53 protein-coding genes and 1 pseudogene are annotated in these 56,211 nt (G+C 70.7%); 28 read left to right on the top strand and 26 right to left on the bottom strand.

Translation table 11 applies throughout. From position 1 onward, the window contains the following. Positions 1 to 72 precede the first annotated feature (72 nt). Both AB0I04_RS42220 and AB0I04_RS42215 read left to right on the top strand, forming a co-directional pair. Positions 73 to 1,035, top strand: a complete 963-nt coding sequence (locus AB0I04_RS42220) for a hypothetical protein (RefSeq protein ID WP_360898102.1) — start codon at positions 73 to 75, stop codon at positions 1,033 to 1,035. A gap of 248 nt (positions 1,036 to 1,283) precedes the next feature. After that, positions 1,284 to 1,826, top strand: coding sequence for a GNAT family N-acetyltransferase (locus AB0I04_RS42215; protein WP_360898100.1), 543 nt, complete (start codon positions 1,284 to 1,286; stop codon positions 1,824 to 1,826). A 110-nt stretch (positions 1,827 to 1,936) separates the two neighbouring features. Here the strand turns inward: AB0I04_RS42215 and AB0I04_RS42210 are convergent, their stop codons facing one another. Both AB0I04_RS42210 and AB0I04_RS42205 read right to left on the bottom strand, forming a co-directional pair. Then, entirely contained in the window at positions 1,937 to 2,464 is a 528-nt protein-coding gene (locus AB0I04_RS42210) for a YbaK/prolyl-tRNA synthetase associated domain-containing protein (protein WP_360898098.1), read from the bottom strand. After that, complete coding sequence (locus tag AB0I04_RS42205) at positions 2,454 to 2,756, bottom strand: ArsR family transcriptional regulator (RefSeq protein WP_360898096.1); 303 nt, start codon at positions 2,754 to 2,756, stop codon at positions 2,454 to 2,456. The genes AB0I04_RS42210 and AB0I04_RS42205 overlap by 11 nt, the downstream gene beginning before the upstream one ends. Before the next feature lie 126 nt (positions 2,757 to 2,882). Here AB0I04_RS42205 and AB0I04_RS42200 point away from each other — a divergent pair, with 126 nt between their 5' ends. Both AB0I04_RS42200 and AB0I04_RS42195 read left to right on the top strand, forming a co-directional pair. Further along, complete coding sequence (locus AB0I04_RS42200; protein ID WP_360898094.1) at positions 2,883 to 3,905, top strand: NADP-dependent oxidoreductase; 1,023 nt, start codon at positions 2,883 to 2,885, stop codon at positions 3,903 to 3,905. Between the two features lie 13 nt (positions 3,906 to 3,918). After that, complete coding sequence (locus AB0I04_RS42195) at positions 3,919 to 4,308, top strand: MerR family transcriptional regulator (RefSeq protein WP_360898092.1); 390 nt, start codon at positions 3,919 to 3,921, stop codon at positions 4,306 to 4,308. Between the two features lie 2 nt (positions 4,309 to 4,310). Here AB0I04_RS42195 and AB0I04_RS42190 read toward each other — a convergent pair whose 3' ends face one another. Further along, entirely contained in the window at positions 4,311 to 4,787 is a 477-nt protein-coding gene (locus tag AB0I04_RS42190) for a GNAT family N-acetyltransferase (protein ID WP_360898090.1), read from the bottom strand. Positions 4,788 to 4,843: 56 nt separating this feature from the next. Beyond that, complete coding sequence (locus AB0I04_RS42185) at positions 4,844 to 5,962, bottom strand: PP2C family protein-serine/threonine phosphatase (protein ID WP_360898088.1); 1,119 nt, start codon at positions 5,960 to 5,962, stop codon at positions 4,844 to 4,846. Positions 5,963 to 6,179: 217 nt separating this feature from the next. Between AB0I04_RS42185 and AB0I04_RS42180 the strand changes: the two genes are divergently transcribed. Continuing rightward, complete coding sequence (locus tag AB0I04_RS42180; protein WP_360898086.1) at positions 6,180 to 6,341, top strand: hypothetical protein; 162 nt, start codon at positions 6,180 to 6,182, stop codon at positions 6,339 to 6,341. Between the two features lie 6 nt (positions 6,342 to 6,347). On the opposite strand, the gene AB0I04_RS42175 is transcribed toward AB0I04_RS42180, so the two are convergent. Further along, positions 6,348 to 6,818 (bottom strand): ribose-5-phosphate isomerase, encoded by a 471-nt coding sequence (locus tag AB0I04_RS42175; RefSeq protein ID WP_360898084.1) that lies wholly within the window; start codon positions 6,816 to 6,818, stop codon positions 6,348 to 6,350. Between the two features lie 249 nt (positions 6,819 to 7,067). Between AB0I04_RS42175 and AB0I04_RS42170 the strand changes: the two genes are divergently transcribed. Together AB0I04_RS42170 and AB0I04_RS42165 are read left to right on the top strand one after the other, a co-directional pair. Beyond that, positions 7,068 to 8,171 (top strand): HoxN/HupN/NixA family nickel/cobalt transporter, encoded by a 1,104-nt coding sequence (locus tag AB0I04_RS42170; RefSeq protein ID WP_360898082.1) that lies wholly within the window; start codon positions 7,068 to 7,070, stop codon positions 8,169 to 8,171. 77 nt (positions 8,172 to 8,248) lie between these two features. Beyond that, positions 8,249 to 9,058 carry a heavy metal-binding domain-containing protein gene (locus tag AB0I04_RS42165; RefSeq protein WP_360898080.1) on the top strand — a complete coding sequence of 270 codons (810 nt, stop codon included), beginning with the start codon at positions 8,249 to 8,251 and terminating at the stop codon, positions 9,056 to 9,058. Positions 9,059 to 9,126: 68 nt separating this feature from the next. Here AB0I04_RS42165 and AB0I04_RS42160 read toward each other — a convergent pair whose 3' ends face one another. Next, on the bottom strand, positions 9,127 to 9,741 hold the full coding sequence (locus AB0I04_RS42160; protein WP_360898078.1) for a DsbA family protein: 615 nt from the start codon (positions 9,739 to 9,741) through the stop codon (positions 9,127 to 9,129). 300 nt (positions 9,742 to 10,041) lie between these two features. Here AB0I04_RS42160 and pepN point away from each other — a divergent pair, with 300 nt between their 5' ends. Continuing rightward, positions 10,042 to 12,573, top strand: coding sequence for an aminopeptidase N (gene pepN, locus AB0I04_RS42155; protein WP_360898076.1), 2,532 nt, complete (start codon positions 10,042 to 10,044; stop codon positions 12,571 to 12,573). Positions 12,574 to 12,655: 82 nt separating this feature from the next. Here the strand turns inward: pepN and AB0I04_RS42150 are convergent, their stop codons facing one another. Together AB0I04_RS42150 and AB0I04_RS42145 are read right to left on the bottom strand one after the other, a co-directional pair. Further along, on the bottom strand, positions 12,656 to 13,234 hold the full coding sequence (locus AB0I04_RS42150) for an ATP/GTP-binding protein (RefSeq protein WP_360898074.1): 579 nt from the start codon (positions 13,232 to 13,234) through the stop codon (positions 12,656 to 12,658). A 19-nt stretch (positions 13,235 to 13,253) separates the two neighbouring features. Then, the gene (locus AB0I04_RS42145; protein WP_360898072.1) at positions 13,254 to 13,664 is read right to left on the bottom strand and encodes a roadblock/LC7 domain-containing protein; all 411 of its coding nucleotides are present in this window, start codon (positions 13,662 to 13,664) and stop codon (positions 13,254 to 13,256) included. A 261-nt stretch (positions 13,665 to 13,925) separates the two neighbouring features. Between AB0I04_RS42145 and AB0I04_RS42140 the strand changes: the two genes are divergently transcribed. From AB0I04_RS42140 to AB0I04_RS42120, 5 genes are read left to right on the top strand one after another with little or no spacing between them, the layout of a single operon-like run. Next, a complete protein-coding gene (locus AB0I04_RS42140; RefSeq protein WP_360898070.1) occupies positions 13,926 to 16,643 on the top strand; it encodes a nitrate- and nitrite sensing domain-containing protein in 2,718 nt (905 codons plus the stop codon). Continuing rightward, on the top strand, positions 16,643 to 17,062 hold the full coding sequence (locus tag AB0I04_RS42135; RefSeq protein ID WP_360898068.1) for a roadblock/LC7 domain-containing protein: 420 nt from the start codon (positions 16,643 to 16,645) through the stop codon (positions 17,060 to 17,062). Before AB0I04_RS42140 ends, AB0I04_RS42135 begins: the two co-directional genes overlap by 1 nt. Before the next feature lie 7 nt (positions 17,063 to 17,069). After that, positions 17,070 to 17,444, top strand: coding sequence for a DUF742 domain-containing protein (locus AB0I04_RS42130; RefSeq protein ID WP_360898066.1), 375 nt, complete (start codon positions 17,070 to 17,072; stop codon positions 17,442 to 17,444). Further along, a complete protein-coding gene (locus tag AB0I04_RS42125; protein ID WP_360898064.1) occupies positions 17,425 to 18,036 on the top strand; it encodes an ATP/GTP-binding protein in 612 nt (203 codons plus the stop codon). The genes AB0I04_RS42130 and AB0I04_RS42125 overlap by 20 nt, the downstream gene beginning before the upstream one ends. 33 nt (positions 18,037 to 18,069) lie before the next feature. Continuing rightward, entirely contained in the window at positions 18,070 to 19,170 is a 1,101-nt protein-coding gene (locus AB0I04_RS42120; RefSeq protein WP_360898062.1) for a hypothetical protein, read from the top strand. 24 nt (positions 19,171 to 19,194) lie between these two features. On the opposite strand, the gene malQ is transcribed toward AB0I04_RS42120, so the two are convergent. Together malQ and AB0I04_RS42110 are read right to left on the bottom strand one after the other, a co-directional pair. Further along, complete coding sequence (gene malQ, locus AB0I04_RS42115) at positions 19,195 to 21,348, bottom strand: 4-alpha-glucanotransferase (protein WP_360898060.1); 2,154 nt, start codon at positions 21,346 to 21,348, stop codon at positions 19,195 to 19,197. A 59-nt stretch (positions 21,349 to 21,407) separates the two neighbouring features. Then, on the bottom strand, positions 21,408 to 22,817 hold the full coding sequence (locus tag AB0I04_RS42110) for an amidase (RefSeq protein ID WP_360898058.1): 1,410 nt from the start codon (positions 22,815 to 22,817) through the stop codon (positions 21,408 to 21,410). 202 nt (positions 22,818 to 23,019) lie between these two features. Between AB0I04_RS42110 and AB0I04_RS42105 the strand changes: the two genes are divergently transcribed. Both AB0I04_RS42105 and ilvD read left to right on the top strand, forming a co-directional pair. Next, positions 23,020 to 23,868 (top strand): nuclease-related domain-containing protein, encoded by an 849-nt coding sequence (locus tag AB0I04_RS42105; protein WP_360898056.1) that lies wholly within the window; start codon positions 23,020 to 23,022, stop codon positions 23,866 to 23,868. Between the two features lie 126 nt (positions 23,869 to 23,994). Beyond that, on the top strand, positions 23,995 to 25,839 hold the full coding sequence (ilvD, locus tag AB0I04_RS42100) for a dihydroxy-acid dehydratase (protein ID WP_360898054.1): 1,845 nt from the start codon (positions 23,995 to 23,997) through the stop codon (positions 25,837 to 25,839). A gap of 144 nt (positions 25,840 to 25,983) precedes the next feature. Here the strand turns inward: ilvD and AB0I04_RS42095 are convergent, their stop codons facing one another. From AB0I04_RS42095 to AB0I04_RS42085, 3 genes are all read right to left on the bottom strand, one after another. Beyond that, positions 25,984 to 26,769: a methyltransferase domain-containing protein gene (locus AB0I04_RS42095; RefSeq protein WP_360898052.1), complete on the bottom strand. Its 786-nt coding sequence runs from the start codon at positions 26,767 to 26,769 to the stop codon at positions 25,984 to 25,986. 44 nt (positions 26,770 to 26,813) lie between these two features. Next, positions 26,814 to 28,928, bottom strand: coding sequence for a prolyl oligopeptidase family serine peptidase (locus AB0I04_RS42090; RefSeq protein ID WP_360898050.1), 2,115 nt, complete (start codon positions 28,926 to 28,928; stop codon positions 26,814 to 26,816). 313 nt (positions 28,929 to 29,241) lie between these two features. Continuing rightward, positions 29,242 to 29,553 (bottom strand): hypothetical protein, encoded by a 312-nt coding sequence (locus tag AB0I04_RS42085; RefSeq protein ID WP_360898048.1) that lies wholly within the window; start codon positions 29,551 to 29,553, stop codon positions 29,242 to 29,244. On the opposite strand from AB0I04_RS42085, the gene AB0I04_RS42080 reads away from it, so the two are divergent. The 4 genes from AB0I04_RS42080 (at position 29,554) to AB0I04_RS42065 (ending at position 31,034) form a co-directional block, all read left to right on the top strand. Continuing rightward, positions 29,554 to 30,036 (top strand): hypothetical protein, encoded by a 483-nt coding sequence (locus AB0I04_RS42080; RefSeq protein WP_360898046.1) that lies wholly within the window; start codon positions 29,554 to 29,556, stop codon positions 30,034 to 30,036. A 92-nt stretch (positions 30,037 to 30,128) separates the two neighbouring features. Continuing rightward, positions 30,129 to 30,257: a hypothetical protein gene (locus AB0I04_RS42075; RefSeq protein ID WP_360898044.1), complete on the top strand. Its 129-nt coding sequence runs from the start codon at positions 30,129 to 30,131 to the stop codon at positions 30,255 to 30,257. Beyond that, positions 30,257 to 30,766, top strand: a complete 510-nt coding sequence (locus tag AB0I04_RS42070; RefSeq protein WP_360898042.1) for an HNH endonuclease — start codon at positions 30,257 to 30,259, stop codon at positions 30,764 to 30,766. Before AB0I04_RS42075 ends, AB0I04_RS42070 begins: the two co-directional genes overlap by 1 nt. 61 nt (positions 30,767 to 30,827) lie before the next feature. Further along, entirely contained in the window at positions 30,828 to 31,034 is a 207-nt protein-coding gene (locus tag AB0I04_RS42065; RefSeq protein ID WP_360898040.1) for a zinc ribbon domain-containing protein, read from the top strand. Positions 31,035 to 31,051: 17 nt separating this feature from the next. On the opposite strand, the gene AB0I04_RS42060 is transcribed toward AB0I04_RS42065, so the two are convergent. The 4 genes from AB0I04_RS42060 to AB0I04_RS42045 form a co-directional block, all read right to left on the bottom strand. Beyond that, positions 31,052 to 31,177, bottom strand: coding sequence for a hypothetical protein (locus AB0I04_RS42060; RefSeq protein ID WP_360898038.1), 126 nt, complete (start codon positions 31,175 to 31,177; stop codon positions 31,052 to 31,054). A gap of 52 nt (positions 31,178 to 31,229) precedes the next feature. Then, on the bottom strand, positions 31,230 to 33,167 hold the full coding sequence (locus AB0I04_RS42055) for an ABC transporter permease (protein WP_360898036.1): 1,938 nt from the start codon (positions 33,165 to 33,167) through the stop codon (positions 31,230 to 31,232). 2 nt (positions 33,168 to 33,169) lie between these two features. Next, on the bottom strand, positions 33,170 to 33,940 hold the full coding sequence (locus AB0I04_RS42050) for an ABC transporter ATP-binding protein (RefSeq protein WP_360898034.1): 771 nt from the start codon (positions 33,938 to 33,940) through the stop codon (positions 33,170 to 33,172). Between the two features lie 198 nt (positions 33,941 to 34,138). Further along, positions 34,139 to 34,999 carry a CPBP family intramembrane glutamic endopeptidase gene (locus AB0I04_RS42045; protein WP_360898032.1) on the bottom strand — a complete coding sequence of 287 codons (861 nt, stop codon included), beginning with the start codon at positions 34,997 to 34,999 and terminating at the stop codon, positions 34,139 to 34,141. A gap of 146 nt (positions 35,000 to 35,145) precedes the next feature. On the opposite strand from AB0I04_RS42045, the gene AB0I04_RS42040 reads away from it, so the two are divergent. Together AB0I04_RS42040 and AB0I04_RS42035 are read left to right on the top strand one after the other, a co-directional pair. Then, a complete protein-coding gene (locus AB0I04_RS42040) occupies positions 35,146 to 36,459 on the top strand; it encodes a sensor domain-containing protein (protein WP_360898030.1) in 1,314 nt (437 codons plus the stop codon). Next, the gene (locus tag AB0I04_RS42035) at positions 36,444 to 37,118 is read left to right on the top strand and encodes a response regulator transcription factor (protein ID WP_360898028.1); all 675 of its coding nucleotides are present in this window, start codon (positions 36,444 to 36,446) and stop codon (positions 37,116 to 37,118) included. Before AB0I04_RS42040 ends, AB0I04_RS42035 begins: the two co-directional genes overlap by 16 nt. 141 nt (positions 37,119 to 37,259) lie before the next feature. Here AB0I04_RS42035 and AB0I04_RS42030 read toward each other — a convergent pair whose 3' ends face one another. Together AB0I04_RS42030 and AB0I04_RS42025 are read right to left on the bottom strand one after the other, a co-directional pair. Further along, the gene (locus AB0I04_RS42030) at positions 37,260 to 37,799 is read right to left on the bottom strand and encodes a GNAT family N-acetyltransferase (RefSeq protein WP_360898026.1); all 540 of its coding nucleotides are present in this window, start codon (positions 37,797 to 37,799) and stop codon (positions 37,260 to 37,262) included. Positions 37,800 to 37,802: 3 nt separating this feature from the next. Beyond that, a complete protein-coding gene (locus tag AB0I04_RS42025; protein ID WP_360898024.1) occupies positions 37,803 to 39,461 on the bottom strand; it encodes a tetratricopeptide repeat protein in 1,659 nt (552 codons plus the stop codon). Between the two features lie 302 nt (positions 39,462 to 39,763). Here AB0I04_RS42025 and AB0I04_RS42020 point away from each other — a divergent pair, with 302 nt between their 5' ends. The 3 genes and pseudogenes from AB0I04_RS42020 to AB0I04_RS42010 all read left to right on the top strand — a co-directional run. Next, a complete protein-coding gene (locus AB0I04_RS42020; protein ID WP_360898022.1) occupies positions 39,764 to 40,054 on the top strand; it encodes a hypothetical protein in 291 nt (96 codons plus the stop codon). Between the two features lie 167 nt (positions 40,055 to 40,221). Beyond that, a complete protein-coding gene (locus tag AB0I04_RS42015; RefSeq protein WP_360898020.1) occupies positions 40,222 to 41,286 on the top strand; it encodes a mechanosensitive ion channel family protein in 1,065 nt (354 codons plus the stop codon). Between the two features lie 13 nt (positions 41,287 to 41,299). Beyond that, positions 41,300 to 41,677: pseudogene (locus AB0I04_RS42010) on the top strand (globin); the annotation flags it as partial. Positions 41,678 to 41,843: 166 nt separating this feature from the next. Here the strand turns inward: AB0I04_RS42010 and AB0I04_RS42005 are convergent. The 4 genes from AB0I04_RS42005 to AB0I04_RS41990 form a co-directional block, all read right to left on the bottom strand. Further along, positions 41,844 to 43,040, bottom strand: a complete 1,197-nt coding sequence (locus AB0I04_RS42005) for an MFS transporter (RefSeq protein ID WP_360898018.1) — start codon at positions 43,038 to 43,040, stop codon at positions 41,844 to 41,846. 122 nt (positions 43,041 to 43,162) lie between these two features. Then, complete coding sequence (locus AB0I04_RS42000; RefSeq protein ID WP_360898016.1) at positions 43,163 to 44,569, bottom strand: S28 family serine protease; 1,407 nt, start codon at positions 44,567 to 44,569, stop codon at positions 43,163 to 43,165. Between the two features lie 155 nt (positions 44,570 to 44,724). Further along, positions 44,725 to 45,375, bottom strand: a complete 651-nt coding sequence (locus AB0I04_RS41995; protein ID WP_360898014.1) for a response regulator transcription factor — start codon at positions 45,373 to 45,375, stop codon at positions 44,725 to 44,727. Next, positions 45,372 to 46,556: a sensor histidine kinase gene (locus AB0I04_RS41990; RefSeq protein ID WP_360898012.1), complete on the bottom strand. Its 1,185-nt coding sequence runs from the start codon at positions 46,554 to 46,556 to the stop codon at positions 45,372 to 45,374. Before AB0I04_RS41990 ends, AB0I04_RS41995 begins: the two co-directional genes overlap by 4 nt. A gap of 189 nt (positions 46,557 to 46,745) precedes the next feature. Between AB0I04_RS41990 and AB0I04_RS41985 the strand changes: the two genes are divergently transcribed. Beyond that, positions 46,746 to 47,675: an ATP-binding cassette domain-containing protein gene (locus AB0I04_RS41985; RefSeq protein ID WP_360898010.1), complete on the top strand. Its 930-nt coding sequence runs from the start codon at positions 46,746 to 46,748 to the stop codon at positions 47,673 to 47,675. Further along, positions 47,672 to 48,484: a hypothetical protein gene (locus AB0I04_RS41980; RefSeq protein ID WP_360898008.1), complete on the top strand. Its 813-nt coding sequence runs from the start codon at positions 47,672 to 47,674 to the stop codon at positions 48,482 to 48,484. Before AB0I04_RS41985 ends, AB0I04_RS41980 begins: the two co-directional genes overlap by 4 nt. 118 nt (positions 48,485 to 48,602) lie before the next feature. Here AB0I04_RS41980 and AB0I04_RS41975 read toward each other — a convergent pair whose 3' ends face one another. Continuing rightward, on the bottom strand, positions 48,603 to 49,049 hold the full coding sequence (locus tag AB0I04_RS41975) for a thioesterase family protein (RefSeq protein ID WP_360898006.1): 447 nt from the start codon (positions 49,047 to 49,049) through the stop codon (positions 48,603 to 48,605). A gap of 235 nt (positions 49,050 to 49,284) precedes the next feature. Between AB0I04_RS41975 and AB0I04_RS41970 the strand changes: the two genes are divergently transcribed. After that, positions 49,285 to 51,564 carry a glycoside hydrolase family 95-like protein gene (locus AB0I04_RS41970; protein ID WP_360898004.1) on the top strand — a complete coding sequence of 760 codons (2,280 nt, stop codon included), beginning with the start codon at positions 49,285 to 49,287 and terminating at the stop codon, positions 51,562 to 51,564. Between the two features lie 83 nt (positions 51,565 to 51,647). On the opposite strand, the gene ettA is transcribed toward AB0I04_RS41970, so the two are convergent. Together ettA and AB0I04_RS41960 are read right to left on the bottom strand one after the other, a co-directional pair. Continuing rightward, positions 51,648 to 53,345, bottom strand: coding sequence for an energy-dependent translational throttle protein EttA (ettA, locus tag AB0I04_RS41965; protein WP_360898002.1), 1,698 nt, complete (start codon positions 53,343 to 53,345; stop codon positions 51,648 to 51,650). Positions 53,346 to 53,355: 10 nt separating this feature from the next. Further along, on the bottom strand, positions 53,356 to 54,672 hold the full coding sequence (locus AB0I04_RS41960) for a GGDEF domain-containing protein (RefSeq protein WP_360898000.1): 1,317 nt from the start codon (positions 54,670 to 54,672) through the stop codon (positions 53,356 to 53,358). A 921-nt stretch (positions 54,673 to 55,593) separates the two neighbouring features. Between AB0I04_RS41960 and AB0I04_RS41955 the strand changes: the two genes are divergently transcribed. After that, positions 55,594 to 55,848, top strand: a complete 255-nt coding sequence (locus AB0I04_RS41955; protein ID WP_360897998.1) for a hypothetical protein — start codon at positions 55,594 to 55,596, stop codon at positions 55,846 to 55,848. The last annotated feature ends 363 nt before the right edge of the window (positions 55,849 to 56,211 follow it).

The raw sequence follows: 56,211 nt of genomic DNA, 5'->3' as shown, positions 1-56,211 counted from the left end.
CCCGACGCCTAAGGTCCAGCGTGCGCCCTGGCGCGGAGCCGGCCAGGGCCACGCCTCTGCCCTGATAACTGCATGGGTCAACGCGGATGGGACAAACCGGAGATGGCTCGCCGACTCGCGCAGGCTGCCGGGGAAGCCCGCAGCAGTCTCCCCGACCATGAGACGCTGCTCAGCTACGTGAAGCGGTGGGAGCGCGCCTCCGTCGGCATCTCCGAGCGATACCGAATGCTGTACGCGCGGGCGTTCTCGATGGATGAGGACGAACTATTCGGCGTCCAGTCCGTTGCCACTCCGACCGGCGGGCCGACGACCGTCGGAACCTCGGTAGACGAATTCTTCTCTACGGCTGTATCAGGTCGCGTGGGTGCCAAGGATGTCGACGAGGTCCAGCGAGCGATCCAGCGGCTCTACTCGATCGATGATCAATATGGTGGCGGCCGACTACGCGATTCCGTACTGAGCCTTCTTCAGGGCATTCAGCGTCTGCTACGCGACGGTACCTACACCGAGCAGGTCGGGAGCACCCTGCGCAGCGCCGTCGGCCACGTCTCCGAACTCGCGGGTTGGGCCTTCTTCGACGCGGGTGATCAAGAACGCGCACGCCGCTTCTACCTTGAGGCGCTGTTCGCCGCGCAGGTGGCTCAGGATCACCGTCTCACGACGCTCACGTTGTCCAGCATGAGTACGCAGGCGTACTACCAGTGCCATCCCCAGGAGGCACTCAACCTGGTCAGTGCGGCATCGGCGTCCGCCCGCGGCTGGGCGACCCCCCGGGTTCGGTCCATGCTCGCGCTACGTGAAGCGGTCGCGTGTGCCGCGTCGGGAGACCGCTCGGCGTTCTCCAATGCGATTGCTCGGGCGCGTTGGGAACACGCGAATACCATCGAAGCGGCCGATCCCCATTGGGTGGAGTGGCTAAGCGACTCTGAACTCACCGTCCAGGAGGCAAGCTGCTTCATGGACCTCGGTGAGCCGGAAGATCTGCGCCGCGCTGAAACGCTCCTCAGCGAGGCGCTTGAGAGTACAGCCAGCTAATATCGACGCAACCGGGCGCTATATCTCACATGGCTGGCATCTGTCCTGTGCCACAGGGGTGATGTCCAAGGAGCCGCGGAAACCGGCATGCAGTCCCTCGGACTCCAGACCTCCGTGTAATCCGCGCGTGGCGTCGCGCATCTTCATACGCTCCGGAACCAGCTCAGGTCTCATAGTGGCGATACCGCCGTGCAGGACTTTCTTGACCGTTTCCACCTGAGCTTCGCCGGCGCGAACGGATGAGCCACGTGTCGGACTTGGTCATTCGTACGCATGAGGGCAGCGCGGCCGGCGCGCTGCTCGAACAGATCGTGGACCTGTACGCCGTTGTCTTCGCCGAGCCTCCGTACGACGAGGGACCGGGAGACGTCGAGGGCTTCCGGGAATTGCTGGCGATCGAGCTGCCGCAGCCGGGTTTCCGCCTGGTGACCGCTGCGGTCGAGGCGGAACTGGTCGGGTTCGCCTACGGCTACTCGCTCCGCGCGGCGACGCGGTGGTGGGAGGGCATCGTCCCGCCACCGCCTTACGAATTCACCGCCGAACGCGACGGCCGCACGTTCGCGATCAAAGAACTGGCCGTCGCGGCACCGTACCGACGAAAAGGGATCGGCCGGTGCCTGCATGATGCGCTCCTCGGCCGACGTAACGAGGAGCGAGCCACCCTCACCGTCCGGCCGGACGCCACCCCCGCCCTCGCCGCCTACGAATCCTGGAATTGGTCCCGGCTCGGAGTGGTCCGACCGGATGCCGGGGAGATCACGTACGTGGTCATGGTCCGCTCGCTGCCCTGATGCGGTTCGCGGGGCCGCCGGTCGTCGGCGAGATCGGCTCGTAGTGGATGGCGTAGTCGGACTGCGACATGGTCCCTCCCCGAGGTCGTTGGTGACGCCGGTCCCACGGATCACGACGTGGAGGTGATGGGTGCCAGCCGAGGGGCGGCGAGACGCACGTAGTCGTCGGTGGCCAACGCGATCGAGCGGTCCAGCCGGGCCGCGTTGAAGAACAGCTCCGGCGCGTCGAGCAGCGCTGGGTCCGCGATGAGTTCCAGCCGGGGGTGGTAGCTGAACGGAAGCACGGTTCCGCTCACGCTGCCGGCCAGTTCCTCCGCCTTGTCCTTGCTCGCGAAGGTCACATACGTCCCGTCCAGGAGCGCCTTGACGGCCTGCAGGTCCAGCCGGGCGTCACCGGGCACCACGGCCAGCGCGTAGCGGGTCTGCTTCTTGCCGATCTTGACCATGACGATCAGGCACTTGGCGGCCGATGCGACGTCGTGCCCGCGAAGGGCGCTGACCAGGTCGGTGCGCCCTTCCGGCGCATGGTCGATCAGCCGGTAGCGCGCCTCGGCGCTCTCCAGATCCGTGATCAGGCGCTCGTACAGGTCCGTAGCCGGTACGGGCACCTCGACGTCGGCCGACAGATCACCAGTCACCGCTCAACAACTCCTTCGCCTCCGCGATACGGGCTTCGTTGCGTTGGTAGAACACCCACTGCTTGATCTTCTTGCCGTGGACCAGCCCGGCCTGGCTGAGGATCTTGAGGTGTCCGCCGCAGGTCGGCTGGCTCACTCCGAGCTTCTCGGCGATGAACAGCGAACACACGCCGTCACGAACCAGGTCGCCGTCGCGCTGCGCCGGGAAGTGCTGCTCGGGGTCCCGCAACCACTCCAGGATCAGCAGACGCTTGTCGTTGGCCAGCGCCTTGACCAGTTCCACGTCGATCACAAAGGAAGTATGGCAATTAGCTAATTGCCTGTCTAGCCGAACGGGGCTTGCCTCTGACGTACGGGTCAGGGGATAGCGTCGCGGCGCCTTATGGCTTACTGCGTCCACTCGTTCCAGGAGCGTTCGATGTCACAACTGCCCTCAACCTCCCGTGAGGTCCGCCTCGCGACTGTTCCGGCCGGGCTGCCGCGGGCGGAGGACTTCGAAGTCGTCGAGGTGCCGCTGCCGGTACCCGGCGACGGCGAGGTGCTCGTCCGGAACCGGTTCTTCCATGTGTTCGCGGCGCTGCGGACCTTGCTCGGGGGCAGCGTGGAGGGAACGCCGTTCCCACCGATTCTGCCCGGGGACACGCTGTTCGGAGCGGCGATCGGCGAGGTCGTCACCGCCCCGGACGGCAGTGGCCTGCGGCCCGGCGACCTGGTCTCCCACTGGCTGGGCTGGCGCGAGCACGCCGTCCTGGCCGCCGCGGACTGCGCCCCTCTGGGCGACGTGCTGCCCGATCCGGTCGCGCATCTGGCGCAGGGACGGACCGCGTACGGGGCGCTGACCCGGGGCGTGAAGGTCAGGCCGGGCGACACGGTGTTCGTCTCCGGCGGAGCCGGGTCCGTGGGGTCGCTGGCCGGTCGGATCGCGCGGCTGCTGGGGGCCGAGCGGGTGGTCGGCAGCACCGGGTCGCCGGAGAAGGCGAAGCGGATGGTCGCCGAGCTGGGCTACGACGCGGCCGTCGTACGCGGGGAGGGGCCGCTGGCCGAGCAGCTGGCCGCGGCGGCGCCCGGCGGCATCGACGTCCTCTTCGACAACGTCGGTGGCGAGGACCTGCGCGCCGCGGTCGCGGCGGCCCGTACGGGTGCGAGGTTCGTGCTGGTCGGTGCGCTGTCGGGGCAGCTGGCGAAGGACGGATCCGGGACCTCGGCGCCTGTGGAGCTGGACGTCTACCAGCTGATACTCAAACAGATCACGATGCGCGGGTACAGCGCCATGGGCGACCCGGAGGTGCAGGCGGAGTGGATCGACCGGTTCGGCGGGTGGCTGCGTTCCGGTGCCATCGATTTCCCGTACGTCCGCGTCGAGGGCATTGAGCGGGCGCCGCGGGCGTTGCACGAGACAATGACCGGGCGGCATCTGGGCACCGTCGTGGTGGCCTTGTAGGAGCGGAGGACGAATGCGGATCGGCGACGCGGCGGCAGCGGCGGGAACGACGCCCAGGGCGCTACGCTTCTACGAGCAGAACGACCTGCTGCCGCCGCCTCGCCGTACCGCGGCCGGGCAGCGCGAGTACGGCCCGCGGGACGTGGCCCGCGTCCGCGTGATCCGCGAGCTGCTGTCGGTGGGGCTGACCGTCGCGGACGTACGCGAATGCCGGGATCGCCTGGATCTGCTGGTGGGGGACACGCTCCCGCCGTACGGAGGGCCGGGAGCCTGCGCGCGCCCCAGCGGGATCGCGCATCGCCGGCTCGACTCCCTCGACGCGGAGATCGCCCGGCTGACGCGGCTGCGCGAGCGCCTGGCGGCCCGGATCGAGGCGGGGACGACGGAACCGGCGCGGTCCTGATCTCAGTCCTGGCCGACGCGGAGCGTGGCGTGCACCGATCCGGTGTCCGGGTCCTCCCAGATCATGGCGCCTAGGGTGCGGAGGGCCGCCACGGCGGCGGCGTTGGAGATGTGGGTCTCCGCGATGATCGCGTGGGCCCCGTGGGTCCGCGCCTCGTCGATCAGCAGGCGGAACGCCTCGGTGCTGTAGCCCTTCCCGCGGGCGGAGCGGCCCAGCCAGATGTTCGCCTGTACGGCGCCGGGCGCCTCGGCGGGGATGATCCGCGCCGCACCGACGAGCTGCCCGTCGACCAGCACGGCGTAGGCCGCGCCGTCCGCCGGCCGGTGATGTTCGCGGAAGGCGGCCCGGCGCGCGTCCGTCCACCGCGGCGCCCCGGGAAGGCTCGGCATCACCTCGTGCGGCTCGGTATCGACGGCCGCCAGGTCGAGCAACCTCGGCAACAGGTTCTCATCGACCGGTTGCAGCGTGACAGTGCTCATACTTGCAGCCTGCCAGGTGCCGGGCGTGGTGACGTGGCGACACGGCCTGGGAGCCGTCACTTCCGCCAGATCAGGACGAGCGCGCAGTCGTCGTCGCGGGCGGCGGCCATCTCGGTGACGAGCTCGGTCGCCCCCTCTTTGAAGCCGCTGGGCACGAGGCTCTCGACGGCGCCGAGCAGCCGGTCGATGCCGGCGTCCAGGTCGCGTCCCGGCGCCTCGACGAGGCCGTCGGTGTAGAGCAGCAGCGCGTCGCCCGGGCCGAGCACGCCGCGCTCGGGTTCGGAACTCATCTCGGGAACGACGCCGAGCACGACGCCCTTGGCGGAGCTGACCCGCCACGTGCCGCTGCCCGCGTTGAACTGCACGGCGGGCGGATGGCCGGCCGACTCGACGGTGTACTCGCCGCTCTCCAGATCGATGGTGAGATGGACGGCGGTGACGAACCCCTCGTCCCATCGCTGGCGCTGCAGGTAGGCGTTGCAGGCCGACAGGAACCGCTCCGACTCCAGTGACCCGAGCAGCCCACCGAACGCGCCGGACAGCATCAGCGCGCGGGTGCCGGCGTCGACGCCCTTGCCGGACACGTCCACCAGCGCGACCTCGAGCGTCTGCTCGTTGCAGACCGAGACGAAGAAGTCACCGCCGAACGACGAACCGCCGGCCTGGAGCAGCACCACCGTGGAATCCCAGCCGGGCGGCAGATTCGGCATCTCCCCGTGGCGGCGCAGCCGGTCGCGGAGTTCGAGCAGCATCTGCTCGCCCCGTAGCCCCTTCACGCCGAGTTGCTCACGGCTGCGGGCCAGCACCGTCGCCAGGACGGCCGTGACGATGATCGTCGCGATGACGCCCGGGCCGACGCGCGAGAACCCCATGGCGATCGCGTCGTACAGCAGCGCGGCGGCGACCGCGCCGAGGAGGATGCCGAGGCTGCGGACGCGCAGCATGAGACCGCCGGCCAGCACGGTCAGGACGACGGCGCTGGGCGAGAACCAGGTCTGCGACGTGGGCGCAGAGATCCCGATGACCACCGTGACGGTGATCAGGGCGATGAGGGCGTTGCGGTCCTGCATGAGCTGACCGCGCTGGAGCCACTGGTACAGCCGCACGAGAACGGGGATCCGGCGCAGGAAGCGACGGACCCTCGGCGGCAGGAACTGGACCAGGCGGCTAAGCATGATGCGGGCACTGTACCGAGCATCGCCTGGTCCGCGCTCAGGGCCGCCGGGCCGGATCGAGGTCTCGGCCGTCCGAAAACCCGCTGGACGGCCCGGTCGGCGCCTCGCCACGCCCACCGGGGAACGGCCGTCCACCCTGCGCGTGTTTTCGGGCCGGGTATCGAGGGGAGACCTAAAAGATCATCGGATCTTTCGGAGGTGGCGGATGGGACAGGGCATGCGTCTTTCGGTCGACGCGGCGATGCGGGCCCGCGATGTCTCACGCGCCCGTACGGAGGACAAGGCGCCGAACCCTCCGGCCGAAGCACCCCAGCCCGTCAAGCCCCGGAGGGGAGAGAAGCGGCGGCTGGCCAAGCGCCGCGCCGCCGCGCGCCTCTGAGATACGTCAGTCCGGCAGGCGGGGAAGGTCACCCGTCTGCTCGTAGGCGGTCAGCATGGCGATACGCCGGACGTGGCGCTCCTCGCCGGAGAACGGTGTGTCGACGAAGATCCCGACGAACCGGGTGGCCTCGTCGATCGGGTGCATCCGCGCACCGACGCTGATGACGTTCGCGTCGTTGTGCTCCCGGCCGAGCCGGGCGGTCTCGTCGTTCCAGGCCAGCGCGGCGCGTACGCCGGGGACCTTGTTCGCGGCGATCGCCTCGCCGTTGCCGGAGCCGCCGATGACGACGCCGAGCGAGCCGGGGTCGGCGGCGGTCCGCGCCGCCGCGTCCATGACGAACGGCGGGTAGTCGTCCTGGCCGTCGTACTCCTTCGGACCGCAGTCGACCGGCTCGTGCCCCTTCTCGGCGAGCCACCCGATCAGGTGCTGCTTCAGTTCGTACCCCGCGTGGTCGGAACCGAGATAGACGCGCATGCCGCAAAGTCTGTCAGGTCGGTCCCGTCGCGCGTACGGCCGGGGCCTCGCGTCGCGCCTGGACTTCCGGCCGCGAGTCCGCTCCGGAACTGAGAGCCCTCCGAGCCGTAGGGCCTTGACCTCCAGGAACTCCTCCAGGCAGTGGCGGCCGCGAGGCGTCCGGGTGACGGATGTGGACCCCCACTGTTGCAAGTACTTTGCAACAAGGATTCAATGGCGGTAGCCCACAGGCCCGAGCGAGGAGGATCCATGACGACGGTGCAGTCCGCGACGCGCACCCGCCTTGGGCGGGCGGAGTGGGGACGCCTCGCCGGGATGGCCGGCTTCGTGGCGCTGCTACACGTGGTCGGCTGGGGGATCCTGCTGTTCCTGGTCGTACCTGGGCATTACCACCTCGGTGACGGCAAGCTGTTCGGCGTCGGGATCGCGCTGACGGCCTACACGCTGGGCATGCGGCACGCGTTCGACGCGGACCACCTCGCCGCGATCGACAACACCACCCGCAAGCTGATGTCCGACGGCCAGCGCCCGGTGTCGGTCGGGTTCTGGTTCTCGCTCGGGCACTCCTCGGTGGTGTTCACCGCCTGCGTGCTGCTCGGCTTCGGCATCAAGGCGCTGTCCAACGGCGTCGCCGACGAGCACTCCGGACTGCACCAGATCACCGGGACGATCGGCCCGACCGTGTCTGGAACGTTCCTCGCCATCATCGCGATCATCAACCTGGTGATCCTCCTGGGGATCGTGAGGGTGTTCCGCGAGATGCGGGGCGGCGCCTACGACGAGGCGGCGCTGGAAGAGCAGCTGAACAACCGCGGCTTCATGAACCGCTTCCTCGGCCGCTTCACCAAGGCGATCACCAAGCCGTGGCAGATGTACCCGCTGGGCTTCCTGTTCGGACTGGGCTTCGACACCGCCACCGAGGTCGGGCTGCTGGCCATGGCCGGCTCCGCAGCGGCCGCGAGCTCGCTTCCCTGGTACGCGATCCTCTGCCTGCCGATCATCTTCGCGGCCGGCATGTCGCTGTGGGACAGCATCGACGGCACGTTCATGAACTTCGCGTACGGCTGGGCGTTCTCCAACCCGGTCCGCAAGATCTTCTACAACATCGTCCTGACCGGGATCTCGGTGGCGTTCGCCCTCGTCATCGGCGGCACCGAGCTGCTGCAGGTCGCCCAGGACCGGTTCGGGCTGCACGGGGCCTTCTGGGACTGGATCGCCGCCCTGGACCTCAACACGGCGGGTTTCGTGGTCACCGGCCTGCTGCTGGTGATCTGGGCGGGGGCCCTGGCGGTCTGGAAGTTCGGCCGCATCGAGCAGCGCTGGTCCGCCGCCCTGCAGGACTCCGACGCCTAAACCGGACAGTAAAGAGCGCTTTGCCCTAGTCGTCCGCCTATGTACGGACCGATCGCGGGCCCCTACGCTCGGCTTTCGTGAGTACCCCCGAGTCACAGCAGGCGCAGCCGCTGCCGGAGTCCGCACAATCCCGCCTGGCCGCATCGTCGCAGGGCCACCGTTGCTTCACCTCAGACCTGTCGGTGAACGAGTTCGTGCTCACCACCCAGGCCGGGTTCGAGCCGCTCGGCCTCGTGATGGGCACGTGCATTTACCACATCGGCACCCAGCCGACCCGGTGGAAGGTCAGCCAGGAGCTCCCCGTCCTGACCCAGGCCATGTACAACGCGCGAGAGCTGGCCATGGCGCGCATGGAATCCGAGGCCGACGTCCTCGGGGCCGACGGCGTGATCGGCGTCGAGATCCGGTCACGGAGGTACGCGCTGTCCGCCGACGTCATGGAGTTCGTGGCGGTCGGCACGGCCATCCGCGGCGACCGCAACCTGCGCACCCCCGCGGGCCGGCCCTTCACGTCGCACCTGTCCGGCCAGGACTTCTGGACCCTCGTCCAGCACGGCTGGGCGCCCCGCGCGATGGTGCTGGGCACCTGCGTCTACCACGTCGCCCACATGTCGTTCCGCCAGGTGCTCCAGGCGGCCGGGCAGAACACCGAGCTCGGGATCTACACCCAGGCGATCTATGACGCCCGCGAGCTCGCGATGGCCCGCCTGCAGTACGAGTGCCAGCAGGTGAGCGGTGACGGCGTCGTCGGCGTCACCGTGTCGGAGGACGACTGGATCTGGGGCGAGCACGCGGTGGAGTTCTTCTGCATGGGCACGGCGGTCAGCCGTTTCCGGCCCGATGCCCGCCCGGTGAACCCGACGATGACGATGCCGCTCACCGACTGAGCCGGCCACCTGGTGATCGTCCACTCCGGCCTGGGCAACCGGAGTGGACGATCAGCGCGACGGCGCCGTCAGTCGAAGATCGGGTCTCGGGTGCGGCTCCGCTTGAGCTCGAAGAAACCGTCCGTTCCCGCGACGAGACGGACGCCGTCCCAGAGCTTCGCCGCAGCCTCCCCGCGCGGGATCGGCGAGACGACGGGGCCGAAGAAGGACGCCCCTTCCACGGAGATCACCGGCGTGCCGACCTCGTAGCCGACCCGGTCCATGCCGTCGGTGTGCGAGGCGCGCAGTGCCTCGTCGTACTCGTCCGTGTCGGCGGCGTCCACGAGGGAACGGTCCAGACCGGCCGCCTCGAGGGCCTCCTCGATGACCTGGCGGGTTTCGGTCCGCCGCTCGTTGTGGAAGCGGGTGCCGAGCTCGGTGTAGAGCCGGCCGAGCACCTGCGGTCCGTACTTCTTCTCGGCCGCGATGGCCACCCGGACCGGCCCCCAGGCCTGCTTCATGAGCTCGAGGTACTTCTCCGGGAGGTCACGGCCCTCGTTGAGCACGGACAGGCTCATGACGTGCCACCGAACCTCGATCGGCCGAAGCCGCTCGACCTCGAGGATCCACCGCGAGGCGATCCAGGCCCATGGGCACTTCGGGTCGAACCAGAAATCCACCGGTGTGCGCTCGGTGTCGGTCACCGCAACCTCCCTGATCTACCGGCGCGTCCTCGCGGACCGCCGTCGAATGGCCGGAAGACCTCGCATCGAGGCCGCCGAGCCGTCTGCCTGGCCCCGGAAGTCACACCGACACCAGGCCCTCTACCCGGCAACCGCGGCATTTCGGTCGGCATTCCACATGAGAGTTCTCCCAGATCCGGGGGCATGATCACCATCTCGGGGTTAGATGTGTCCTGAGACGGCTCGCCGGTCGTACGACCGGGTATCGAGCCGTACGGTGGGGGAAGACAATGACGTCGCGAAACGAGGCGAGGAGTTCACTTGGCTGGCAATCTGACGCGCGATGAGGCGCGTGACCGCGCCCGGCTGCTGACCGTCGAGTCGTACAACGTCGACCTCGACCTGACGGCGGGGGCGGAGACGTTCGTCTCGGACACCACCATCAGGTTCGGCTGCGCCGAGCCGGGCGCGGCCAGCTTCGTCGACCTGCACGGCGCGACCGTCCGTGAGATCACCCTCAACGGTCAGCCGCTCGACCCCGGATCGTACGACCCGGACAAGGGCCGCATCCCGCTCCCCCGGCTCGCCGCCGAGAACGAGCTACGGGTTGTCTCCGACAACGCCTACTCGCGGACTGGTGAGGGACTGCACCGCTTCGTCGACCCGGTCGACCAGGAGGTCTACCTCTACACGCAGTTCGAGACCTGCGACGCCCACCGCATGTACGCCTGCTTCGACCAGCCCGACCTGAAGGCGAAGTTCGAGCTGGGCGTGACCGCGCCCGGGCACTGGCAGGTCATCACGAACAACGCCCCCGACAAGTCCGAGGGCGGCCGCTGGCACTTCCCGGCGACCCCCGGCATCTCCACCTACATCACCGCCCTGGTCGCCGGGCCGTACCACGTGGCGCGCGACGAGTACGCCGCCGACGACCAGCGCATCGCGCTCGGCGCCTACTGCCGGGCCAGCCTCGCCGAGCACTTCGACCCGGAGGCGATCTTCGAGGTCACCAAGCAGGGCTTCGACTTCTTCCGCAGGGTCTTCGCGCGGCCGTACCCGTTCGACAAGTACGACCAGCTGTTCGTGCCGGAGTTCAACGCCGGCGCGATGGAGAACGCCGGCTGCGTGACGTTCCTCGAGGACTACGTCTTCCGGTCGCGGGTCACCGACGCCGCCTATGAGCGCCGCGCCGAGACGATCCTGCACGAGATGGCGCACATGTGGTTCGGCGACCTCGTCACCATGCGCTGGTGGGACGACCTGTGGCTGAACGAGTCGTTCGCGACGTACATGAGCGTGCTCTGCCAGGCCGAGGCCACCCGGTGGAAGGGCGCCTGGACGACGTTCGCCAATCTGTGGAAGGCCTGGGCGTACCGCCAGGACCAGCTGCCCTCCACCCACCCGATCTCCGCCGACATCCCGGACATCCGGGCGGTCGAGGTCAACTTCGACGGCATCACGTACGCCAAGGGCGCGAGCGTCCTCAAGCAGCTCGTCGCGTACGTCGGACGCGACAACTTCATCAGCGGCGTCCGCAGCTACTTCGACCGGCACGCGTGGGGCAACACCTCGCTGTCCGACCTGCTCGACGCCCTCGAGGAGACCTCGGGCCGCGACCTGACCTCCTGGTCCAAGGAGTGGCTGGAGACGGCCGGCGTCAACACGCTGCGCCCGTCGTACGAGATCGACGACGAGGGCCGGTTCACCTCCTTCGCCGTCCTGCAGGAGTCGCCGGAGAACCACCCGACGCTCCGCTCGCACCGCGTGGCGATCGGCCTGTACGACCGGACGGACGAGGGCATCGTCCGCCGCAGGCGGGTCGAGCTCGACATCGTGGGCGGCCGTACGGAGATCGCCGAGCTGCTCGGCGAGCGGCGTCCCGACCTGGTGCTGGTCAACGACGACGACCTGACCTACGCCAAGGTCCGGCTCGACGAGCACTCGCTGCGCACGCTCGTCGACGGCATCGGCGAGATCACCGACGGCCTGCCGCGGGCGCTGTGCTGGTCGGCGGCCTGGGACATGTGCCGTGACGCCGAGCTCGCCGCCCGCGACTACGTCCGGCTCGTGCTGTCCGGCATTCGCGGCGTCACCGACATCTCGGTGGCGCAGACGCTGCTCCGTCAGGCCCGCCTGGCGACCTCGCAGTACGCCGACCCGGCGTGGCGCGACACCGGCTACCGCCTGCTGGCCGACGCGCTGCACACGCTGATGACCGAGGCCGAGCCCGGCTCGGACTGGCAGCTCACCTACACCCAGGCGTTCGTCTCGGTCGCCACCTCGGACGAGCACGTCGCGTACGTCCACGGCCTGCTCGACGGTTCGACGGTCCTCGAGGGCCTGGTCGTCGACACGGACCTGCGCTGGTCCCTGCTGCGGCGCCTCGTCGTCCGCGGCGTCGTCGGCGCGGACGAGATCGCCGCGGAGCTGCGCCGCGACCCGACCGCCGCGGGCGAGCGGCAGGCGGCCGCCGGCAACGCCGCGGTCCCGACGCCGGAGGCCAAGGCGGCGGCGTGGGAGCGGATCATCGGGGGCGAACTGCCCAACGCCGTCTACCGCGCCACGCTCGGCGGTTTCGTCGACACCGACGACATCTCCCTGCTCGAGCCGTACGTCGAGAAGTACTTCGCCGAGGTCGCCCGCGTCTGGTCGTCCTGGTCCAGCGACATGGCCAGCACGTTCGCCGAGAGCGCCTACCCGTTCCTGGTGATCGCACCGGCCACCATCGACCGGACCACCGCCTACATCGACGCGGAGAACCCGCCGCCGGCCCTGCGCCGGCTCCTCGTCGAGGGCCGCGACGGCGTGGCCCGCGCCCTGCGCGCCCGGGAGAAGGACCGCGCGAGCGAGTGAGTGAGACGTGCGGGCCGCAGGGCCCGCACGTCTACGTGAGAAAGGCCCGGCCGGTTCTCCGGCCGGGCCTTTCCGGTACCACTCAGTAAAGGGCGGTCGAGCGCTGGCGCTGCCGGGTGCCCAGAACGTGCTCGACGAGCGTGATGAGCACCTGCTTGACCGACTCCCGCTCCCGGGCATCGCAGGCGATCACCGGCACGTGGGATTCGAGGTCGAGCGCGCTCCTGACCGCCTCGATGTCGGGCTGGGGCGCGCCCTCGAAGCGGTTCAGCCCGACGATGAACGGCATGCCGCGCCGCTCGAAGAAGTCGATCGAGGAGAAGCAGTCGGCCAGGCGCCGGGTGTCGGCGAGGACGACCGCGCCGATCGCGCCCACGGCCAGTTCGTCCCACATGAACCAGAACCGCTTCTGTCCCGGGGTGCCGAACACGTAGAGGACCAGTCCGTCGCCGAGGGTGATACGGCCGAAGTCCATCGCGACGGTCGTGGTGGTCTTCTGCTCCACGCCGGAGGTGTCGTCGACGCCGACGCTCTGCGAGGTGAGCATCTCCTCGGTGCGCAGCGTCTGGATCTCACTGACCGTGTTGACCATGGTGGTCTTGCCGGCCCCGAATCCGCCCGCGACCAGCACCTTGACCGCGAGCTGGGTTCCCATCTGCATCTGAGTACGCGCCTTCGCTTTAGTGCGTGCCCTGGCGGGGCCGCGATGAGATGTGCTCGCCGACGCGTTTCACGAGGACGGCCATCTCATAGGTGATCACTCCGGGGTCGACATCCGTGTCGCTGAGCACGGCCAGGCAGGCGCCGTCACCGGCCGCAGTGACGAACAGGAACGCGTCCCGCATCTCGATGATGGTCTGCTGGACATTACCGCCATCGAACTGGCGTCGCGCGCCCTGGGCGAGGCTCTGGAAGCCGGCCGCCAGCGCCGAGAGGTATTCGGCGTCGGCGTGGGTGAGCCCGGCGGAGGCGCCCATCAGCAGACCGTCCGTGGACAGCACCGCCGCTCGTCTCACCTCGGGCACGCGTTCGACCAGCCCGTCGATCAGCCAGTCGAGATTGCCGGCCGAATCAGCCCGCTGGGGCGTCACTCGCATTCTCCTCTTCCTGCCGTTCTCCGCCGGTCCGTCGCCCGGCTCGTCGGGCGGGCCGCTTGGACCGGGGTCATCGCGGTCCGCCGCCATGATCCCACCGAGAGCTAAGCAAGATCCACGAAACTGAGTACGGATTTGTAACTACCGCACTAACGTTGCGGTGGTTTCGTCTTACTTGTAGCTATTCGACGTGAAAGATGGCGCGATGACGGACTGGCACACCCGCCCGGCCCTCCGGGCCGAACGGACTTCGGTGCAATGAGGACGCGCAGGCGGTCGATCCGGTTCGCCATCCTCGGCCTGCTCGTCGTTCCGCTCGTGTCACTGACGGCGTTGTGGGGATTCGCCGCACAGAACACCGCTGATGACGCCATCGAGAAGCGCAATCTCGACATCATCAACCGGCGGTACGGCGGCGCCGTCCAGCCCCTGTCTGTCAACCTCGCGCAAGAGCGGCTCCAGGCGGTCGTCTGGTTGAGCGGTGGCCGCAAGGCGTCACGCGACGCCCTGGACGAGCAACGCGGGCGGACGGACGCCTCCGTCGCGCGATTCGTGCGGACGACCGGTTCCGGATCTTTCCGCCGTACGCTGACCGCCGAGATGAAACAGCGTCTCGCCGCTCTCCTGGACAAGATCGGCGAGCTGAAGACCATCCGATCCGGCATCGATTCCGGCGCGATGGACAGGCTGGCCGCGTTGAACGCGTACGACGCCGTGTACGACGCGCAATTCGAGCTCTCCTATCTGGTCATCGCCGTCAGCGATCCGACGATCTACCGGCAGGCGTACCAGGTGATCGAACTGTCGCGCGCCCAGGAACTGGCCGCCCGGGAGCTCACGCTCGTCACCGGCACGCTCCTGGCGGGCGGCCGGATGAGCAGGGCGGAGCACGGCGTCTTCGCCACGATGGTGATCGAGCAGCGCTACCTGGAGAGGGACGGGCTCGCCCAGTTCGTCCCCGAGATCGGTACGCCGTTCCGCCGGCTGCTGGACTCGGCGGCCTACACCGACTTCAAGTCGCTGGAAGACCGGATCCTCGTGAGCCCCAGCGGGAAGAGACCGTTGAAGATCGACTCGGTCGCCTGGCGCTCCGCCGCCGATACGTTCGTCGGCGGGATGAACGAGGCCATCGACCAGGCCCGGCCGGTCGTCGCCCAGAAGTCGAAGCATCTCGGCGACTCCCTCATCAGGCGTCTCGCGCTCGTCGGAGGCGCAGGCCTGGCCGCCGTCCTCCTGTCGGCCTTCCTCATGCTCCGCTTCGGCCGGCGGATGACGCGGGAGCTCATCGGCCTCCAGAAGGCCGTGAGCGACCTCGCGGACCGGCGTCTGCCCGACATCGTCGGCCGGCTACGGCGAGGAGACGACGTGAACGTCGCGGACGAGGCGCCTCCGCTGGACATCGGCCGGACCGCCGAGGTCGCCAACGTCGCCGAGGCCTTCTCGACGACCCAGCGCACCGCCATCGAGGCAGCCGTCGGGCAGGCCACGCTCCGCAAGGCGGTCAACAAGGTGTTCCTCAACCTCGCTCGGCGCAACCAGGCACTGCTGCACCGCCAGCTGGCGATGCTCGACGCGCTCGAGCGCAAGGCCGCCGACCCGGACTCGCTCGAGGAACTGTTCCGGCTCGACCACCTCACGACGCGCATGCGCCGGCACGCCGAAGGACTGATCATCCTCTCCGGCGGGACCCCGGGCAGGGGCTGGCGCCACCCGGTGACCATGCTGGACGTACTCCGCGGCGCCATCGGCGAGGTCGAGGACTACACCCGCGTCGAGGTCGTCACGATGTCGGGCGAATTGATCGTCGGGGCGGCCGTCGCCGACGTCATCCACCTGGTGGCCGAGTTGGTGGAGAACGCCGTCTCCTTCTCCCCTCCCACCGCTCCCGTCGAGGTCGGCGCCGGACTCGTGGGCAACGGATTCGTGATCGAGGTCGTCGACCGCGGGCTCGGCATGAACGCGGAGAAACTCGCGGCGATCAACGAACGGCTCGCGAACCCTCCGGAGCCCGGAGTGGCCGACGGCGACCAACTCGGCCTGTTCGTCGTCGGCATCCTGGCCTCGCGCCACGGCATCAAGGTCTCCCTGGCCCCCAACCCGTACGGCGGTCTCACGGCGATCGCGCTCCTGCCGCACGGCCTTGTCGTCGCCGAGCACGAGGCACCGGCGCACGATATGGTCAACGATCATGGCGGGGACCCGGCGGCCGACGGCCTTGAGCGGCACGGCGGCAAGAAAATCGCCAGTGCGGCGACACTCCTGGGGGACTCCGTCGTACGGCCGCTGGAGGACCGGTACGACCCGTTGGAGCAGACCGGGCCACGGCGCGGCGGATCACGGCGCCGGCTCAGGAGAGTCGAGCCCCTCGGCGCGGATCCCGCCGAGCCCGTCGGCGCGGACGCTCGCGCCGGGCTCCCCGCCGGGGACAGGCCCCTCGAGCTCCCGGCCGGGGACGTGCCCGTCGAGCTTCCGGCCGGTAACACACCCGTCGAGCCTCTCGCCGAGGGGACAGCGGTCGAGGTCCACCGGCCGACCCGCTCGCCCGCGCCCGGACCGGTGTCCCCGGAGACCGGCCGAGGCGGCCGGGCGGATCGGGACGGTGCGGTGAACGCGGATCGCGTCGGCGTGCCGACCGCCGGAACACACGCCGGGATGCCACGTCGCATCCGACAGGCCAGCCTGCCACCCGAGCTGCGCGGCCCGGCCCCCACCGCGTCCCGCGGCGACCGAACGGCCTCGGACACCGTCCGGCCTGCCTCGGACGACGGCCGGCCGGTCGCCGGCAGACGGCCGGGTTCTGGCGGCGGGCCGGGTTCTGGCGGCGGGCCGGGTTCTGGCGGCGGCCGTTCCCCGGAACGGGCGCGCTCCATCATGTCGTCGATGCAGAACGGCTGGCGCCGCGGGCGTGCCGAAGATCCCGCGAAGGACACCTCGGACGGCGGTACCCCCGCGCCGGGCGACCATGAAGGTGAGTGATGGCACAGACGCACACGGCCGGCGACGTGCGCCGGCTGGTCGATGACCTGGTCCGCAGGGTCGGGGCGGTGGACCGCGCGGTGCTCCTGTCCCGGGACGGGCTCGTCGTCACGGGATCGTCCGGCATGGAGCGCGAGGACGCCGAGCACCTGGCCGCCCTCGTGGCCGGCGTCCAGGGGCTGGCCCGCGGCGCCTGCCGGCACTTCGAGGGCGGCGAACTGATGCAGACCGTCATCGAGATGGACTCGGTGTTCCTGTTCGTGCTGCCCGTCGGTGAGGACGCCTGCCTCGCCGCGCTGGCCGACGCCGACGCCGACGCGGGCGTCGTCGCGTTCGAGATGACGGAACTCGCCGAACGGCTCGGCGACCGGATGCCGGTCGAGCCCCGCCTGCCCGGCCGGGGTTCCGGCGTGGGATGAGCTCCGCATGAGCTCGCCGGAAGATCGATGGCTGGACCAGGCCGCGGGACCGGTCGTCCGCCCCTACACACTCACGCGTGGACGGACCCGGCCTCGCGGTGAGCCGATCGACCTCATCGCCGTCATCGAGGCGACCGATGCCCGGGTGCACGTACGGCTGCGGCTGAGCCCCGAACATCGCCGCCTGCTCGTGCTCTGCCGGCAGCCGGTCGCTCTGGCCGACCTGGCGTCGGAGATGGATCTCCCCGTCGACGTGGTCCGGGTGCTTCTCGATGACCTGCGCGACGAGCGCCTGGTCAGGGTGCTCGAGCCCACGCCGTCCGGCCTGCGGCCGGACGAATTCGTACTGAGGAAACTGCTGCATGGACTACGTGCCTTCTGACACGGCCGACTCCGGGAGGGCCGTGTCACCCTCGCCCGCGGACACCGAACGGCCGATCACGGCGAAGATCCTCATCGCCGGCGGATTCGGGGTCGGCAAGACCACACTGGTCGGCGCCATCAGCGAGATCCGTCCCCTGCGCACCGAAGAGGTCCTCTCCGACCGCGGGATCGGCGTCGATGACACGGTGGGCGTGGACGCCAAGACCACGACCACCGTCGCCATGGACTTCGGCCGCATCACTCTCGCCGACAACCTGATCCTCTACCTGTTCGGGACACCCGGGCAGCAGCGGTTCTGGTTCATGTGGGACGAGCTCGCCCACGGGGCGGTCGGAGCGGTCGTCCTCGCCGACGTCCGCCGCCTCGCCGACTGCTTCCCCGCCATCGACTACTTCGAGCATCGGGGCACTCCGTTCATCGTGGCGGTCAACCTGTTCGACGGCGCGGAGCGCAAGCACCCGGACGACGTCCGGATCGCCCTCGACCTCGACGACCACGTGCCGCTGATCCTCTGCGACGTCCGCAGCCGCGAGTCGGCCAAGCACGCCCTTGTGACGATGGTCGAGCACGTCCTCAGCGAAGTCTCCTGAACCCATCGCGTTCGGGGGGCTGGGGCGCGTCCGGTGGACAAAGATCCACCGGACAGGCCCCAGCTCGTACGGGCGCGGGCGGCGGTTGTCGGCGAGGCGTGGCAGAGTGAACGGGTGGAGACGGCACGCGAAGTACTCACGGCACTCGCCCGGCGCTACGCCTTCGGGGACCTCGCCGCGTTGTGCGAGGCGGGGGCGGCGGGTCTGCGACCGGACGTCACCGCCGAGGTCCGGCTGCTGTGCTCGTTCGGGCAACGGCTGATCGACCTGGACGCGGAGGACTTCGGCGTGCCCGAACGCACCGGAGATCCGGTCGTCGACGCCCACAAGGTGCCGGACGATCTGCTGGCCCGGGCCCGGGCCAGCAGGATGCCGCAGTCCGCCAAGGAGCGCACCCGCGGGGCGCTGCGGACGCTCCGCCCCGCGTACGGCCTGCTGCTCGAGGTGATCGAGGCGCGGTGGCGGCGCCGGGAGATGGCGGGCCTGGTCGCCGCGGTGCACATCGCCGCCGAATACCTCCCGCTGCTGGCCTGGGAGCCGGTCCTGGGTCACGCCGGCGACCCGGCGCTGCTGCCCGCGGCGGTCGGCGGCGCCGGCAGCCGGTTCGGCGTGATACCCGAGCCGGGGAAGCCTCGTGAGTGCGACCTGACGCGTCCCGAGCAGTCCGCCGCCGAGCGCGCGCTGCGAGTGGCCGGGGAGCCCGGTCCCGGCTGGCGCGCCTACCTCGACCGCCAGCACAGCACGCTGGCGTCCGCCCTCGGCCGCTGCGCCGCGTCGTGCCGTACGCCCTGCGACGTGGTCACACGTCTGTCCCCCGAGGTGCTGGACCCTCTGTCCGCCCGCTGCCGGCTCGCGCAGGAGTTCTCCGACGGCGCGCTCGTACGCCTGCGCCACGCCGCGCCCGTCGGGCACGGCTTCGGGGTGCCGAGCCAGGAGGAGGTCGAGGAGGCCTGGTCGCGCACCCGCCGGTCGGTCGGCAACCAGCCGCTCGGGCGGGCCGTGGCCGAGCCCAGCACCGTCTACTGCCTGCCGGGCCTGCCCGAGGTGTTCTCCGCCGCGGCCGGGCGCCCGATCCTGCCCGACACGCTGCTGCACGACGTCGCCGCGCACATCGTGGACGTCCTGGAACGCTAGGGCCTGCGCGGCACGCGGTGACGTTCAGCCGAGCACCGGGCCGAGGGCCGTCATCAGCCGTGGATGGCGGGGAAGGTCGTCGAGGAGCACCGGGTGGCCGACGGCGTCGGCGAGGGGGATCCGCCAGTTCGGGTACTCGTCGACCGTGCCCGGCTGGTTCTGCGTGCGTCGCTCACCGACCGCGTCCGCCAGCGACACGCCGACCAGCCTCGCCGGCGTCCGTGCGAGGAAGGCGTGCAGCGCCGCCGTCATGTCGGCCGTGTCCAGGCCGAGCGAGGTCAGCAGCTCCTTCCAGTCGCGCAGCGACGGATCCAGCTCGGCGTACTCCTCGGCCGCGGGCCGGGTGAGCAGGCCCAGTCGCTCGCGCAGTGCGATGTGGTCGCCGCCCAGGTAGCCCTCGATGGGCGGCATGTCGTGGGTGCCCACGGTCGCGAGGCACGGCTCCCGCCACTCCTCCGGCGGCAGCGGCGCGCCGCTCTCGTCGCGTTCGAACCACGCCATCGACGTGCCGAGTACCCCGCGCTCGGCGAAGACGTCGCGCATGTAGTCCGCCACGGTGCCGAGATCCTCGCCGATCACCACCGCTCCGGCCTCGTGCGCCTCGAACAGCAGCACGCCCAGCAGATCGCCGTACGGGTAGGAGACGTACGTCCCGTCGGCCGGGGAGGCGCCTCGCGGCACCCACCAGAGCCGGAACACCTGCATGGCGTGATCGAGGCGCAGCCCGCCGGCGTGCCGGAGCACGTGGCGGAGCATGTCGCGGTACGGCGCGTAACCCGCCGCCGCGAGCCGCTGCGGGTGCCAGGGCGGCTGGCCCCAGTCCTGGCCGCGCTGGTTGAACTCGTCCGGCGGCGCGCCCACGCTCATCCCGGACGCGAACAGGTCCTGGTACGCCCACGCGTCCGCCCCACCGGGGTCGACCCCGACGGCCAGGTCGTGAACGATCCCCAGCCCCATGCCGGCCTCGCGAGCCGCGCCCTGCGCCGCGCCGAGCTGCTCGTCCAGCCACCACTGCAGCCGGCGGTGGAACTCCACACGGTCGGCGCGCAGCTCGCGCTCGACGGCGACCGCCGCCGAGCGGGGGTCGCGCAGGTCGGCCGGCCAGGCGGGCCAGTAGGCCCCGTGCTCCTCCGCCAGCGCGCACCAGGTCGCGAACGCGGTCAGCGCCTCGCCCTGGCGCTCCCGGAACGCGGCGTACGCCGCCGCGCGTTCCGGTGCGAGAGGCACCTCGGCGAGGAGGTCCAGCGCCGCCCGCTTGGCCGTCCACGCCGCGTCGCGGTCGATCTCGCCGGTCGTACGGGACCGGGCCCGCTCCGGCGCGGCCAGTTCCTCGATCCGGCCTCGCGTCTCGGGGTCGGCAGCGGCGTACTCGGGCACCTCCTCCGGCCGGAGATACAGGGGGCTGGTGAAGCGGCGGCTCATCGGCAGGTACGGCGACGGCCGGATCGGCGGGGCCGGCTCTCCCGCGTGCAGCGGGTTGACCAGGACGAACCCCGCACCGAGCGCGCCGCCGCTCCACGTCGCCAGCTCCCGCAGGTCGGCGAGGTCGCCGATCCCCCACGAGCGGCTCGACCGCACGGAGTACAGCTGGGCCATCAGGCCCCAGGAGCGCTCGCCGGGGTCCGGGGCCCGCGACGGCGCGACCAGCAGCGGCGCCATTTCCTCCCGGTCGCCGCGCCGGGCCCGTACCCGATGCCACCCGAGCGGCGTGTCCGCCGGCAGCCGGTACGCCGCGCGCAACCCGGCCGCCTCCGCCGATGTGGCCGGCGGCCTTTCGGCCCCGGGCGCCGGCTCCCAGCGACCCACGGACACCGCCGGTCCAGCCCCAGCGCCGCCCGGCGGCACCGAGGCACTCGACCCGGGTCCGGCCGGGTCGAGGGGCAGCTCTCCGCCGGTCGCGAGCTCGATCCACACCTCGGCGTCGTCCGCCGCGAGGAGGTCCTCGCCCGCGAAGACGACGGCGGTGGGTGGGAGCAGCCGGGCGCGGCTCTCGGTTTCGATCCGCTCCAGCTCGCGGCGTACGGCCTCCGGCGAGGAGACGTCCGCGCCCAGGGCGGTGAGGACGGCCGTGATCGTCGTGACGGGGACGCCGGCCGGCCGGCCGCGCCAGTCCGTATAGGAGGTCTCGACGCCGTACGCGGCGGCCAGCGCGTTCAGCTCCTCGATGTCCTCGCCCACGACGTCCCCTCTCCTCGGCCCCGCGTCCGGTTCCTGCCACGTCGCTATGCCCGGGTGGATCAGTCCCAAATCGGCGGACGGCGGTCCGCCCACGGACGGGCCTCCTCCAGCTGCGCCGAAAGTGCGATCAGCGTCGCCTCGTCGCTCGTCCGGCCGACCAGCATGACGCCGATCGGCAGGCCGCCGTCGGTCCAGTGCAGCGGGACGTTCACCGCGGGCTGGCCGGTGACGTTGTAGACCGAGGTGAACGGGGTGAAGCGCTTCTGCCGCTCGAAGTTCTCCGCGGGGTCGACCTCTTCGAAGTATCCGATGGGGACGGGCGGCTGCGCGAGGGTCGGGTGCAGGATCACGTCGTAGCCTTCGAGGACCGGCAGCTGTCCCCGTACGGCCGCCTGCAGCGTCGCCTGGGCGTGCAGCAACTCGTACGCGCTGATCGCCTGGCCGCGTTCGCGCAGCCACCGGGTGAGCGGGCGCAGCCGCTCCTCGCGCTCGGGCGGGACCGGGGTGAGCGTGGCCATCGCCGCCCAGAGGGTCTCGAAGTGCGGCATCAGTTCGCCGTTCCACGGCGGGTCGATGTCCTCGACCTCGTGGCCGAGCTCCGCCAGCAGTGCGCTGGCGGCCTCGTAGGCGGCGAGGCAGTCGGGATGGACCTCGGCGCCCGGCACCGGGGGCACCGCGCTGCGGCCGATGCGCAGCCGCCCCGGCGCCCGGTCGGCGGCCTCGAGGAAGGTGCCCTCGGGCGGCGCCGCGCGGTACATGTCGCCTGGAGCGTTCCCGGCCATGACGTCGAGGAGGAGGGCGGCGTCCCGTACGGTCCGGGTGATGGGGCCGCTGGTCGCCAGGCCGACGAGGTCGGGGACGATGGGTCCCTGGCTGATACGGCCGCGCGTCGGCTTGATCCCGAACAGGCCGCAGACGCTGGCCGGGATCCGGATGGACCCGCCCCCGTCGCTGCCGTGCGCGGCCGGGGCGAGCCCGGCGGCGACCGCGGCGGCGGCGCCCCCACTGGAGCCTCCCGCGGAGCGTTCGACGTCCCAGGGTGTGCGCGCGGGCGGCGCGACGGCGTTCTCGGTATAACAGGGCAGTCCGAATTCCGGCGTATTGGTCTTCCCCAGAAGAATCGTGCCCGCCTCACGCAGAAAAGCGACGACGTTGTCGTCACCGAATGCGGTGAAGTCGTCATAGGCCGCCGAGCCGAGCGTCGTCCGTACGCCCTTGACCATGTTGAGGTCCTTGACGGGGAGGGGAACGCCGAGCAGTGGCGGACCGTCGCCCGCCATCAGCGCCCGTTCTGCGGCCTTGGCCTGGTCACGCGCCAGATCGGCGGTCACGGTGACGTAGGCGCCGACCTGGTCCCCCAGGCGGTCGATGCGCTCGAGGTAATGCTCGACGACGTCGACGGGTGAGAGCTCGCGGCTGCGGATCGCGGCCGCCTGGTCCCGCATGCTGAGATGGTGAATATGCGTCACAAGTGAAAACGGTACGCCCACCGAAAGTTGCAGCGGCACAGCGGGGGATGGAATTTATCTACCCTGGTAGGATGCCACCGAACCGCTCAAGGGCGGGGACAAAAGTATCAACCGGACACGACTATGCACTCCACTCGGGCTCTGGTTACGCTTCGCACGGGAAGATCATGTGCTGCCGTCAATCGAGCACGGAGTGTCAACAATGGCCAGTGTGGAGCGAGGCGAGTCCACTCAGACGTCCACACGCGAGCACCCTGACGAAGAACGCCCGTTCGAGCTGCCCGGCGAAGACGGCTCGACCGGACGTCCTGACCAGGGGCGCCCGCCCAGGCGGCGTAAGGAGCAGGCGATCGGCGCCCGGATCAGCGATCCGCAGATCCAACGCTGGATGATCCGGATCGGCGCGGCCGCCGTCCTCGGCCTGCTGTTCGCGATCGTCTTCGAGATCCGGATCGGTCTCGCCGTAGCGGTACTCACCGTGATCGTCGATGTCGTCCGACGATCACGGCAACATTCCAGCGTGGAGGCCTGGCGCAAACCGTCGGTCGCCGAGCGCAGGACCGAGCGGCAGCTGCGGGGCATGGAGAAGGCCGGTTATCGCACCCTCCACGCCCGCGCCGTTCCCCGTGACGAGGACGGCGTCAGCGACGGGCAGATCGACCACCTCGTGATCGGGCCGACCGGCGTGTACGCCGTCGACTCGGAGAAGTGGGACAAGCGGCTCCCCGTGCGCGCGCTGTCGCACCGCAAGCTGTTCCTCGGGCCGTTCAACAAGAAGGAGCGGCTGGACGAGGCCCGCTGGGAGTCCGACCAGGCCAGCAAGCTGATCAGCGGGGAGCTCGGGTACGAGGTGCCCGTGCAGCCGTCGCTGGCCATCTACGGCCCGGCGATCTCCTGGAAGGTGCTGATGGTGCGCAACGTCGACGTCTATTCGGGCGGGCGGGCGCGTAACTACCTGCGGCGCCGGCCCAAGATCCTCACTGCGGTGGACGTCGAGCGCATCTTCAACGCCGCCGAGCGGGTGCTGCCCCCGAAGTATCCCGGCTCCTGACCGGCCGGACCTCCCCTCGCGTGCCCGGATCCCGGGGTCGACGTCTCGTAACCTGAGACCGGCGTCTCATGCGCGCCGTCGACCCCATACGATCGAAGTCTGAGCGCGAATCGATGGGAGAGGCAGATGCCCCCGCTGAGGTCACGAACGGTCACGCACGGCAGGAACATGGCGGGAGCCAGGGCCCTTCTTCGGGCCACCGGCGTAGCGCGTGAGGACTTCGGCAAGCCCATCATCGCGGTCGCCAACAGCTTCACCGAGTTCGTCCCCGGCCACGTCCATCTGCGCGAGGTCGGCCAGGTCGTCGCCGCCGCGGTCAAGGAGGCGGGCGGCATCCCGCGCGAGTTCAACACGATCGCGGTCGACGACGGCATCGCCATGGGGCACGGCGGCATGCTCTACTCCCTGCCGTCGCGGGAGCTGATCGCCGACTCGGTCGAGTACATGGTCAACGCGCACTGCGCCGACGCCCTGATCTGCGTCTCGAACTGCGACAAGATCACTCCGGGCATGCTCATCGCGGCCATGCGGCTCAACATCCCGACCGTGTTCGTCTCCGGTGGCCCGATGGAGGCCGGCAAGCCGGTGGACGGCACGACCAAGCTCGACCTGATCGACCCGATGATCGCCGCCGCTGACGAGTCCGTCTCCGACGAGACCCTCGCCCAGATGGAGGAGAACGCCTGCCCGACCTGCGGGTCCTGCTCGGGCATGTTCACCGCCAACTCGATGAACTGCCTCACCGAGGCGATCGGCCTGTCCCTCCCCGGCAACGGCACGGTCCTCGCCACCCACGCCGACCGCAAGACGCTGTTCGAGGAGGCCGGCCGCCGCGTCGTCGAGATCGCGAACCGCTACTACCGCGACGACGACGAGTCGGTGCTGCCGCTGAACATCGCGACCCGCGACGCGTTCGAGAACGCCATGGCGCTCGACGTGGCGATGGGCGGGTCGACCAACACGATCCTGCACCTGCTCGCCGCGGCCCGCGAGGCCGGCGTCGACTTCGGCCTGAAGGAGATCGACGAGCTGTCGCGCCGCGTGCCCTGCGTCTGCAAGGTCGCCCCGGCCACCGCCAAGTACCACATCGAGGACGTCCACCGGGCCGGCGGCATCCCCGCCATCCTCGGCGAACTCGACCGGGGCGGGCTGCTCAACCGCACGGTCCACACGATCCACGGCGCGTCGCTGGGCGAGTTCCTCGAGGCGTACGACGTCCGCTCCCCCGACGTCCGTCCGGAGGCGGTGGAGCTGTTCCACGGCGCGCCGGGCGGGGTCCGCACCACCAGGCCGTACAGCCAGGACAACCGCTGGGAGGAGCTCGACCTCGACCGCGAGCAGGGCTGCATCCGCGACGTCGAGCACGCCTACACCAAGGACGGCGGGCTCGCCGTGCTGTACGGCAACCTGGCCGTCGACGGCGCCGTCGTCAAGACCGCCGGCGTCGAGGAGGAGCTGTGGACCTTCGAAGGCCCCGCGGTCGTCTTCGAGAGCCAGGATGACGCGGTCGAGGGCATCCTCGGCAAGAAGGTCAAGCCCGGCGACGTCGTCGTCATCCGCTACGAGGGCCCCAAGGGCGGCCCCGGCATGCAGGAGATGCTCTACCCCACGTCGTTCCTCAAGGGCCGTGGGCTCGGCAAGGCCTGCGCGCTGATCACCGACGGGCGCTTCTCCGGCGGCACCAGCGGGCTGTCCATCGGCCACGCCTCCCCGGAGGCGGCCGGGGGCGGTGACATCGCCCTCGTCGAGAACGGCGACCGTATCGTCATCGACATCCCGCGCCGCGAGCTGCGCCTCGACGTGCCCGCCGACGAGCTCAAGACCCGCCGCGAGCGCCTCCTGAAGGAGCTGGGCTCCTACCGGCCCCGCGACCGCCACCGCCCGGTGAGCGCCGCCCTCCAGGCCTACGCCGCGATGGCCACCTCGGCCTCCACCGGCGCGGCCCGCGACATCTCCCAGCTCGGCGGCTGACCCCGCTCGGGTCCGGCGGGCGCGTCGCCGCCCGCCGGACCGTTCTCCGCTTCTCGGATTCGGCAGTGGCCGTCGACCCGCGGTCACACTCGCGTTTCAGCCGATCCGACGGGTGTCACTCGCCCACCGGGATCAGGGTTCGCTCTACGGCTGGGCGCGGGTGCCGGCGACGAACTGCATCAGGCCGTACCCACGCTGGCGCAGGTCCGTGAAGCCGCGGGCCCGCAGGGCTTGGCAGAGGTCGTCGGCGCCGAACATCCGGATGCCCGTCAGCCGGCCGAGCACAGCGCTGCCCGGGCCGACGAGGGGGATCTCCGGCCGCCGGGTCGTGAGGAACACGACCCGGCCGCCCGGTTTGAGCACGCGGGCGATGCCGTCGATCGCGGACCAGGGGTCCGCGAAGAGGTACAGCCCACCGAAGCAGCACACCGCGTCGAACGCGCCGTCGCGGAACGGCAGGTCCGTCGCGTCGCCGCGGACATAGGCGACGTCGGCTGCGCCGTTCTCGCCCCGGCCGGTCGGCCGATCCGTCTCGGCCATCGCCCGGTCGAGCATGGTCGAGGAGGCGTCGATGCCGACGACGAGCCCGTGTCCCGTCATCCCGGCGGCCAGTGCGCGAGTGACGTTGCCCGGGCCGCAGGCCACGTCGAGCACGGTGCCGTCCGGGACGGCGGCGAGGTCGAGCCAGTCGCGGGCGAGGGCGTACTCCTCGTCCAGGCTCGGCCCGAGCGGTCCCTTCGACAGCCCGAACAGCACCGGCCGCCACAGATCCTCGTAGATCTTCGGCAGGAATCCGGAGCGCATGAGCCGTTGCGCGAGCGTGTCGTGCGGCCGCGGCTCCTCGCCGAGGAGGTCGAGGTAGCCGCGTGACACATCCGGCTCGGCGGGCTGCGGGTCGAGCAGGGGCAGGACGCGTTCGAGAGCGGTCAAGTGACCTCCTTCCTTCGAGCGCGCTGTGTTTTTCGTCCGCTCGCTCATGTGCGCTGCGGTTCCTCGTCCGGCGTCAGGCCGGTGTGGGCGGCCATGAACGACAGGGTGTCGACGGTGAGTTCGATCGAGCGGCTGACCGCGCGGGCGCCGTGCCCGACCTCGGCCTCGTTGCGCAGGAGGATGGGGCCGCCGTCGTCGGTGGTCGCGTGCTGCAGCGCCGCGCACATCTTGCGGGCGTGCAACGGGTCGACGCGCGTGTCGCTCTCGAAGATCGTGAAGAGGGTCGCCGGGTAGGCGACGCCCTCACGCACGTGGTGGTACGGGGAGTAGGCGTAGAGCCAGCCGAACTGCTCCGGGTCCTCGGCCGAGCCGTACTCGACGTTCCACGTCTGCCCGAGGCCGAACTTCTCGTACCGCACCATGTCCAGCAGCGGCGCCGAGCAGACCGCCGCGGCGTACAGCTCGGGCCGCTGGGTGATCGCCGCGCCGACGAGCAGGCCGCCGTTGGATCCGCCGGAGATCGCGAGCCGGTCCGCGGTGGTCCATCCGTCGGCGATGAGCTTCTCGGCCGCGGCGTGGAAGTCGTCGAAGACGTTCTGCTTCTTGTCCAGCATGCCGGCTCGGTGCCATTCCTCGCCCTCCTCGGAGCCGCCGCGCAGGTTGGCGACGACGTAGACGCCGCCGGCCTCCACCCAGGCGAGGCTCCCGGCCGAGTACGCGGGCGTGAGCGGGACGTTGAAACCGCCGTAGCCGTAGAGGATCGTCGGCCGGGGCGTGCCGTCGCCGGGCACCGCGTCGGCCCGGGCGATGACGAGCATGCGTACCTCGGTGCCGTCATTGGAGGCGTAGGTCAGCTGGCGCGCCTCGACGTCGGGCACGTCGACGGTGCCGGGCGCGGACGCCCACAGCGTCGTCTCGCCGGTCCTGGCGTCGTAGTGGTGGACGGACGTCGGGGTCGTGTGGTCGACGTAGGAGAACCACGCCTCGTGGCCGCCATCGGGACGATCGGTGATCCCGCCGATCGTGCCGAGGCCCGGAACGGGGACCTCGCCGATCCGCTCGCCGGTCACCAGGTCGTGGATGGTGATCTCACTGATCGCGTGGCGGGTCCACCCGGCGAGGAGGATGGGCCGGTCGAGGTCGTCGAGGATCGCGAAGTCCGACAGGACCGCCTCGGAGTCCTCGGGGATCAGATCGCGCCAGGTGCCGGGCGACAGGTCGGACGGGTCGGCCACGCACAGCCGGGCGCGGGGGGCGTCCCGGTCGGTGAAGACGTACGCGCGCCCGTCGCGCCCGACGTGCACGCCGGTCTCGGCGTCGACGCCCTCCTGGACGACCCGCAGCTCCGGGGTCTCCAGCGGAGACGTGCTCAGGTCGGCGATCCACAGGTCGTTGCGCGGCGCGGTGCCCTGCGAGGAGGAGAGAGTGAGCCAGCGGCCGTCGCGGCTGACGCCGACTCCGTAGTAGTTGGTCTTCTCCCGGCCGTCACCGAAGATCATCACGTCGTCGGTCTCCGGGTCGGTCCCCACCCGGTGCAGGTAGACGCGGCGGTGGTACTGCTCCTCACCGGCGGGAACCTGGCCTGCGGCGAGCCGGCGGACGTAGTAGTACGCGTCGCCGCCCGGCAGCCAGGCGATCGGCGTGTAGCGGCACCGGTCGATCGGCCCCTCGATCGTCTCGCCGGTGGCGACGTCCATCACGTACAGCTTGGACTCCTCGTCGCCGCCGTGGGACAGCTGGTACGCCAGCAGGCGCCCCTCCTTGTCCGGCTGCCAGGAGTCGAGCGTCGTCGTGTGGGTCGGGTCGAGCGCCATCGGGTCGATCAGTGCCCGCTCGCTCGTCTCGCCGGGGTCGATGGCGTAGAGGACGGCGTGCTCCTGCTCGGCGGTGCGCCGCATGAAGAAACGGCGTTCGCCCCGCCAGACGGGAGCGCCGACGCTCCCGGCGCCGAGCAGCTCGCGCACCCGCGCCCGCAGCCGGTCTCGGCCGGGCAGGTCGTCGACCTCACGGTGGAACAGCTCGTCCTGGGCCGCCAGCCATTTCTTGGTGTCGTCGGCGTTCGGATCCTCCAGCCATCGGTAAGGATCGGCGACGCTTTGACCGTGGATCTCCTCGACGATGTCCTGACGATGCGCGGACGGGTACTGCGGTCGGCTCATGACCGCACTTTAACGAGGTCGGCGTACCGGCCCGCGCCGGGCGTGGCGGTTTCCCCCCGGTCGTCGCACCGAGAAAGATGTGGGGCGCGTCTTTCCACGTCACTCGGGGGGAACAATGGAAGACACGATCGACCCGCACAGAACGGCCGCACGTACGAGTCGGTACGGCCGCCGTACGGCCCTGGTCGCCGCACCGGCGCTGGCCGCGGTCGCTCTGGTGGCCGGCGCGTCGGCCGGCTCGTCCGCGCACGCGCTCGCGCCGAAGCCGCACCCGGCGGCGTCACCGCAGGAGTCGCAGCACGCCGCACAGCCATCACAGCAACACCTGCTTCAGCGGGCCCACGAGGCCCAGCAGGCGCGAGCGGCCCAGCAACACCCTGCCCACGAGGCCCAAGAGGCCCGACAGCACCCGGCCCGCGAAGCCCAACAGGCCCGAACGGCCCAACAACACCCGGCCCGCGAAGCCCAGCAAGCCCGAGCCGTCCAGCAACACCAGGCTCAAGCGGCTCACGAGGCCCAGCAGGCGCGAGCGGCCCAACAGCGCGCTCTCCAGCAGCAGACTCAAGGGACGCGTGAGGCGCAAGGGACCCGTGAGGCGCAAGGGTCGCGAGCGGCCCAGCAGCACGTGGCTCCTGGTTCCCATGAGGGGCACGAGCCGCGAGCGGCCGAGCCACCCCGTGCGGCGGCGCACGAGGGCGCTCAGCACTCTCGCGAGGCACAGGGAGGGCACCAGGGGCAGGAGGCGAGCCCGCGGCTGGTCTATGACCGGCCGGAAGAGGCCCGGAGCGGCTCTGGGGTCATCTGGCGCTGGACCGTGGTGAACGGGGGATCCCGGTCGGCCGATGACGTCGTCGCGACGCAGAAGATCACGTCCGGTCACAAGGTCCTGGGGCAGTCGAAGCCCTGCGCGTCGGAGCACGAGACCATCGTCTGCCGGTACGAGACGATGGGCGCGGGCGACAAGCGTACGGGCTGGCTCAAGACCGCGGGGAACCTCAAGGGCGGCCCGCTTCGCCTCGACGCCAGGATGACGTGGCGCGAGCGGCCAGGTGAGGAGGCCGCGTCGCGCGCCGGAGCCGAGACGGAAGGTCGTCACCCGGGTCACTGACCCGTCCGGCCGCCCTCGCGGGCGCGCTTCCAGCGAATGCCCCGGATATGGGGTAGCGGGATCAGCATCTCAGCAGCCACACTGAGTCCAACTTGGGTATCACCCGTGAGGAGGTCCTCGTGTCGGGTGCGCTGGTGAGAAAGATCGTCATGCCTCATGCCGAGGCACGCTGGAGCGTGGCCCGTGAGGCGGTCGGCGCCTGCGGCACGGAGGCCGTCTGATGAGACAGGTCCTACTGCTCAACGCGACTTACGAACCCCTGACAACCCTTCCGCTTCGGCGTGCGGTCTGCCTGGTCCTCCGGGAGAAGGCCGAGATCGTGCATCATGACACGTCCGGAGCCCAGCTGCGATCGGCCTCGATCGTCGTCGAGATGCCGTCGGTGATCCGGCTTCTGCGCTACGTCCGCATCCCTTACCGACAACGGGTGCCGCTCACCCGGGCGGCCCTCATGCGGCGCGACAACTTCCGGTGTGCGTACTGCGGCCTTCGCGCGGAGACGATCGACCACGTCATCCCGCGCAGCCGCGGAGGAAAGCACATCTGGGAGAACTGCGTCGCCTCCTGTATGCCTTGCAACCACCGCAAGGCCGACAAGCTACTAGAAGAGATCGGGTGGAAGTCGCGCGTCGTCCCGGGCGTTCCACGTGGGGCGCACTGGCGGCTCATCGGCCTGGTCAACGACGGCGACCCGCAGTGGGCGCCGTACGTCACCGAGCCCGCCGCCTGAGCACGTCTCCGAACCCGCCGCCTGATCGCCATTGGGGGCGGCGACGTCGTACGCTATGGCCGTGCCACGTTACGACTTCCGCTGCCGCGCCTGTGGCGCAACGTTCGAAGTGTCCCGCCCGATGGCCGAGGCGTCCGCGCCGGCCGCATGCCCCGACGGCCACGAGGACACGGTGAAGCTGCTGTCCACGGTCGCCGTCACCGGCGGCGGCACCGCGGCCCCGCCCAGCGGCGGCGGGGGCTGCTTCGGAGGCGGCTGCTGCGGCTGAGCGCCGCTGACGCCGGGTCACCATCGCCCCTGGCCGCCCCAGAGCCCGTACCGCTGCCGGTCCCCGAGGCCGGCGGTCTCCAGCACCTCGCAGCCGACCTGCCGGGAAACGTTGCACTCGGAGAGCTTCGGCGGCCGGTTCACGGGCCCCGGACGACGATCGCGGCCGCGAATGCGAACACGCCGCCGACCGCCCTCATTCGCGAGCGGTCGCCAGCGTCACCGGCGGCACCCGGGTCGCCGACAGCGTGCTCCACGCACTCGCCACGCCGGTCACGATGAACGCGCCGGGCACCAGCAGGCCCAGGAGTTCCCACGGCACCGCGACCAGGGGTGTGCCGACGGCCCGGACGGCCGCCGCGCCGATTCCCGCCAGTGCCCCGGCCGCGACCAGGAGACCGAGGAACAGCCCGATCGCGGTGACCGCCGCCGCCTCGATCAACGCCATCCGCACGACCTGCGGCCGGCTCATGCCGGTGAGGCGTACGACCGCGAACTCGGCCTTGCGCTCGGCACCGGCGATGACCACCGCGTTGACGACGGCGACGGCCGCGTACAGGCCGCCGAGGCCGACGAGCACCGCGAAGATCGCCTCGTTGCCCTTCTGCTGCGCGTCGGCCTCGGCATCGGCCCACTTGGCCACGGTGCGGACCGTTCCGATCCGCGCGGCGCGGATCCGCTCGGCGACGGCCGAGGGCGGTGTACCGGGGGCGACCTGGACCACCGTCCGGGTCGGTGCCTTGGCGATGACGTCCTCCGGGATCAGCTCGCGCGGCAGGATGAAGCCGTCCGCGCCGTTCTCGAGGACGGGGGCCATGACGGCGACGATCCGCAGCCGCACCCGCCGCTCGCCGACCCGGGCGACCGCCACGCCCCCGCGCCGCAGGCCCTCCTCACTCATGCCCGGCCCCACCGCGATGGTCCGCCCCCGCAGGGCCGCCAGCGAGCCGGAGCGGGGCGCCCGCCGATACGTCCGCCGGTACGCCGCCGGATCCACCGCGACGATCCCCGAGTAGTAGGTCCGCCGGTACGCGCCGTGCCCGACCGTCACGGCGATCGGAACGGTGGCCTGCGGTGACGCGACGGCGACCCCGGGCACGGCCGCGACCCGGGACGCCTCCGCGCCGGTGGAGTCGACGACCAGATCGCCGGCGACGATACGCTTCTGCTCCTCGCCCGCCATCCTGCCCAGCGACGCCAGGGTGCCCATGAGGCCGACCACGAGCGACACCAGCACGATCAGCGGCGCGGCCGTCGACGCGCTGCGCCGTACGCTGTCGCGCAGGTTGGCCTGGGCGAGCTCGCCGAAGGTGCTCCGGCGCACCGCGAGGCCGAGGAGGCCGCCCACGAGCGGCACGACCAGGGGGCTGAGCAGGCTCAGGGCCACCGCGCCGACGACCGAGACGGTCATCGCGATCAGCATGGCGCCCAGGACGTCGACGCGGCCGGTCTGCGCGGCGGCGACCAGCCAGATCACGAATGCCAGCGAGGACAGGCCGAACACCCAGCGGGCCACGGTCATGACCCTGGCGGCGCGCCCGGTGTCCCGCAGCGCCTCCAGCGGCCGCACCAGAGCGGCCCGGCGCGCGGCCGTCAGCACGCCGAGCAGCGCCACGGTGAGCCCGACGCAGGCGGACGCCAGCATGATCCCGCCGTTCAGGTGGGGCGAGACCCCGCCGGGCAGGAACCCGAACGCGACCAGCAGCCAGGCCTGCGCCCACGTGCCCGGCACCCCCAGCAGAACGCCGGCCGTCGCACCGGCCGTGCCGAGCAGCGCGGCCTCCGCGACCAGCAGCAGGACGATCTGCGGACGGCTCGCGCCGGCCAGCCGCAGCAGGGCGAGCTCGCGGCGGCGCTGGGCCACGGTGAAGGCGAACGTCGAGCCGACGATGAACAGCGCGAGGAACCCCGCGAGCATGACCGTCATGCCGAGCAGCGTCGCGGCCCCCGCGTAGGCGTCCTGGATCCGCTCCCGGGCCTGGCCGGACAACCCCGCGGGGATCCGGGCCTCGGACACCGCCGCCATCACCGACAGCGAGGACTGCATCAACGCGACGCCCAGGGCGACGGCCAGGATGGCGCCGGTGAACAGGCGCCGGTGCTCCCGGAAGTTACTGAAAGCGATCCCCGGCATGCTCAGCCCTCCAGCCGCGCGAGGCGGTCGGCGACCTCCCGGGCCGACGGGCGCAACGCCTGGTCGACGATCCTGCCGTCCGACAGGAACACCACCGCGTCGGCCCGCGCCGCCGCGGCGGGATCGTGGGTGACCATGACGATCGTCTGTCCGGCCGAGTCGACCATGGTCCGCAGCAGCTCGAGGACCGTACGGGCCGACGCCGAGTCCAGCGCGCCCGTCGGCTCGTCGGCGAACAGCACCGCCGGCCGCGTCACCATCGCCCGCGCGATCGCCACCCGCTGCTGCTGCCCGCCCGAGAGCTCCCGGGGCCGGTGCCGCAGCCGATCGCCCAGGCCGACGGCCTCCAGCACCTCGCGGACGGCCTGGCGCGAGATCGTGCGCCGGGCGAGCCTCAGCGGCAGCGCGACGTTCTGCTCCGCGGTGAGCGAGCCGACCAGGTTGAAGGTCTGGAAGACGAACCCGACGGTGTGCCGCCGCAGGGCGGTGAGAGCGCTGTCCGGCGCGGAGGTGATGTCCTGCCCCCTCAGCAGGATCCGCCCGCCGCTCGCCTTCTCCAGCCCTGCCGCGCAGTGCAGCAGGGTCGACTTCCCCGACCCCGACGGCCCCATCACGGCCGTCCACGAGCCTGCGGGAAACCCGATGCTCACTCCGTCGAGCGCCCGGACCGTCGCGTCCCCGCGCCCGTACTCCCTGCTGACCTCACACAACTCCACCGCCGGCGCGGCGGGCCCTGCATGCCACGCCCGCCCGATCGCCTGTCCCTCCGTCATAAGGCGATCTCATCGTTCGGGGGAGCCGGGAACATCAGCCCAGGACACCAACCCGAGGTATGCCTGGCCCTACCTCCGTGACCGCCGGCGGCGCCGTCCGCCGGGTCAACGCGTGACTCAGTGGCCTTGCCGCCGGCGTTGACCCCGCGAATCGGAACGACCCGGTCACCTCGCCGTCCGCAACGGCGGCAAGGTGCCTCAGCGGTGTGCCCTGACGCTCACCGGACATGCGGGCGCGGCCGGGCGGCTCACCAGGAGACGGCCCGTCAGGAGGATCCAGCCACCGACGGCGACGATCGGCACGGACATGATCACCGTGCCGGCCGTGGCGCCCAGCCCGTCCGCGGACAGTAGCTGCCCGGTCAGCAGGGACAGGACCATGTTGTTCCCCGCGTGCGCCAGGCTCGGTGCCCAGACGCCGCCGCTACGGGACCAGAGCCAGGCGAGCAGGACCTCCTGGAAGATGAAGGACACCGTCCAGACCGCAAGGCCGACGGCGAGGTGGCCGAAGCGGATGTAGCCGAGGAACGCCAGCGGGTAATGCCAGACCGCCCAGATCAGACCCGTCGTCAGCACGGACACGACGGGCCGGTCGGGGAACAGCCGCGGCCGCAGGTAGCTCGTCCAGCCGAACTCCTCGCCCCAGTACACCGGCGTGAGCACGGCCGCGATCACCATCAGCACGAGCGGGGCCGCCCAGCCCGGGAGGCCGGAGACGACGCGGCTCAGCGGGGACAGGTCGGGGTGCCAGAGTCCGACGACCGCCGCCGCGCCGACACCGACGGCGACGAACACCGGCGGTGCGAGCCAAGCCACGAGATAGGAGGGCCAGGCCTTCCTCCACCGCGGAGCCAGACCCGCGTCGGCGAACCCCTCCCGCGTGATCCAGCATCGTACGATCACCGCGGCGATCGCGGGGGCGAAGCCCATCGGGAGCTGCACGAGCGGATTCACGAGGGACAGTCCCAGCGCGAGCCGGGCGGTGAACAGATACGCCCAAGTGACGCCGAACGCGATCAGCAGGAACGCCGCCACTCCCCTCCTGTATGCCGTGACCACGTAACGAACCTTCCGTCGATCGATCATTTCCGTGGCCACGGAACCACCCGGCCCGTGCCCCGGGCATCACGGCGGGCCACCGGATCCGGGTAGGGCCAGTCCCCATCTCCGCCCGAGCGGTGCCGAGGCGCGGTTACCGTACGTGCGTGTCCTCTGCGCCCCGCACTGCGTTCGAGGCGATGCTCCGGCGTCGTTTCCTGGTCGGCGGCTGGCCGTGGCGGTGCCTCGCGTACCTGCTGACGGCGGCCCTGCCGTTGACCGTGGCGGCCGTGCCGATGGGCGTGCTCGCCCTGCCGTGGGCGGTCGCGGCGCGGCGGGCGACGGACGCCCATCCGGCGCCGGTCGCGGTCGCGCTGTTCGCTCTTCTCGGCGTGGTGCTGGTCGCCGGCGCCGGCCCGCTGGTCGCCGTTCCGCTGGCCGAGCTGGAACGCCGGCGGCTGCGCCTCGTGGACGTACGGCCCGTGGCGTCCGGGCACCGTACGGTCCGCGGCCCGTGGTCGTGGCTGCGGACCCGGTACGCCGAGGCGGCGACCTGGCGCGAGGTCGGATACCTCTGCCTGTTCATCGTGGTCGCCCCGGTGTTGTCCCTGGCCCTGCTGCTGTTCGCGCTGCTGATCGGCGCGTTCCTCATCAGTCCGCTGCTGGCCCGCGACAGCACCGTGGCGCTCGGGTTCACCAGCGTCGACGACCCGTGGCAGGCCCTTCCGTACGCGCTCGCCGGTCTGATGCTGCTCCCCGCCGTCCCGTACGTGCTCGCGGTGGTCGCCGGTGCGCACGCGGTCGTGGCGCGTTCGCTGCTGCGGCATGGGCCCGACGAGCGGCTGCGCGCCGAGCTCGTCGAGGTGTCACGGTCGCGCGCCCGGCTGGTAGACGCGTTCGAGGCGGAGCGGCGGCGCATCGAACGCGATCTGCACGACGGCGCGCAGCAGCGTCTCCTGAGCCTCACCCTGCAGCTCGGCCTGGCCCGGCTGGACGTCCCGCCCGACTCCCCCGCCGCGCGGAGCGTGGGCGAGGCCCACGAAGAGGCCAAACGGCTGATGACGGAGCTGCGGGAGCTGATCCGCGGCATCCACCCGCGGGTGCTCACGGACCGGGGGCTGACCGCCGCGCTGCGCGAGATCGCGGACCGGTCCCCCATCCCGGTGACGGTCGACGCCGAACTGCCCGACCGCCTGCCTGCCCATGTCGAGGGCACCGCCTACTTCGTCGTCTCGGAGGCGCTCACCAACGTCGCCAAGCACAGCGGCGCTTCGGAGGCGGTCGTCACCGTACGGCGGGAGGCCGACCTGCTCACCGTGGAGATCCGCGACGACGGGGACGGCGGAGCCGACCCGCGCGCGGGGAGCGGGCTCACGGGCCTGGCGGACCGGGTGGCCGTGATCGACGGCAGAATGCTCCTGTCGAGCCCGGTGGGCGGGCCGACCGTCGTCCATGTGGAGCTTCCGTGCGACCTGCGGTAACGATCCGGGTGGTCCTCGCCGAGGACGGGGTGCTGTTGCGGGAGGGGCTGGCCGGGCTGCTCGATCGGTTCGGCTTCGAGGTCGTGGCCACGGCCGGTGACGCGGACGCTCTCGTGGCCGCCGTGGCCGAGCACCGCCCGGATCTGGTGGTGACCGACATCCGGATGCCTCCCGGGTTCAGCGACGAGGGCCTGCGCGCCGCCGTCGCGCTGCGCCGTGCCCACCCGGGCCTGCCCGTGGTGGCGCTGAGCCAGTACGTCGAGCTCAGCTACGCGGCCGACCTGCTCGACTCGGGAGACGGCCGAGGGGTGGGGTATCTCCTCAAGGACCGGGTGGTCGACGTCGAGGAGTTCGTCGGCGCGCTGCGACGGGTGGCGGACGGCGGGACCGTGGTCGATCCGCAGGTCGTGCGCCAGTTGCTGCGCCGGCAGCGCGATCCGCTGGCGAGGCTGTCGGCGCGCGAACGGGAGGTGCTCGGTCTCATCGCCGAGGGCCACTCGAACACCGCCATCGCCCGGATCCTCGTCGTCTCCGAGGCGACCGTCGGCAAGCACGTCGGCAGCATCCTCACCAAGCTCGACCTGCCCCCGGCGGAGGACACGCACCGCAGAGTCCTGGCGGTGCTCGCCTACCTCCGGGGCGGCACCGCGTCCGGATGAACGCGCCCGAGGCCGTCACGCTCACGGCGGACGCGGCCTGCCGCATCCGCCGTGAGCTGAGCGGTCCGCTCACGGTCGACTCCGATTCGACGGTGTGACGTGAGCGGCGACGGAACCGGCACCGCCGCCGCTCACGGCCCCCTATCCCAGTCGTTTCTCGTAGTAGACGGTGACGGTGTCTCCCGTCGCCTCGCGCGCGATCTCCCGCCAGCCGTACGAGCGGTACAGAGCGATCGCGACCCGTTGCTTGACGGTGGTGTCGGCCCGGAGCCGGCGGCAGCCGAGCTCGGCGGCGCGCTGCTCCAGGACGGTGACGAGCGCCGCGCCGTACCCGCGGCCCTGCAGGTCGGGACGGACGCGGAGGCGGACCATCTCGGCGGTCAGGTCGTCGACGCGCCGGAGCCCGCCGAGTGCCGCGACCTGTCCGCCCACCTCCCCGACGAGGAACTCGCCGCGGTTGCGGAGGTAGACCTCCTCGATGTTGGTGAAGTCGTCGTCGTAGTACACGCCGTCGCCGGGGCGCAGTCCCACCTGGAACAGGCATTCCCGGTGGACGGCGAACACCGCCCGATGGTCGCGGGAGGTGTAGCGCCGGATGCGGAGGCCCGCGAACTCCCACGTGGGGGGCTCGGAGCAGAGCCGCCTGGGTAGCGCCGAGGCGATGACCAGTGGACGGCCCACCGGTCAGGCCTGCTTCCTGGTGATGCCCGCCGTTGCCGGTGCGGCGAGCGCGTCACGGAACTCGCGGGCCGCCCGGATGTCGCCGTACTGCGCGACCACGGCGCTGGCGAGCTGGCGGGCGCGGTGGATCACGATGTCGGTACGGTGCGCCGCCGACACCGCGAGGATGGTCTCCTTGGCGGTGCGCAACGCCTCTTCCGGTTCTCCCTCCTGGAGCCGGCACGACGCTCGGTCGAGCCAGATCAGGGTGCGGTCGAGCTCTTCGGTGGCGGGATAGAGGGTCAGTGCCTTCCGGAGGGTCTCCTCGGCGTTCCCGTGGTCGCCGAGGTTGGTGTAGGTGTCGCCCATGTGGAAGGCGAGCTGGCGTTCGGTGTAGCCGAAGGCGGTGTCCTTGACCTGGTCCTTTCCGAGCTGTGAGAAGACCGCCTGGCCGCGGGCGAGCGCGCGCTTGGCGCTGGGGACCGCTTCGCCCCGCCCTCGTTTGACGAGCATGCCGAGGGCACGCGCCTCGACGATGGGCGCCATCGCGCCGGCCACGCTGGGCGCGCGACCGGCCAGGTCCTGCGCCCGGCGCGCCAGATGCAGGGCCTCGCGCGGGTCGCCGTAGTACATCGGCACCAGCGACTCGCGCACGCTGACCCAGGCGCGCAGCGCGCGGTCGCCGGTCTCGTCGGCGGCCGTGCGGGCGGTCCGGAAGAAGGAGCGGGAGAGACGGTGGTCACCGAGGTCGATCATGATGACGCCGGCCATGCCGGAGAGTTGCGCCGCGATGCGGCACAGCCGTTCCTGGAGCTCGATCGGCTGCCGTTGCTCGCACATGCGGCGGACCTCGCTGAAGTCCAGCAGGACGTCGCAGAGCAGCCGCAGCGGCGGCGTCGACATGTACTGCTGTCCGTATCCCTGTACGGTCTCCTCCCACTGATCGAGCATGGTCGGCGACACGGTCGCGTTGACGAGGGTGTCGTCCATCCGGCGGCGGATGCCGTCCACCGCCCCCAGGATCTGGCCGTCGAGCACCACGCCTGCTCCGGCCAGGAGTTGCAGAAGAGTCCGACGAAGCACTATGTCCTCCTCGTCTCCGTCCTTGCCGCCCGGGTCTTCGGCGCGGTAATGGACCCGGGAGATGCGCGGACCAGAGGTACGTTCGAAATTGGCCGCCCACTCGCTGCTGTCCGTGAGGACGGCGCGCGGCCTGATCACGCTGTCGGGCTCGCGGGCCGTCGTGCCCTGATCACCGGCCCGTGGGCGTTCGTGCCGGTGGCCGCAGACGCACGGCCCCTGAAAGCCGAGGTCCGGGGGTTCGACGCGGTAGACGCTGCACAGGTAGTGCAGATATTCGGGACCCGGGCGCTTATAGCCGCTCTCGTACGCCGACAGCAGCGTCTCACCGAGCTTGGGACGGGTTTTTCCCTCCAGCTCGTAAAGCGCTCTGACCTGCGCGACGACATCGGACAGCGCGATGCCGTGCGCGAGTCGCTGGGCTTTGATCTGGCTCGTTCCGAAGATCGGCCCGCATTGATCGTGAATTTCCCTCGCAATGTCGGGCGGCGCATGACCTTGCGCCAGCCCGCGAGCACGGATACAACGTGCAGTATCGGCTTCTTTGCGAGGTGGATCCTTTTTGCGGGGATCCGGCGCTTCCATTTGAGGGGGATCTGTCACTTCCCGGCCTCCTTGGGGGGAAAGGTCCGACCGGATAACTCATGGCCACGGAGATGAAATCTCGCGTACGCAGCGTAACTCCGGCATCGCGATACGCCAACCGAATCAGTCAGAAACGCAAGCGATACGGTCCCTCTCCCCATACCGGAGCAGATAAAGATCCAACGTCAGTGGAAAAACCTCTACCCATGTGGACGGAAGATGGTCTCCAGGCCCTCTGCCCCGACCTTGACCGCTTCTCGGCGGCTTGCGATTCTCGCACCGCGTAGCGAGGTGAGTTCACTTGGTGAGGGAGGCACACCATGTTCGACGAACGTCGACTGGGATATCTCGAAGGTCTGGTCCGTGAATTAGGCGAGCGCGGTCTGGTGGCCCGCGTGGTCCGCAGCCGCTCCGGCCCGGCGTTCTGCCGGGTCGTCAACCCGGACGCCGCGAGCCTGTCCGAGAACGTCATGTGCGCGCCGGCGCCCGGCACCCGCGACCAGCGGTCCTGGTACTTCTGGTGGTCGTGGGGCGAGCCGATGCACGACGTCGACGACCCGTGTGGCGCGGCGGTGAAGGTGGCCCGTGTCCTAGAGGCGCACAGCGCCTAGCGAGTCCCCCCGCGGAGCCTGTTGCCAGTGGCGCGGACTGACCGGCTCCGCGGGGCCCGTTCACCAAGATCGCACGAGGGACGTCCCACCGTCGCCTACCATCCATCGGGTAGGTTCGCCGGTCCAACGTGGTCGCCCAGCACGGGCACCGCCCAGGAGGATGTCTCGTGTTCGCGCGTCACACACTGACGGGCTTGCTGCCGTTCCAGGTCTCTTCGAAGGAGGAGAGGGCGGCGCTCGTCAGAGCGTGCACGGACAATCTCACCGCGGCCAACCAGCAGACGCAGACGCCCAGCACCGGTTGCCGGTGGACGTTTCAGATCACGCACAACGAGCACGTCGCCAGGTGGTACCACCAGTGGCTCGACGGGACGAGCCCGATCACCTGGACGATCAAGCTCATCCTCACGATCGCGATCGCGCTCATCCTGCGCAGGCTCACGCACAAGCTGATCACGAAGATCACCGTGCGGATGGCCGAGGGCACGATGTCGGAGCGGCTCCGCGAGAGGACCCGCACGATCTTCGACGGCAGCCCCGTACTGGTCAGCGAGCGGCGCCGGCAGCGGGCCGAGACGATGGGGTCGGTGCTGCGGAGCATCTCCTCGATGATCATCCTCGGTGCCGCCGCCCTCACCGTGCTCGGGTACTTCGGGCTCGACCTCACGCCGTTCCTGGCCAGCGCCAGCATCATCGGCGTCGCGGTCGCCTTCGGCGCCCAGAACCTCGTGAAGGACTTCCTCACGGGCATGTTCATGCTGCTGGAGGACCAGTACGGCGTTGGAGACGTCATCGACGTCGGCGGCGCCAAGGGCACGGTGGAGGCGGTCACCCTGCGAACGACCCGCCTGCGCGACGTCAACGGCGTCGTCTGGTACGTCCCGAACGGGGAGATCAAACGGGTCGGCAACGAGTCGCAGAACTGGGCCCGCGTGGTCCTCGACGTCCCGGTCGAGTACGACGTCGACCTCGATAAGGTCCGCACGATCCTGACCGAGACCGCGTCGGCGCTGGCGGCCGAGCCCCCGTGGGACGAGATCATCCTGGAGGACCCGACCGTCTGGGGCGTCCAGGCGCTCTCCGGGGAGGCGATCGTCGTCCGCGTCGTCTGCAAGACGGCGCCGGGCAAGCAGGCCGACACAGCCCGGGAGCTGCGCGAACGCGTCAAGAAGGCCTTCGACTCGGCCGGCGTCGCCGTCGCGACGTTCAAGGAGGACACCTCGGCCGCGTAGGCTGGGGCCCGTCATGGCACAAGAGGTCACTTTCTACGAAGCGGTCGGCGGCGAGGAGACCTTCCGCCGCCTGGTGCACCGGTTCTACGCGGGGGTGGCCGCCGACCCCCTACTGCGCCCTCTCTATCCCGAAGAGGATCTGGGACCGGCCGAGGAGCGTCTGCGGCTGTTCCTCATCCAGTACTGGGGCGGTCCGCGCACGTACGGCGAGCGGCGCGGCCATCCGCGGCTGCGCATGCGGCACGTGCCGTTCCGGATCGGCAAGGCCGAGCACGACGCCTGGCTCGGCCACATGCGCGACGCCGTCGACGAGCTCGAGCTGCCCGAGCCCCTCGAGACCATGCTCTGGGACTACCTCGTCATGGCGGCGAACAGCCTGATCAACGCCCCCGGCTGAGTCACCTCCGCGCGCGTCGAGCTCCACGCGCGGGCGGGGCTCCACGCGAGTCAGATCCACGCCGGTCAACTCCGCGCGCGGGCCGGGCTCCACGCCGGTCGGCTCCGCACGGGTCGAGCTAAGCGCGGGCCGGGCTCCACGCGGGTCAGCTCCGCGCCGGTCAGCTCTGCGCGCGGGTCGGCTCCGGTGTCGCCGAGTGGGCCGGCGCGCGTTCGGACCGTACCGGGATCAGCAGGGCCGCGACGACGGGGAACGCGACCGCGACGGCGAAGGCCGTCCCGTAGTCGGATCCGCCGACGAGAGACCCGAGCACGGGCGGGGTCGCCGCCGCGAGCAGGTTCTGCCCGGTGTTCTGGATGCCGAGCGCCCGGCCGGCCCAGGCGCGCCCGGCGTACTCCGCCACGGCGGTGTACGCCAGCCCGTTGGTGGTCACCGTGATCACCGCCGCGACGACGAGCACGACGGAGGCGCCGCCCCAGCCCGTCAGCGCGCCCGCGCTGAGCGCGAGCATGACGACGCCGATCCCGGACGCGAGGAGGCGCATCGGCCGCAGCCGGCTGCCCGCGCGATCGGACCAGTGGCCGACGGCCAGCCGCGCCGCGGCGCCGCCGACCTGCGCGGCCGCCAGCAGCCGGCCCGCGGTCGCGGCGTCCCAGCCCCGCGCGTCCACCAGGTAGACGAGGGCGAACGCCGACACCGCGAACTGCGGCACCACGAGCAGCGCGCTCGCCGCGTGGATCCGCCACAGGACCGGCGTACGGTACGGGGAGCGCCCGCCGTGCGGTTCGTGCCCTCCCGTACGGGCGGGGTCGCGGACGACGACCGCCACCAGCAGCGCGGCGGCGAGACAGCAGCAGGCGAGGAACACCAGTCCGCCCGCGAGCCCGGCGCCCGCCGCGAGCGGCGGCAGGGCGAGCGCCGCGAGGCCGACGCCCAGCGGTTGTCCGGTCTGGCGTACGCCCATGGCCAGGCCGCGCTCGTGGGCGGCGAACCAGCCGAGGATGAGCCGGCCGCTGGCGGCGTGGATGGACGCGCCACCGGCTCCGGCGACGAAGAAGCAGGCTCCGAGCGCGACTAGGTGGTGGACGGCGGCGGCGGCAAGGAGCGCTCCGCCGGCCACGGTCAGGCCGGTGGCGAGGACGACTCGCTCGCCCCAGCGGTCCGCGGCCACGCCCCACAGGGCGAGGGTGACGAGGAGCCCCGCCACCGGGCAGGAGATCAGCGTGGCGGCCTGGCTCAGGGAGAGCCCGGCGTCCGCCCGGAGGGCGGGGATGAGGTACGGCAGGCCGTACTGGTAGGCGCACCCGGCGACCATGGCGAACAACCCGACAATGAGGACCGACCATCGTCTGCTCATATTCTGATACTAGCGTCTTGAAATATGAGACGATCATCGACATGCGGAGGCCCCGCCGCCGGATCGGCGACGGGGCCCGCTGTACCGCCCGGGCGCAGGCGCTCAGGGCGGTGGGTGATTCGTTACAGCGGCGGGCGCTGGGCCAGCATCGGGTCCTCCGCGACCTGCGGGACCGAGAGGGCCTTCGCCTGCGCCGAGGAGACGCCGGCCCAGCGGAGCAGGTCGGCGGTCACCCGCGCACGCTGCGCGTCGGGCAGCGCGGCGATCAGGTGGGCGCTGTGGTTCATGCCCGGCGCGACGTACACGGCGGAGTCGCGGCTGCCCGGGCCGACACGGAACGGCTCGGCGCCCCACGGGTCGTTCTGACCGTAGATGAACGTCATGTGGGTCGCGCGGGTGCGGACCCAGTGGTCGATGTCCTTCATCGCCGACGGGTCGAACCGCATCGGGATGTCCGCCGGGACGTAGGTCCGCGGCTGGTAGGTGCTCTCGTAGCGCAGCAGCGGGTGCAGGTGCGTGAACTTCGGCGACGGCCAGCCGAGCTGGGTGCCCGCCTGGTAGTAGTACGGGATGAACGGCTCGAGGCCCTGGTCGGTGTAGGTCAGCGCGCCGGAGATCTTGTCGAAGTAGGAGTAGATGGCGTCGGTCGAGGCGGTCGTCGCCGGGATGTCCTTGCACTCCGACTGCAGGTGGTACTGCCAGAAGGCCCACTCGAAGTCCATCACCGAGTTCTCGAAGGCCCGGTCGACGGTCTTGATGATCTTCCAGGTGTTGCCGGCCTTCTTGGCGTCGGCGCTCATCCGTGCCAGGATCTGCGGGCGGCGCTTGAGCAGTTCGCGCTGCAGGCTCTCCAGGTTGGTCCGGCACTTGGGGTCGGTGCCGACCGTCTTGAAGAACCGGTCGTACGCGCTGTCGTCCTTGTTGTTGACGTCATTCGGCGCGACGTAGGCGACCGTGCCGTCGACGTCCGAGGGGTAGAAACGCTTGTGGTAAGTCGCGGTCATGCCGCCCTTACTCGCCCCGGTCGAGATCCACTTGCCGTGGTAGATGGTCTTGAGAGCCTTGATCAACCGGTGTTCGTCGGTGGCGGCCTGCCAGATCGTGTCCTTCTTCCACACCGCCGGCTCGGGCCGTGACGGCGTGAAGAAGCGGTACTCCACCGAGATCTGGTTGCCGCCGACGAGCGCCGTCGGCTCCGACAGGAACATCGTCTCCGGCGTGTTGTAGCCGCTGGTGTAGAGGACCATCGGCAGGTCGGCGGACTTGTGCTCCAGCAGCACGCGCTGCTCGAACCAGCCGCGCTCCGGGTGCCGATGGTCGACCGGCTGCCGGTAGTTCAGCCAGAACCAGCGGTACCCCGTCAGGGTGGAGGTCTTCTCCTCCACCGTCATACCGGGAATCGCCTTGAGCTTGGCAAGGACGCCGTCGTCCGCCGCTCGTACGGGCGCCGCCGCATGCGCGGTGCCGCCGACACCGCCCAGCCCGGCCGCGAGCAGCAGTGCCAGCATTCCTCGAGAGAGGTTGCGCATTCCTACCCCTTTTGTGTCGGATCGCGAGAATGCAACCGTGACAGTAGGGGTCAAAGAGGTCGGAAATCCCGATCTACGCAGGCTTTGTTACGGAACTGTCGCCGCCCGGCCGAACGTCATGGACGGCAACGACCGAACCCGCCGTACGCCGGCCGTCACCCCACGAGACCGGACTGGTACGCGGCGATGACCAGCTGCGCCCGGTCTCGTGCTTGAAGCTTCATGAGCAACCTGCTCACGTGGGACTTCGCGGTCGCGATCGACACGTGCAGGTGCTCGGCGATCTCCGCGTTGGACAGGCCGCGGCCGACCAGCCGGAGCACCTCGCGCTCCCGGTCGGTCACCTCGTCGAGTGCGCGGTGGTCGTGGACCGTGGGCCGGCGAGTGAACTCGGCGATGAGCCGCCGGGTCACGCTCGGAGCGAGCAGCGCCTCTCCGGCCGCGATCACTCTGATCGCGGCGAGCAGGTCCGCGGGCGGAGTGTCCTTGAGCAGGAACCCGCTGGCACCCGCCCGCAGTGCGGCATAGACGTACCGATCGAGATCGAACGTCGTGAGGATCAGGACCCGCACCGGGACCGGGTCGGGATCGGCGAGCACCCGCCTGGTCGCCTCGATCCCGTCCAGCTCGGGCATCTGAATGTCCATGAGGACCACGTCGGGCCGCTCCCGGCGGATCAGCTCCACCGCCTCCACGCCGGTGCCGGCCTCACCCACCACCGACAGGTCGGACGCCGTCTCCACCAGCACCCGGAAGCCCGCCCGGACCAGCGCCTGGTCGTCCGCGACGACCACCCGGACGCTCACGCCGGCACACCGATGGGCAGGCGGACCGCCACCCGGAACCCGCGCAGCGGCAGCGGTCCCGCGCTGAACTCCCCGCCGTACGCCGCCACTCGCTCGCGCATCCCAATCAGGCCGTGTCCGCCATCGGATCCATCACACCCCGCCCCGTCGTCGGTCACCTCGATGCACAGGTCGTCCACACCATAGGTGAGCAGGACGCGGCCGTTGTCCGTCCCGGCGTGCTTCACCACGTTCGTCAGAGCCTCCTGGACGATCCGGTAGGCCGTCAGGTCGATCCCGGACGGCAGGTCGCGGGGCCGCCCGCGCAGCTGAAGGTCCACGCGAACGCCCGCACGCCCGGTCTGCTCGGCCAGCGCGGGCAGGTCGGCGACGCCTCGCGCGGGCGGCGCCACCTCGCCGCCGGGCGTCTCGTCGCGGAGCACTCCGAGGAGCCCGCGCATCTCCTGCAGGACGGCGCGGCTGGTCGTCTCGATCGCGGCGAGCGCCTTGGCGGCCTCGTCGGGGCGGGTTCCGATCACGTAGTGCCCCACCCCTGCCTGGACCGCGATGACGCTCATGCTGTGCGCGACCGCGTCGTGCAACTCCCGCGCGATGCGCAGGCGTTCCTCGCTGATCGCCCGCCGGGCCTGCTCCACCTTGATCTGCGCCTGCCGCTCGGCCTGTTCGCGCAGCCCTTCGCCGTACGCGCGGGCCTGGCGCATCGCGACGCCCGCGCACCAGGCCGCGAGCTGGACGACGCCGGTCGCGACCACCTGAGAGGTGAGGGAGTTCGGACCGCTGAACGGCGCGGCCGCGCGAACTGCGACCGCGTCGACCGCCATCGCGACCTCGACGACGACGAGCGCGACCGCCGCCGTCCGGGCCGGCCTGAGCAGCGCCACCATGTACACGATGAGCGCGAGGGCGATCATCGGATCCTTGGAGAACCCGAGGAACGCCGACGCCACACTCCCGGCGACGGCCATCGCGAGCGCGAGGACGGGCCGCCACCGCCGGATCGCCACCGTCGCGGCGATCGCACAGGCCAGCCCGACGCCGATCACCACCGGCACGCCGAAGTACGGCCGTACGTCCCACGCGCTCGACACCAGGGCGACCGTGAGCAGCAGCGCGACCACGACGTCGAGGCCGACCCAGTGCGCGAAGGTCAGCCGCCGGGTGAACGGAGGCCGTTGGTCCACCCGCCGACCGTAACCCGCCGACGCCGTTCCGGTCGTCCGTCTCCAGGCTGAACCGCCGGCTCCGTCTCCAGGCTGAAAGGACGCCGGTCTCCCTTGCCCCAGGCGGGCGCGCGAATGCGGTCCACGGCCCGACGCGGTCCGGCAGGGCCCTGCCGCACCGTGGAGGGCACGACGAACCAAGGGGAAGGCATGATCAAGACAACTGCGCTCACCAAGCGGTACGGCGGGACGACCGCCGTCGACGGCCTGTCCATGGAGGTGCGCCCGGGCCGGGTCACCGGGTTCCTTGGCCCGAACGGCGCCGGCAAGTCCACCACGCTGCGGCTGATCCTCGGCCTCGACGCGCCGACGAGCGGCTCGGCCACCGTCTGCGGTCGCCCGTTCCGCACGCTGCACCGGCCGCTACTGCGCGTCGGGGCGTTGCTGGACGCCACCGCCGTGCCCGCGGGACGGACGGCGGACCGGCACCTCGCCGCGCTCGCCCGCAGCAACGGCATCCCGGCGAGCCGGGTACCCGTGGTCCTCGACGAGGTCGGGCTGACGGGCGCCGCGCGCAAGCGGGTCGGCGGGTTCAGCCTGGGGATGAAGCAGCGCCTCGGCATCGCGGCGGCCCTGCTCGGCGACCCGGAGATCCTCATCTTCGACGAACCGGTCAACGGGCTCGACCCGGAGGGCATCCGCTGGATCAGGAACCTGTTCCGGCGGCTCGCGGGCGAGGGCCGCACCGTCCTCGTCTCCAGCCACCTGATGAGCGAGATGGAGAACACCGCCGACCACCTCATCGTCATCGGCCGTGGACATCTGATCGCCGACATGGGCGTGGCGGAGTTCGTCGAACGCGCCTCGCACCGTCGTGTCCGAGTGCGGACACCGTACGGCGGCGAGCTCGCCCGGGTGCTGATCGGTGAGGGAGCCCGGGTCGAGCCGGGCGACGACGGCGCCGTGGAGGTCACCGGCCTCACGGCCGCGCGGATCGGCGACCTCGCGCTGGAACACCGCGTCGCGGTCCATGAACTCGCCCCGCGCAACGCCTCCCTCGAGGAGGCATTCATGGAGCTCACCGCCGGCAGCGTCGAGTACCGCGCCGGGGCCGAGCAGAAGGGAAGCACGCTCCGATGACCACCGTCAGCCTGCCGACCGGCGCGGGGACGCGCCTGTCCCGTTTCACCGACGTCTTCGCGGCCGAATGGATCAAGCTGCGTTCGCTGCGCTCCACCGCGTGGGTGCTGCTGTGCGCGTTCGCGTCCGCCGTGATCATGGGCGTCATCATGGCCGATTCCGAGGTCGGCGAATGGCCGCGGATGTCGCCGGCCCAGCGCGCCGGCGTCGACCCGCTGGCCGATCCCTACCTCGGCTTCATGATCGCCCAGCTCATCGTCGCGACGCTCGGCGTCCTGACCGTGACCGGCGAGTACTCCAGCGGCCTGATCCGCACGACCTTCACGGCGGTACCCGGCCGGCGTACGGTGCTGGCGGCCAAGGCCGCAGTGATCACAGCTGTCAGCGTCCCCGTCGGAGCCATCACCGCGACGACGGCCTTCCTGGCCGGCCAGGCGATTCTCGCCCAGCGGCACATCGGTCTGTCGATCACCGATCCGGGCGCCGTCCGCTCGATCGTCGCGGCGACGTTCTACCTGGTCGCGGTCGCCCTGGTCGGAGCGGGCCTCGGCGTGCTCCTGCGGCACACGGCGGCGGCGATCGGCGGGCTCGTCGCGCTACTCTTCCTCGCCCCGCAACTCATCCACGGCAGCGCCCAGTGGGTGATCGACATCGAGAACGCCCTGCCCGGCAATGCGATCCGGCGGCTCGTCTCCCTCCACGTCGAGCACGGCGCTCCGTCGATGACACACGCGTTCCTCGTGATCGCCGTGTACCCGGCCGTGGTGCTGGCGGCGGCGCTGGTCCTCATCCACCGGCGCGACGCCTGACCATGGCCCTGGACGACCGGATCCCCGGCGGCCGCCGGGGATCCGGTCGTCCGTCGGCCTCGTCGTCCATGGGCCTCGTCGTCCGCCGGCGTTCGGTTCGCCGTGCGGCCGGCGATCGTCAGGCGGTCGCGGCGTACGCCTCCAGGAAGGCCCGCTCACGCTCGTCGAATCGCCGGGTCCGGCCCGCCTTCAGGTCGTAGCCGACGATGACCGAGGTGGCCTGCGCGTACACGTGCTCGTCATCCCGCACGTCGTACGCCAGGCCGAAGCTGGCGGCGCGAATCTCGGTCACCCGCGTCTCCACTCGGACCGGTTCGGGCCGCAGCAGCAACGGCCGCCGGTAGTCGATCTCGTGCCGTGCCACGACGATGCCGCGCAGCGGACGGCGGCCCTCCCGCTGCGGGTCGGTGAAGAACATCGCCACCCGTGCGTCCTCGAGGTACGTCAGGTATCGGCAGTTGTTCACGTGCCCCAGCGAGTCGATGTCACTGAAGCGCACGTGGAACTCGTGCACATGCGCGCTCGAGGGGCCGACGTGACCGGAGTCGACGGCGGGCTGGGTCATCTGTCATCCATCTCGTGAGGCTGCGGGGAGCGGCTTCGGGAGCCGGCACCAGTCTCCCGGTCCGGTCGCCGCGGGACGCGCGCGGGGCGGCCTTCACGGGACTCGGGAGTCTTGCCGACCAAGAGTCATTGGCCGATAGGTCCGACCTCTTTGCGACTCAAAGTCCCAATACACCCCTTGACGCCGCATACGTCGACGTGTTCCCTCTATGTCATCCGACCTCCTGGAGTCCGCCGTGTCCTCTCCCTCCCGCCGCACTTTTCTCCGGACCACCGCCATCGGCACCACCGCGATCGGCGCGACCGCTTTGGGGTCCGCGACGGCCGACGCCCTTCCCACCGGGTCCGCCACGACCGCCGCCTCGCCGCCGAAAGGCATGCGGACCGAGCAGGAGTGGGCCGCGTTCCTCGCCGGATCCGACCTGCGCTGGAAACGCCTGCCCGGCACCTTCTTCGAAGGGCCGTTCCTGGGCAACGGCGCCTTCGGCGCGGCCGCCTACCGCCATCCGACCCGGCAGCGCCTCACGTTCGAACTCGGCGACAGCCGCGTCCGCGATCACCAGGACGGCGTCGGCGCCCTGTTCGGGCACTCGCGGCTGCGCATCGGGTACCTGACCCTGGAGACCGCGGGCGACGTCACAGGGGTCGACCTGCGGCTCTCCCTCTGGGACGCCGAACTCTCCGGAACGATAACGACGACCGCCGGTACGGTCGCGCTGCGATCGTTCGTCCACGCGACCCGCGACCTGCTGGTCGTAGACGCGACGCCGGCCGGCGGGGAGACGGTCGGCTGGACGTTCACGCCCTTCCCGGCGGTGTCTCCACGGCTGGCTTCCAAGCCGCGCCCGGCCGGGCTGAAGGACAACCCCGACCCGGTGCTCGCGGACGACCACTGCGATCAGGACCTGGCCGCGGGCGGCCGGACGACGACGGCATGGCACGTCAACGGGCGGACGCTGCTCGCCACCGTCGCCCACACCTTCCCCGACCGGACCGCGACGGAGGTCGCCGCCCAGCGGCTGAAGCGGGCCGCGCCGCTCGACGAGCTGACCCGCGAACACCGGCGCTGGTGGCACCGCTTCTACCCGAAGAGCTTCCTGTCGCTGCCGGACGCCCGGCTGCAGGCCTTCTACTGGATCCAGCTGTACAAGATGGCCTGCGCGACACGCGTCGACCGGCCGGTGATCGGCACGGCGGCGCAGTGGCTGCAGCCCACGCCGTGGCCCGGCACCTGGTGGAACCTCAACGTTCAGCTGGAGTACTGGCTGATCAACGCCACCGGCCACACCGAGCTCGACTCGCTCACCCGCTCGCTCGACCGGTACCGCGACAACCTCGTCGCCAACACGGCCGAGCAGTACCGGTCCGACTCGGCCGGGATCGGCCGGGTCACGCAGGAGGATCTCCGTTCGGACGCGTTCGGCGTCCCCGGGCAGGTGCCGAGCGGCGACTACGGTGTGCCGGAGGTCGGCAACCTGCCTTGGGCGCTGCACGACGTCTGGATGCGCTACCGGCACACCATGGACGACACGCTGCTGCGGACGGTGCTGTTCCCGCTGCTGCGCCGCGCGATCAACTACTACCTGCACTTCCTGACGGAGGGCTCGGACGGCCGCCTCCACCTGCCGGCGACGTACTCCCCCGAGTACGCCACCACCCGGGACTGCAACTACGACCTGGCCCTGCTCACCTGGGGCTGCCAGGCCCTGCTGGAGGCGGCGGCGCGCCTGAAGATCGATGATCCGCTGATCCCCAAGTGGCACGACGTCCTGAACCGCCTCGTCCCGCCGCCGCAGGGCGACGACGGCCTGTGGATCGGCGCCGACGTTCAGCTCACCACCAGCCATCGGCACTTCTCGCACATGCTGTGGTTCCATCCGCTGCACCTGCTGGACGTCACCGACCCGGCCAACCGGGACCTGCTGAAACGCTCGCTCGCCCACTGGCTGGGGCTGCCGGGCGCGCAGCAGGGCTACACGTTCACCGGAGGCGCGTCCATGAACGCGCTGCTGGGCGACGGCGACTCCGCCCTCACCAACCTGAGCACGCTCCTGACCACGTACGTCAAGCCGAACACGATGTACGCCGAGTCCGGTCCGGTGATGGAGACGCCGCTGTCGGGCGCCCGGTCACTGCACGACATGCTGCTGCAGAGCTGGGGCGGCACGATCCGGGTCTTCCCCGCGATCCCGTCCGCCTGGACGGACGTGGCCATGCAGGACCTGCGCACGGAGGGCGCGTTCCTCGTCACCGCCGTACGGCGCGACGGCCGGACGGCCTTCATCAGCATCCGCAGCCTGGCCGGCGAACCCCTGCGGCTGATCCCCGGCGGCATGACCGGCCCGTACGAGGTGCTCCGCAACGGTAAGGCCGCGAAGTGGCACGAGAGCGGCGGCGTCCTGGAGATCGAGCTGCACAAGGGCGACGAGGCGCTCATCTACCCGGCGGGCACCCGACCGGACACCCGGGTCGCGCCGGTGACCGCCGCGGCCGCCCCGCCATGGGGACTCCCCTAGGATCTCATCGCAAAAAGCAGCCCTCCCCCTTCCGGGGGAGGGCTTCGCTCTTCGAGTGCCCGCGCTGACCGCCGGCGGCGGCCTCAGCGGGTCAGCTTGCGGTGGGTGACGCGGTGCGGGCGGGCCGCCTCGGCGCCGAGCCGCTCGATCTTGTTCTTCTCGTAGTCGGCGAAGTTGCCCTCGAACCAGAACCAGTTCGAGCCCTCTTCCCACGCCAGGATGTGGGTGGCGATGCGGTCGAGGAACCACCGGTCGTGCGAGGTGATCACGGCGCAGCCGGGGAACTCCAGCAGGGCGTTCTCCAGCGAGCTCAGCGTCTCGACGTCGAGGTCGTTGGTGGGCTCGTCGAGGAGCAGCACGTTGCCGCCCTGCTTGAGGGTGAGCGCGAGGTTGAGGCGGTTGCGCTCACCGCCGGACAGCACGCCGGCCGCCTTCTGCTGGTCCGGGCCCTTGAAGCCGAACGCCGCGACGTACGCGCGGCTCGGCATCTCGACCTGGCCGACCTTGATGTGGTCGAGGCCGTCGGAGACGACCTGCCAGACGTTCTTGTCCGGGGCGATGCCGCCCCGGCTCTGGTCGACGTAGGAGATCTTGACGGTGTCGCCGACCTTGAGGCTGCCCTCGTCCGGCTTCTCGTCCGCGGTGACGCCGTCGGGCGCACCCGCGCCGGCCGCGGTGACGATCATCCGGAACAGCGTCGTCTTACCGACGCCGTTCGGGCCGATCACGCCGACGATGCCGTTGGGCGGCAGGTTGAAGGACAGGTCCTCCATCAGGAGACGGTCGTCGAAGCCCTTGGTGAGGTGCTCGGCGACGATCACCGTGGTGCCCAGGCGCGGGCCCGGCGGGATCTGGATCTCCTCGAAGTCCAGCTTGCGGTACTTGGCCGCCTCGGCCGCCATCTCCTCGTAGCGCTGCAGACGGGCCTTGCTCTTGGTCTGGCGGGCCTTCGGGTTGGAGCGGACCCACTCGAGCTCCTGCTCCAGGCGCTTCTTCTTCTTGGCGTCCTTCTGGCCCTCGACCTTGAGTCGCTCGGCCTTCTTCTCCAGGTAGGTGGAGTAGTTGCCCTCGTATCCGACGAGACGGCCGCGGTCGACCTCGCAGATCCAGCCGGCGACGTTGTCCAGGAAGTAGCGGTCGTGGGTGACCGCCAGGACGGTGCCCGCGTACTTCTCGAGGTACTGCTCCAGCCACTGCACGCTCTCAGCGTCGAGGTGGTTGGTGGGCTCGTCGAGCAGCAGGAGATCGGGCGCCTCCAGCAGCAGCTTGCAGAGCGCGACGCGGCGCCGCTCACCACCGGACAGCTTGGTCACGTCGGCGTCGCCCGGCGGGCACCGCAGCGCGTCCATCGCCTGCTCGAGCTGGCTGTCGAGGTCCCAGGCGTTGCGGTGGTCGAGCTGCTCCTGCAGCTTGCCCATCTCCTCGAGCAGCTCGTCGGAGTAGTCGGTCGCCATCTGCTCGGCGATCTCGTTGAACCGGTCGAGCATCGCCTTGGTCTCGGCGACGCCCTCCTCGACGTTGCCGAGGACGGTCTTCTCCTCGTTGAGCGGCGGCTCCTGCGCGAGGATGCCGACGGTGAACCCGGGCATGAGCCGGGCCTCACCGTTGGAGGGCTGTTCGAGGCCGGCCATCATCCGCAGCAGCGTGGACTTACCCGCGCCGTTGGGCCCGACCACACCGATCTTGGCTCCGGGCAGGAAGCTCAAGGTGACGTCGTCGAGAATCACCTTGTCGCCGTGCGCCTTGCGCACGCGCTGCATCGTATAGATGTACTCCGGCATGCCCTCAAGACTAAAGCCTCCGGGGGGATGGCCTCGCCTTGATCTGGCGACGCTCGCCGGTCTTCTTCGTCGCCGGCAGGCAGATCCGGTTGCGGCCGGACTCCTTGGCCCGGTACAGCGCCAGATCCGCGGACGCGAGCAGCTCGATCAGATCGTGTCCGTGCGTGCGGAACAGGGCCACCCCGATCGAGATCGTCACCGTTATGGTCGCGTCGTCGGCCGGCACGCACATCCGGCCCACGCGGCTGCGAAGCCGTTCGGCCACCCGGCAGGCCTCCAGCATGTCGGCGTGCGGGAGCAGCACGGCGAACTCCTCCCCGCCGAACCGGCCCACGACGTCGTACTCCCGCAGCTGCTGGACCAGGGTGGTGGCCACCCCGTGCAGCACCTGATCGCCGGTCAGGTGCCCGTGCGCGTCGTTGACCCGCTTGAAATGGTCGATGTCGATCAGGAGGAGGGCGATCGACTCGTCGGTGCGAACGGCCCGGGTGATCTCGATGTCCGCCTCGAGCTGCCAGGTCGCGGCGTTCAGCAGGCCGGTCTTGGCATCGAGCCGCGCGGCCTTCCGCAGCTGGTGGTGGATCAGGCTGCGCTGCAGCAGCATCACCGGAGGCAGCGCGATCAACAGCATCAGCGGGGTGAGCGCGCAGGAGATGGTGATGAGGATCCCCACGCACACCTCGACCGTGTCGAGCAGGAGGGTCTCGCGGTCCCACAGGGCGTCGCGCCAGCAGGACTTGGGATTGGCGATGTGCACCGCGACCACGACGATGGCCGTGTTGATCAGGGTGAAGAGCACGGCGCACACGACCACCGAAGGGATCATGGCGTTGAGGTCGGTGAGCCACTGGGCCGCGTCGCGGAGCGGGTGCGGGATGACGGCGTGGAACGCCACGGAGGCGGCGGCGCCGGCGAGCCCGTGGGCGGCCGTGACGATCGCCCTGCGATGCAGCATGGTGCGGCGCACCCGCAGCTGCAGCAGGATCTGCAGGGGGATCGGCATCAGCAGCGCGTACACCGGCGGCAGCAGCAGCGCCGCGGGCAGCCACCACGCCGACAGCAGGTCACGCGAGACACCCGCCGGCATGCCGAGCCGCCGCGACGCCTCGATGCTGATCGCCCCGCAGGCCAGCAGCGCGCCGAACACGATCAGCGCTCGGACGCACCATGTCGTGTGCGTGACCGCGAGGGCGATCAGCACGGCGTGCAGCGTGACGACCACGAAGACGTACGGGGCGAGCAGTGGCGGCTGCTCCAGCAACGGCCATCGCCGCGGGATCGCGGCGACGTCACCGCGTCCGTCGCCGGAGGTCTGCAGTGCCGTCATTCATCCCCCTACGGGTCAGGCCGTGACCGCCCGTAGGGCGGCCCCCGCGACGCAGGACGGCGGCTCGTGCGCACTCTTGATCGAATCACGTTCAGTAATAGGATAGTTGCAATGTGTGCGGAGTGGGCAACAAATTCGGTACCTTCTTAGGGCGCCCGGTGGCGGGCGGCGGCCACCCGGGTCGGTGGGCACTGCGCCGAGCCGCACCTGACGTGCTCGCACCGCCGACTCCCCACGTCGGCGGACGCGCCATCTCGGAAGGAACGCACGATGCGCGGCATCTCCTGGATCTGACGACCACCACGTCCCCTTCCCCCACCCACGCGGCAACGCCACGCGGGCCTGTCCGCTTGCGGCCAACCTCTTAGCGAGCGCTCCGGCCGGTGTTCGTACGACACGCGGCCTCAGGCCGGAGCCCGACGTGGCGGTCCATCGGCATGCGTTGGCGACGCGACTCTCTCCCGGCACTGCACTCGCTCCGACGGCCCGCCACGGCGTGTCAGAACGGCCGAGCCGAGCCGGGGTCGGCCGATGCCCTTCGCGCGGCTCTCGTCCACTTTTCGTCGATGGCCGACATGACCGCAACTCGCGCCTTCCGGAATTTCCACCCGTCTACCCCCTAATTTTCGGGATACCGGCGTTATTACCGCGGTTCTTAGCGTGAGGGCTCAGGGCGGTGAACCAGTGCGCCGTCACCCCGGCGCGCCGCCGCTCCACGCAGGTCCGCCCGTTCCGACGGCCAGGCGATCACGTCGGAGTCGCATACGAATCTTCAGTCACGAATATCGATAATTTCACCGGCCGAAACTCGCAACACCGGTTAGCATCGACATTTCTGCGGCGTTGTTTACGCAAACGAGGATGCGGCGTTAATAACGTCCGATTAGTCAATCATTTACGGTTTTATCGGGAAGTTGCTAAATGCGTAATCGGCGAACCCGGCCGTCGATCGTCGGGTGGGCGACCGTCCGGGCGACGGCGGTCACCGCGGCGATCGCCATGACGTTCGGCCTTGCACCGCCCGCCGCGGAGGCGGCGGCGGCGGCCGCACATCCCGCGGGCCCGCGTGGCCACCCTCGGACACACCGGATTCACGGTTACGACCTGCAGGTCGACGGCGACAAGGCCGATGTGAGCTGCGACGCGCGTGCCCGGGCCGAAGGTGAGCGTCTCTGATCAGCTTAGGGATCCGTAGTCACATTGGAGTGTTGCGACTGGAGGATCTGCCCATCGGGGTGGGGTGGCGTGGGCATGCAGATGGAAGCCTGCGCCCAGGGCCGCTCCTTTTGGCCGGTGCCGTGGACGGTCCCGGCGGATGGTGGGGGTGTTTGAGCTGATCGTGTGCACGATGGTCGTGCGGACGCCCTGGTACCGGCAGGCCGCCCGAGGCGGCCTGTGGTCCGTGTGAGCGTTTCCCTCCGGACGCTGACCCGCCGACCCGCGAGGGTCGGGGGTGGAGGGTGCCCCGCGTCGCCTGGGCACGGGGCGTGGAGATCGGCGCGGGGTAGGGCCAGTCTTGGACCGGTCACCCCCGGTCGC

It is taken from the genome of Actinoallomurus sp. NPDC050550, from assembly GCF_040655075.1.
In the GTDB taxonomy this organism is placed as follows: domain Bacteria; phylum Actinomycetota; class Actinomycetes; order Streptosporangiales; family Streptosporangiaceae; genus Actinoallomurus.
This window is presented reverse-complemented; position numbering and strand designations above follow the sequence as displayed.

What these genes read in the sequence shown, in the direction of transcription:
- AB0I04_RS42220 (WP_360898102.1), top strand. Translation starts at nt 73, where the DNA reads ATGGGTCAACGCGGATGGGACAAACCGGAGATGGCTCGCCGACTCGCG.
- AB0I04_RS42200 (WP_360898094.1), top strand. Translation starts at nt 2,883, where the DNA reads ATGTCACAACTGCCCTCAACCTCCCGTGAGGTCCGCCTCGCGACTGTT.
- AB0I04_RS42195 (WP_360898092.1), top strand. Translation starts at nt 3,919, where the DNA reads ATGCGGATCGGCGACGCGGCGGCAGCGGCGGGAACGACGCCCAGGGCG.
- AB0I04_RS42190 (WP_360898090.1), bottom strand. Translation starts at nt 4,787, where the DNA reads ATGAGCACTGTCACGCTGCAACCGGTCGATGAGAACCTGTTGCCGAGG.
- AB0I04_RS42185 (WP_360898088.1), bottom strand. Translation starts at nt 5,962, where the DNA reads ATGCTTAGCCGCCTGGTCCAGTTCCTGCCGCCGAGGGTCCGTCGCTTC.
- AB0I04_RS42180 (WP_360898086.1), top strand. Translation starts at nt 6,180, where the DNA reads ATGCGTCTTTCGGTCGACGCGGCGATGCGGGCCCGCGATGTCTCACGC.
- AB0I04_RS42175 (WP_360898084.1), bottom strand. Translation starts at nt 6,818, where the DNA reads ATGCGCGTCTATCTCGGTTCCGACCACGCGGGGTACGAACTGAAGCAG.
- AB0I04_RS42170 (WP_360898082.1), top strand. Translation starts at nt 7,068, where the DNA reads ATGACGACGGTGCAGTCCGCGACGCGCACCCGCCTTGGGCGGGCGGAG.
- AB0I04_RS42150 (WP_360898074.1), bottom strand. Translation starts at nt 13,234, where the DNA reads ATGCAGATGGGAACCCAGCTCGCGGTCAAGGTGCTGGTCGCGGGCGGA.
- AB0I04_RS42140 (WP_360898070.1), top strand. Translation starts at nt 13,926, where the DNA reads ATGAGGACGCGCAGGCGGTCGATCCGGTTCGCCATCCTCGGCCTGCTC.
- AB0I04_RS42135 (WP_360898068.1), top strand. Translation starts at nt 16,643, where the DNA reads ATGGCACAGACGCACACGGCCGGCGACGTGCGCCGGCTGGTCGATGAC.
- AB0I04_RS42130 (WP_360898066.1), top strand. Translation starts at nt 17,070, where the DNA reads ATGAGCTCGCCGGAAGATCGATGGCTGGACCAGGCCGCGGGACCGGTC.
- AB0I04_RS42125 (WP_360898064.1), top strand. Translation starts at nt 17,425, where the DNA reads ATGGACTACGTGCCTTCTGACACGGCCGACTCCGGGAGGGCCGTGTCA.
- AB0I04_RS42105 (WP_360898056.1), top strand. Translation starts at nt 23,020, where the DNA reads ATGGCCAGTGTGGAGCGAGGCGAGTCCACTCAGACGTCCACACGCGAG.
- ilvD (WP_360898054.1), top strand. Translation starts at nt 23,995, where the DNA reads ATGCCCCCGCTGAGGTCACGAACGGTCACGCACGGCAGGAACATGGCG.
- AB0I04_RS42090 (WP_360898050.1), bottom strand. Translation starts at nt 28,928, where the DNA reads ATGAGCCGACCGCAGTACCCGTCCGCGCATCGTCAGGACATCGTCGAG.
- AB0I04_RS42070 (WP_360898042.1), top strand. Translation starts at nt 30,257, where the DNA reads ATGAGACAGGTCCTACTGCTCAACGCGACTTACGAACCCCTGACAACC.
- AB0I04_RS42055 (WP_360898036.1), bottom strand. Translation starts at nt 33,167, where the DNA reads ATGCCGGGGATCGCTTTCAGTAACTTCCGGGAGCACCGGCGCCTGTTC.
- AB0I04_RS42050 (WP_360898034.1), bottom strand. Translation starts at nt 33,940, where the DNA reads ATGACGGAGGGACAGGCGATCGGGCGGGCGTGGCATGCAGGGCCCGCC.
- AB0I04_RS42020 (WP_360898022.1), top strand. Translation starts at nt 39,764, where the DNA reads ATGTTCGACGAACGTCGACTGGGATATCTCGAAGGTCTGGTCCGTGAA.
- AB0I04_RS42005 (WP_360898018.1), bottom strand. Translation starts at nt 43,040, where the DNA reads ATGAGCAGACGATGGTCGGTCCTCATTGTCGGGTTGTTCGCCATGGTC.
- AB0I04_RS42000 (WP_360898016.1), bottom strand. Translation starts at nt 44,569, where the DNA reads ATGCGCAACCTCTCTCGAGGAATGCTGGCACTGCTGCTCGCGGCCGGG.
- AB0I04_RS41985 (WP_360898010.1), top strand. Translation starts at nt 46,746, where the DNA reads ATGATCAAGACAACTGCGCTCACCAAGCGGTACGGCGGGACGACCGCC.
- AB0I04_RS41980 (WP_360898008.1), top strand. Translation starts at nt 47,672, where the DNA reads ATGACCACCGTCAGCCTGCCGACCGGCGCGGGGACGCGCCTGTCCCGT.
- AB0I04_RS41975 (WP_360898006.1), bottom strand. Translation starts at nt 49,049, where the DNA reads ATGACCCAGCCCGCCGTCGACTCCGGTCACGTCGGCCCCTCGAGCGCG.
- ettA (WP_360898002.1), bottom strand. Translation starts at nt 53,345, where the DNA reads ATGCCGGAGTACATCTATACGATGCAGCGCGTGCGCAAGGCGCACGGC.
- AB0I04_RS41960 (WP_360898000.1), bottom strand. Translation starts at nt 54,672, where the DNA reads ATGACGGCACTGCAGACCTCCGGCGACGGACGCGGTGACGTCGCCGCG.
- AB0I04_RS41955 (WP_360897998.1), top strand. Translation starts at nt 55,594, where the DNA reads ATGCGTAATCGGCGAACCCGGCCGTCGATCGTCGGGTGGGCGACCGTC.